Here is a 57,039-nt window from a genome sequence, read left to right as displayed (position 1 = left end):
GCCGGTCTCCACCACCACCTCGATGGCGGAGGGAAGCAACTCGTCGTACTCGTCTCCCACTTCTTCCGGAGCGGAGCCACCCACACCCTTGGAGCCCTTCTCCTTCTCGGCGGCATGCTTTTCGATGTCGTGCATGATCTCCTGGTCGTACTCGGCCCCGCCGCTGTTCTGCTTGATGAAGCCCACCACGGCGGCCACCTCCTCGTCGGAGATGAGGCAGCCCTGGACCCGCTGGGGCTTGCCGGAGCCCAGGGGGAAGTAGAGCATGTCGCCCCGGCCCACCAGCTTTTCCGCGCCGGTGGTGTCCAGGATGATACGGGACTCCAGCGAAGAGGCCACGGCAAAGGCAATGCGGCTGGGGATGTTGGCCTTCATCAGACCGGTGATCACGTCAGCGGAGGGCCGCTGGGTGGCGATGATGAGGTGCATCCCGGCGGCACGGCCCATCTGGGCCACCCGGCAGATGGATTCCTCCACCTCCTTGGCGGCCACCAGCATCAGGTCGGCCAGCTCGTCGATGACCACCACGATCTGGGGCATCTTCTCCATGTCCAGGGTCTTGGCGGCGTGGGCGTTGTAGCTGGCCAGGTCCCGGACCCCGATCTCGGAGAAGGCACGGTACCGCTTCATCATCTCCACCACCGCCCACTGGAGAGCGCCGGCTGCCTTTTTGGGGTCGGTAACCACCGGAATGAGCAGATGGGGGATGCCGTTGTAAATGCCCAGCTCCACCATCTTGGGGTCCACCATGATAAGGCGCACTTCTTCCGGCGTGGCCTTGTACAGCAGGGAAATGATGAGGGAGTTGGTACACACCGACTTACCGGAACCGGTGGTGCCGGCAATGAGCAGATGGGGCAGCTTGGCGATATTACCTACGATGTTGTTGCCGCCGATATCCTTACCCACGGCGAAGGATACCTTGGAGGGGTTGTCCCGGAACTCCTTGGAATCGATCACGTCGTGGATATACACCGGGGACACCAGCCGGTTGGGCACCTCGATGCCCACCATGGAGATCTGGTTGGGGATGGGGGCAATGCGCACCCCGGCCGCCCCCAGCGCCAGGGCGATATCATCGGCCAGGTTGGTCAGCTTGTTGAGACGGACGCCCTGGTCCAGCTCCAGCTCATACCGGGTCACCGAGGGGCCCCGGGTCACATTGGAGATGGATGCGTCGATGCCGAAGGAGCGGATGGTGTCGGACAGGCGGGCCTGGTTGGCCCGCAGCTCCCCGGCCACGTCGGAGCTGGATACGCCTTCCCCCTCGGTGAGCAAAGACACCGGGGGATACTGGTAGGCCGCCGGTTCCTCCTCCAGGCTGCGGGCGATGTCCTGGGCCACCTCGGCCGCCGCCTGGGCAGCCTCCTCCCGCTGCCTGGCCTTGCTGCTGGGCGGGGCGGGCACCGCCGGCTCCCGCACGATCTCTGGCATGGGGGCTGGCTGAGACTCCGGCTCGGGCTGAACGGGCTCCTCCACCAGGGGCTCGGGAGGGGCGGGCCGGACCTCCTCCCCAGGGGCCTGCGCCCTCTCCTCCTCCTCCTGGGGGGCCTCCCCCCCGCTCACCCCAGCCAGCACCTGATCGGGAGTGGGCACCGAGGGCTTGCGGTTGAAGAACCGCTCCTTCTTCTCCACCGGCTTGGGCTCCCTGGTCTTGCCTACCAGGGGACCCTCATCCACCGGGATATCGATCTCCGCCTTGGCCCGCTTCTCCCGGGGCTCTTCCACAGCCTTGGGCCGCTCCTCCTTCACCCGGCGACGGGGGACGGGCAGCTCTTCCTCCTCATATTCCACCCGGGGACGCTCCCGAAAGCTGTCGGCCAGATCGGAGGGGGAAATATGGAAGCACACCATCACCAGGATGATCCCCAGGATGGCGAAGATAATGCCGGCGCCGATCTTGCTGAATACAGCGGTAAGGCCCAGGGCCAGCCCCCCGCTGACCACGCCGCCGCTGGTCAGGGTTTCTCCCTGGGTCCACAGCAGCTTTACCATATCCAGGTTCCAGTTGTAGGCGCCCTTGGCCAGGAACAGGTGGAGCAGCCCACCGGCCAGTACGGGCAGCAGCAGGGCGCACCACACCCGCAGCTGAACGGGACGGCCACGGTGGAAGGCCAGGATGCCGCTGGCCACCAGCAGCATGGGGGGCAGCAGCAGATAACCGTAGCCGATAAGTCCCTTCACCACGCCACAGAAAAAGTCGATAAAGATGGCCTGGATGTGGAAGTAACCCAGGGCGGCAAAAATGGCCAGCAGCAGGCACACCACCGCCCCCACCTCCCGCCGGACAGGACGGGGCGCGGACTTTTTGCTCCGGCTGTTGGCGGTAGACGCGCGTTTGGCGGTCGGTTTCCGACCGGAAGAAGCGGTCCGCTTTCCGCCGGAGGTCTTCTTTTGTGCTGTGGCCATAGGTATCAGATCCTTTCCAGGGAAACTTGACGCGGGTCAGCCCACAATGGTCTTGACCACGCCGGCGATGAGGCTGCCCAGGCCCACCGCCCAGCAGTAGTAGGCAAACATACCAAATTTGCCTTTGTCGGACAGACTCTTGACCAGACGGATAGCAAAATAGCCCACCACAGCGGCCACCAACACGCCCACCAGATACATGGGCAGCTCCGCCATATTGAAGCCGGCCTCCACCGCGTTCTTGACCTCCAGCACGTTGGCCCCCAGAATGGCGGGAAGAGACATGAGGAAGGAGAAGCGGACGGCGAATGCCCGGTCAAAGCCCCGGAGCATTCCCACAGAGATGGTGGTGCCCGAGCGGGACAGGCCGGGGATCACCGCCAGGGCCTGGCCGCAGCCCACGATGAGGGCGTCGGCCACGGTGGCGTTTTTAGCGGTCTTGCGGCCTCTGGCCATCCGGTCGGAGAAATAGAGGATGAAGCCGGTACACAGCAGAGCGATGGATACCATGATGGAGTTGGAGAACAGGGTGTTCACCGCGTCCTGAAGAAATACCATCACAAACAGAGGCAGAGTGGCAAGGATGATGAGCATCACCATCCGCCGGGCCGGGGGCGGCGGAGCGCCGTTGTCCTTTCCCGCCAGAGCGGCAATACCCAGGAAAAACTCCCGGATCATATCCACGATGTCCCGCCAGTACACCACGCACACCGAGATCAGGGTGCCGAAGTGGAGCAGGACGGTAAAAAACATGTACTTTTCCTCCATATTCTCCATGCCGAAGAACTGTTGGAACAGGGCCAGATGGCCGGAGCTGGAGATGGGCAGGAACTCCGCCACACCCTGGATGATCCCCATGAGAATGGACATCAGATAACTCAAATGAAATCCCTCCAATCATCGGAGGCTTGCCGTCCGTCTGAGTTCCGGGCAAACCAATACAGGATATTATAGCATATGCCACTCCATATTTCCAATCCTTTTCCTGGTGACCAAAAAAAATCCCCCAGGTTTTCAGGTTCTTTTTTGGTGGTATTTGACAAACCGGTTGTTCTATGCCATACTAAAGACATCGCTTCGCCCGGCGAAGCACATCACAGGCCGGCCGCAGGGCCGACAGAATCGGAGATGACAGTATGTACCAGAGAATGCACCGCCTGCCCACACGAGTCATAGCACTGCTTCTGCTGCTGGCCCTGCTGATGAGCACCCCTGTGTGGGCTGCCACCTCTCCCCCCAAGCAGCCCTCGGTCTACGCCGCCAGCGCGGTGGTGATGGACTATCAGACCGGCGAACTGCTCTACGCCAAGAACGCCGACACCATGCGGGTGCCCGCCTCCATGACCAAGGTCATGACCGCCTACATCATCTTTGAGGAGCTGGAGGCCGGCCGCCTCACTCTGGACACCCAGATACCCATCAGCGCCGAAAATGCCCGCAAATCCCGGGACGGCTCCAACTACCCCGCCTCGGTGCCCCTGCCCTCCGGCGGCACGGTGACGGTGGACATGCTTCTCCGGCTCATCCTTATCCCCTCTGCCAGCGCCTCCTGTATCGTTATGGCTGAGTACATCTCGGGCAGCGAGAGCGCCTTCGTCCAGCGGATGAATGAGACCGCCAAGCGGCTGGGCATGACCGCTGAGTACAAGAACTGCCATGGCGCCCACGTCCACTACCTCACCGCCCGCTCTCAGGCCATGCTGGTGCGGGAGTTCATCCAGCGTTTCCCCCAGGTCCTGAACTACACCAAGCTCACCGGCGTCACCTTCAACGGCAAGTGGTACCCCAACACCAACAAGCTGCTGACCGACCAGGCCTATGAGTACGAGGGGTGCGACGGCTTCAAGACGGGTACCATCTCCGCCGCCGGCTACTGCCTCAGCGCCACCGCCGTCCGGAATGGCCGCCGCATCATCACCGTGGTCATGAAGTCCACCAACGAGCGCACCCGTCACACCGACAGCACCGCCCTGCTGGACTACGGCTTCGACTACCTGGACTACCACTCCCCCTATGACGATATGACCTATCACTGGGCCTGGTATGAGGTGGCTCAGCTGAAGGACCTGGGCGTGGAACTCCATCCCTCGGGCAACAACTACCTGCCCAACCAGGGCACCACCCGGGCGGAGTTCACCGCCATGCTGTACACCGCCCTGGAAAAATCCAACGCCCTGCCTCAGGCTCAGGCCGGGGCTGCCGTTCCCACCTTTAATGACATCCAGGGCCATTGGGCTCAGAGCTACATCCAGAAGGCCGCCCAGCTGGGCCTGGTGGCCGGTACCTCTTCCACCACCTTCTCCCCCGACCGGCCTATCACCCGGCAGGAGATGATGGTGCTCATGGACCGGTTCCTGAACCTGCCTGAAAAGAGCGGTCTGGGCTTCAAGGATGACAGCGCCATCGCCGACTGGGCGCTGGCCTCCGCCGCCCGGGCCACCGCCGCCGGCCTCTTCCAGGGCACCGACGGCTACCTGATGCCCACCATCGTGGCCTCCCGCGCGGAATCCGCTACCGTCATCAACCGGGTTCTGGCTCTGGTGGCCTGAGTCCAGGGCTGGAAAGGAGGATGACTTTCCATGCTGAAACGGGGACTGTCCCTGCTGTGCGCCGCCGCCCTGGTCTTGACCATGGCCGCCTGCGGCGCCTCCACTCCCCCGCCTGATTCATCCCCAACGAGCACACCCACGCCGGAAGCCACACCCTCTCCCATCCCCACGGCCTCGGCGCGGCCCACACCCAGTCCCAGCCCCACGCCGGAGCCCACACCCACCCCTGTGGTCTGGGAGGAGGATCACAAGCTGGACCGGGACCTGCCCGGACTCACCTCCCTGGGGCTGGAGCTTCCCCTCTACGGGGCCACCGGCTACGCGGCGGTGGAGACCGGGCTGTGGGCAGTCATCCCCACGCCTGTGCCCACATCTACACCAACGCCCACTCCTACCCCGTCCCCCACACCGGCGGTCACCCCTGTTCCCACGCCGACCATTCCGCCCACGCCAACCGCCACCCCAAGTCCGGCGGTCACAGCCACACCAGCTCCCACTCCCGCCGTCATCCCGGAGCCATCCGTCACGCCCTCCCAACCCCCGCCGGTTGAGAGCGGCACGGCGCCCGCCGCTCAGGCGGTAGCCCAGGTCACCCACCTGTCTGCCGTTCAGGCCGCCGCCGACCCCTACGCCGGCGCCCTGGCGGTGCTCCGGCCTGGAGACTCCTTTACCATCCTGTCCCAGAATGGTAACTGGTGGAAGGTATCCGCCCCCGCCGGGGTAGGCTGGGTGGACCACCGGGTCTGTATGATCAACCTGCCCGACGTGGTCCCCTCTATCGTATACGACGGGGTAAACACCTATGCCGCCCGGTATGTCAGCAGCGGCAAGGCCATCCCCGGCATCACCGGGGAGGCCCTGTATTCGGGCAAGGCGTACAACCCTCGGTTCGACCGGGAGCAGTATCTGATGCCAGTGCTGTACGCCACGGCAAAAAAGATCTGCGCCGCCCAGCGGGCCGCCCTGGCCCAGGGCAATACCCTCGTCCTCTATGAGGCCTACCGGCCCTACGCCGCCCAGCGGGCGGTAGTCAAGGCCCTCACCGCCCTGGCGGAGGCCGATTCGGAGGTCAAGGCGGGGATCACCACGCCCCCCTGGTCCATGACCTACTTCATCAACACCGGCTACTCCAACCATCAGAAGGGGTTTGCGGTGGACGTGAGTCTGGCCAAGGTGAGCGCCACCGAGATCAAAGCTACCGGAGGGTATTCCTACTTGACGCCCACAGTCTGGGAGGAATATGAGATGCCTACCCCCATCCATGAGCTGAGCATGGCTGCCGCCTCCACCACCGGCCCCGGCCAAACCACCTTGGCGGACACCATGAACGATCCCGCCGTGGCCCTGCGTGGCTACTTCAAGCAGGCGGGCATGACCCCTCTGGAGTCGGAGTGGTGGCATTTCAACGATTACGCCGCCCGCACTCTGGCGGAGGGCAGGATCTGCACCGGCGGGTTCGAGGTGACCCGCTGCCGCAGCCTCGCCCCCGGATGACCCGGCGGCACGCCCTATCAGCGCAGCAAAAGGAGAGGCAGAGCTACGATGCTCTGCCTCTCCTCCTTTTATCATCAAACCTGTTCAGTTCTTCCTGCCGGAGCCGCCGCAGCCGTTGCACAGCCGCTCGCCGGTGCCGCCGCAGTAAGTGCAGCCCTGGGGCGTCTGGATCCCCAGCACATAGATGGGCTGGCCGTCGCCGGTGCCTCTGCAATAGGGACAGGTCACCATTCCGGTCCCGGCACAGACGGCGCAGAGCTCATCCGACAGCTGGCCCACGTCTACCTCGCCCACCGGTGTTGAGCTGCTGGTAGAGTCGGAATAGCTGTTGATGGAGCGGAAATGATTCCCGTCAGCGTCCATCACGAACACCTCAGCATACTTATAACCCTTCGTCGAAACAGGCGTCCCGCCCTTGCTTTCCGCCCGCAGGACCACCACCCACTGGCCGTCGTTGGTGATGTAGTAGTAATTCTCGCCAGACACCAGGGTCTCGGTAATGCCGGTCTGGAGATTGGTACGGTATACCCTGTTCTTATCAGCACCATAAGTCCACTCACCGGTCTTGACGGTGGAACTATCCTCCGCCGCCTCAAACTGGTCCTGGGTGATCTCCACAGCGGCCCCATTGGCAAGGCTGACCTTGTAATACTCCTCATAGGTCTGGGCGCCATAGTAGTTGCTGGTATCGGCGCTGCGGGTAAACTGGAGCATAAACCAGGCGTTCTCCTGGTCGAATTTTACAGAAGCGCCTTTATACCTGCGGGTATAGCTGCTGTCCTTGATGCTGAGCTGGGTCACCGTACCCTTCAGATCGAATACCACTCTGGAGTCCCCGGTGTTTGTATCCACCATGCGCAGCTTGCAGCTGGACTCCCCGCTGAGCAGAGGGGACACGCTGTCGATCACAAAGAGGTACTGCTTCCACAGGGCAAACTCGCTGCCGTCCTCCGCGATCAGAAGATTCTCGTCCGGCCGGCTGTAGAGGAGCTTGGAGGTCCCCTCCGCCAGATCCAGCTTATAGACCATCTGATCCTCGCCGTCATATCCGATGATCACCATTTTATCTCCACAGATGGAAAAATCAGAAATTTTGCTCAGGCGCGCGAACACAGTCTCCCGTGACCCGTCAGCCAGACTGATGGCGCTGATGGTCTGGTTGTCCTTATTGATATAGTAGATCTTGTTGCGGTTGACCACGATCCCCAGCGGGGTCCCCCCCGCCGCGTAGGTCCGCGTGGACGCGCCGTCGTAGGCATAGATATACGGCTGATAAATAAAGGAATAATAGAGGACCCCGTTATGGATGTAGCCGTTTGTGGCAGCGTTGGAGCCGTCGATCCACTTTTCAGAGGAGACTGTCACCGTCTGGGTCGCGCCGTCCCACTCCACGTTACAGTCAAGCGCCTCGGACACGGCGCGGATAGGCACCAGGGTGCGGCCGTTGAGGGCCTCCGCCGGGACATCCAGGTCATAGACCACGCCGCCATCTCCACCTGTGTCCTTCACAAACTTATCTTTTCCCAGCACCATGACGATCATAACGTCTCCCCGCTGGGCAACCACCGCCTGCTCCTCCTGGATCCAGTCCACCGTAGCGCCCAGGGCCTCAAAAATGGCCCGGACCGGCACCAGAGTCCGGCCGTTCTTGGCGATGGGCGGCTGGTCAAAGTCCAGCTTTTCACCGTCCACGTACACGGAGATCTCTCCTCCGGCGGCCTCCGCCGGGCCGGCATAGACGCCAAACAAGGAGATCAACAGCAAAAGGGAGAGGACCGCGGATAAATACCTTCTTGCCTTCATAGTAAAACCCCGCTTTCTATTCCATTTTCTGTACGAAACATCATATCACAACCGCCCAGGAAAATCAATCCAGCTGTCTTGTTCCCCTGGCAAAAGGGTAAAAAAAGAGAGCCAGCCACCCTCAGGCGGCAGGCTCTCCCTGCAAGAAATGTGATGCTTATGCCTCGTAGACCGCCTTCATACCCCGATAGGTCATATAGCAGTCCAGCTTGGATACCGTCTCGAAGGGGGCGTGCATGGACAGCACCGGCACCCCGGCGTCAATGGTGTCGATGTCCCGTTCAGCCATATAGCAGGCTACGGTGCCGCCGCCGCCGGCGTCCACCTTGCCCAGCTCGGCCATCTGCCACACCACGCCGGCCTGGTCCAGCACCCTCCGGGTATAGGCCACCACCTCAGCGGAGGCATCAGAGGCCCCTCCCTTGCCCCGGGAACCGGTATACTTGCACAGTCCCATGCCGTAGTTGACCCGGGCGCTGTTGCGCTTCTCATATACCTCGGCAAAGTTGGGGTCAAAGGCCGCCGTCACGTCGGCGGACAGGCAGAAGGACTTCTCATAGCACACCTTCAGAGGCACCCGCTGAGCGTCGCACAGATCGCTCATAAAGGTATCGAAGGCGGCGGACTTCATACCGGACACGCCGGTGGAGCCGATCTCCTCCTTGTCGGCCAGCATACAGATGGCGGTACGGCGGGGAGTGCCCAGCGTGAACAGGGCGGCCAGGGCAGCGAAGCCGCACACCCGGTCATCATGGCCATAAGCACCGATGAGGGAACGGTCAAACCCGATGTCCACCGCCCGGAAGGCAGGCACGGCGGACAGCTCGGCGGAGATAAAGTCCTCCTCCACGATGCCGTACTTCTGGTTGAGCAGATCCAGGATGGCCAGCTTCACCCGGTCGGAGCCCTCATCGCCCTTGAAGGGACGGCTGCCGATGAGCAGGTTCAGGCTCTCCCCGGGGATGGCCTCCCCCAGGGGCTTCTTGGACTGCTCCACCCCCAGGTGGGGCAGCAGGTCGTCGATGGTAAACCGGGGGTCTCCCTCCCCGGCTCCGATGGCCACCTGCACATTGGTGCCGTCCTTCAGGGCCACCACACCGTGGAGCTCCAGGGGGATGGTCACCCACTGGTACTTGCGGATGCCGCCATAGTAGTGGGTCTTGAGGAAGGCCAGCTCGGCGTCCTCATAGAGGGGGTTGGGCTTCAGATCCAGCCGGGGGGAGTCGATGTGAGCGGCTCCAATATTGACGCCCTCGCTGAGAGGCTCGCTGCCCACCACGGCCAGCATCACCGCCTTGCCCCGGTTCACCCGGTACACCTTGTCGCCGGGATTGAGGGCCATCCCCCGGGTAAAGGGTACAAAGCCGTGGAGCTGGGCCAGGCGGACGGTCTCGTCCACGCACTCCCGCTCGGTCTTGCCCGCATCCAGATACTTTTTATAGTCCTCGCAATAAGCGTTCAGATCGGCCTCCTCCTCGGGAGACAGGCGATCATAACCATTCTTGGGCTGATAGAGCAGGGCCTCTCGCCGCAGCTCTCCAGGGGTCTTCTGTTTCTCTTCCATGTGAAACTCCTCCTGTATCAAAACTTTTATGGGATCAGGGTCTGGAACAGGGCCAGGGCCCGGCGGTGGAACTCCGCCTCGGAGCCCTCTCCGTTCTCCAGAATGTGGGTGCAGTGGATCCGATAGAACCCGTCTCCCTGCTGTGCCTCCACCCGTTTACGGGCGTAGGCCTCCGAAATGCCCTCCCGGGCCATGATCCGGCGGATGCGGACCTCCTTGGGGGCCAGTACCCCCACCACCGCGTCGCACTCCGCCCCTATTCCACTTTCGATGAGGGCGATGGCGTCGATGGCCACGGCAGGCCGTCCCTCCCGCTCCGCCTGGGCAGACTGGCTGGCGATCTCATCCCCGACAAACCGGTGGGTGATGGCATTCAGATCGGACAAGGCATTCGGGTCGGCAAAGACAATGGCCCCCAGGGCCTTCCGGTCGATCTCCCCGTCCGCTTCCCGGATGGAGACGCCGAAGCGGTCCAACAGGGCCCGCCGCATGGGTACGCTGCCCGCCAGCAGCTGGTGGTACACCTGGTCGGCGTCGATGATATGGGCCCCCAGCTCCGCCAGAGCGTGGAGGGCGGTGGTTTTGCCCGCCCCGGTGGGGCCGGTGATGCCGATGCGTTTCATAGGCGTTCGCCTCCGAGTGCTAGTATACCACACCGGGCAAATGGTGTGTGAGCGATTTGTAAATTGTAGGCTCCGCTTCCCGCCAAGACTACACGCCAAACCGGGTGAGCAGCCCCACCAGAATGCACAGGCAGCCGCCGATCCGGGCACCCCGCCGCATTTTGACGGGGTCGGCATAGGCCCAGCTCTCCGGCCAGACGGGATGGATCAAAAAGGCCACTCCGTACAGGATCCAGGCCCCGTTGAGAAACAGGCCGTTTTGGGTCAACTGCCCCAGCACGAAGCAGATGCCCAAAAGCACAATGCCGCTGAATACCTGGAAGGAAAAGGTCACTCTTTTCACCGTAATCGCCTCCCTTGAACGGCCTCGACGAGATCTTTCTTATATAGTATACCACAGAACTGTCCAAAGAAAAAGACCGCGCAATGCGGTCTTTTTCTTTGCTATTCGTGTGTATCCCAGCCGTGGTGGTGGCCCTGGCCGCCGTCATGGTCCCCCTGCCATCCGCCGCCCGGCGAGGAGACGGGAGTCTCCTCCGCCCCCTGGGATCCCGCCAGCCGGTCGATCCAGTCCCGGATCTGCCTCATGGTGAGCCCGGCCACGTCCTCCGGGGCGACGTTGGGGTCCAGGGCCTGGAGCTCCAGGAAGGCCTGATACTTGCCCATGGACAGTCCGGCGTGGTGGGCCTCCTCCAGAGTCTGGGCGTCCCCGTGGCCGCAGCGCACGTTCTCCTGTCCGGCGGTGCAGGCCTCCGCCCCCGCCAGCAGCCGGTCGCTCTGGACCTGGTCCTCCCCTACCACGGTGATAGACAGCAGCTGCCCCTGGGCCAGCCGGTCGGCGATGCTCCGGCAGCCGATCAGGACTTCCAGGGCCTCCTGGTAGTCCAAAAAGCGCAGCTCCAGGCTGTCTGCCAGGGCTTGGCCGTCCTCGTTCCAGCCCAGGACGGTGACCACCTTGTCGAAGCGGTTCACCCCCAGCTCCAGGGAGGGGTTGATATCAATGCTTAGGATGGTAGTAGGTGTAAAGTAGAATTGGTATCCACCGATCCCCGCCACCAGCAGGGCCAGGCAGGCCACCGCCGCCGCCAGCCAGTACCGGGGGGCGCTTCGCTTCCGGCCCGCTCTGGCCGCCGCCAAACGGGCCCGGGTGGCCGCTTTCAGGCTGTCCTCCGCCCGGACCTGTCCAAAGGCCTCCTTCAGCCGTTCATCCATCCCCCTCACCTCCCAGCATCTCTTTCAGCTTACCCCTGGCCCGGGTCAGATCTGTGTAAATGGTATTTACTTTACGGCCTAAAATTTCACTGAGTTCGGGGGCGGTATAGCCCTCATAGTAGTGGAGGTAGATCACGTCCCGGTATTTGGGGGGCAGAGCCAGCGCCGCCCGCCACACCTCCCGGCTGTCGTCGGTGAGCCCGGCGGCATACTGAGGGGAGAGCTCCTCCAGAGAGACAGTACGGCTGCGGAACACGCTCTTCAGCAGGTCCTTACAGGCATTGAGGGTGACCCGGATGAACCAGGCCTTCTCGTGCTCCGGGCTTTCAAACTCTCCCCGGTACAACAGGTATTTGAGAAAGACGGTCTGGAAAATATCCTGGCTGTCCGCCTCGTTTTTCAGGTGGAGCATGCACAGCCGACGGACGGTATCCCCGTACCGCTGGATGGCCAGGTCAGTCTCTTCTTCCCCCCGCATGTCCTCCACCTCTCTTCTCTGCTCAGATACCAGAATCGGTTACCAGCCGTGATGGCCGCCGCGATGGCCCCAACCGGCGCCGTAGTAGTCGCACACCCCGTCTCCGTCGGCGTCCGTGTACCGGCAGCCGGTTCCCCGGTTGTCGCAGATCCCGTCGCCGTCGGCGTCCACATACTGGCAGTCGCTCCCCTGGCAGCCGCTCCAGCTCCGGCTGGCGGCGTGATGCCAGCCTCCGGCGGCAAAGGCGGTGGTGGCCCCGATGGTCAGTACCAGTGCCCCGGCGATCATTCCCTTCCAGATCTTATTCATCATCCATCACTCCATATCTGAGATAGCCGTCGCCGGCCTCACCCATAATACGAGGGAGCGGGACCATTTCATTCACCCCAGGAGAATATTTTTTCAGGGCCCGTCGCGGTATCCCGCGGCGGGCCCTGAAAACAGGCCTTACGCCTGGACGATATGGAACCCGGCGGCCTTGTTCAGCCGGTTGGCCACCGCCAGGCCGATGCCCGACCGGTCGGGGCACTGGGCCCAGATGTGGGTGACGTCGGTGCCGTCAAAGTACCGCAGGGCGTCAAATACCCGCCGGGCCTGCTCCGCCGGATCGTCCTTGGGGCCGATGGGCTCCACCGGATGGCCCTCGAAGAGGGGGACGAACTCATTGAAGCAGATGACGCCGTCCCCGTCGGCCAGGTGGCGGCGGATGTACCGGGCCCCGTCGGCGGGCTCCCCCTGGACCACCGTCACCGGGGCTTTGGGGGCATAGTGGCGGTATTTCATGCCGGGGGCCCGGGGCTGCTCCCCCGCTCCCATAAGCCGGGTCACCGCCGGGTCCACCGCCACCTCTCCCAGCACCTCCTCCAGCTCCTCCAGGGTCACCCCGCCGGGGCGGAGCAGCCGGGGGGGCTGTTCGGTCAGGTCGATGATGGTGGACTCCACCCCCACCTGGCAGGGGCCGCCGTCCACGATGCCGTCGATCTTCCCCTCCATGTCCTCCAGCATATCAGCCATATTGGTGGGGCTGGGCCGGCCGGAGGTGTTGCCCGAGGGAGCTGCCACCGGCAGGTCGGCGGCCGCGAGAATGGCCCGGCACACCGGGTGGGCCGGGCAGCGCATCCCCACCGTGTCCAGCCCGGCGGTCACCCCCCGGGGCACGATGGGCTTGTGCCTCAAAATCATGGTGAGGGGCCCCGGCCAGAACCGCTCCGCCAGCGTGTAGGCGGCGGCGGGGATGTCCTCACAGTATCGCTCCAGCCAGTCCGCCGTGGGAATATGGAGGATGAGAGGGTTGTCCTGGGGGCGGCCCTTGGCCTCAAAGATGTGAGCTACCGCCTGACCGTCCAGGCCGTTAGCCCCCAGGCCGTACACCGTCTCGGTGGGGATGCCCAGCAGGCCCCCCCGGCGGAGGATGGCCGCCGCCTCCTCCACCTGACCGGCATTCAATCGAAGGGTATGCACGAAACGCCCCTCTTTCTCAGCGCCGGCGGAACCGGCGGCGGCAGTGCTTGGGCTGAGCCACCGTAAGGATGCCCGCCGCCAGCAGGGCGGCGCCGGAGATGATGTGCAGGATACCAATGGCGGTCTTCATATGCGTTTCCTCCCTGTTACTCGTAGATGCCCACCGGCGTGCCTGCCAGCTCGATGGTGGTGTCGGGGGCGAATTTGGCGGTTTGCAGATAGTTTTTCACGGTCAGGATGCCGTACTTGGGGTTGACCTTCTCGTCCTCCAGCTCCAGCTCCAGGTAGTTCAGCCCGGAGCCGGTGAGCCAGCCGTCGTCCTCCAGCAGGTCGGCCAGGTCGGCCCGCACCATGTCCAGGGTCAGGTGCTCCGGCAGGGCGTTGAAGTGGATGATCAGTTCCATGGGTGTTCCTCCTTATTCGTCCCGGCTGTTCTTCAATCTCTCCGCCTGATCCGCCGTGATCAGGCCGTCGATGATCTCGTCCAGGTCGCCGTTCATGACGTTTTCCAGCTTGTACAGGGTCAGGCCGATCCGGTGGTCGGTGAGCCGGCCCTGGGGGAAGTTGTAGGTACGGATGCGCTCGTTGCGCATGCCGGTGCCCACCTGACTGCGGCGCTCCGCCGTCAGGGACTCCTCCTGCTCCCGCACCTTTTCCTCGTACAGACGGGACCGGAGGATCTGCATGGCCTTGTCCCGGTTCTGGAACTGGGACCGCTCCTGCTGGCACTCCACCACCGTGCCGGTGGGCTTGTGGATGAGCCGTACGGCGGAGGAGGTCTTGTTCACGTGCTGGCCTCCCGCCCCGGAGGAGCGGAACACCTGCATCTCGATGTCCGCCGGATTGAGCTCAAAGTCCACCTCGTCCACCTCGGGCAGCACCGCCACCGTGGCGGTGGAGGTGTGGATGCGCCCGCCGGACTCAGTCTCGGGCACCCGCTGGACCCGGTGGACCCCGCTTTCAAATTTCAGGCGGGAGTAAGCCCCGTCTCCCTGGATGGTAAAGCATATCTCCTTTACCCCACCCAACTCAGTCTCGTTCAGGGCGTCCACCTCCACCTTCCACCGGCGGCTGTCGGCGTACATGGAGTACATGCGGAAGAGGGAGTGGGCAAACAAGGCAGCCTCCTCCCCTCCTACTCCGGCCCGGATCTCCACGATGACGTTCTTGTCGTCGTTGGGGTCCCGGGGCAGGAGCAGGATGCGGATCTCATTTTCCAACCGAGCCAGGTCCTCCTTGGCCTGCTGGAACTCCTCCCGGGCCATCTCGCCCAGCTCCGGATCGGACAGCAGGGCCTCGGCGCCGGCCAGGTCCTGTCGGGCCTTACAGTAGGCACGCCAGGCGGTCACCACCGGCTCCAGCTCCCGCTGCTCCTTGTTCAGTTTGGCCACCAGGGCCGGGTCCCCATAGGTCTCCCCCGCCCCCAGCTGGGCCTCGATGTTAGCGAACCGGAGGTCCAGGGCCTTCAGTTTGTCCTGCATATCCAAATTCTATCACCTGTCAAAGAAAAATGACTTTACCAGCGCAAAGGGTTCCCGGATGTACATGCTCAGGCGGGAGGGCAGATGGGAGCTTGGGGCCGCCAGGGTTGACAAGGTTGTCTCCCCGTCCCACGCCCGTTCCCACAGCATCCGCACCCGGGCCAGGTGGAACCCGTTGGACACCACCACGAAATCGGTGGCCTCCACTCCCTGCTCTTCCAGCAGCGCACGGGTATAGCGCAGGTTCTCCCAGGTGTTGTGGGACTGATCCTCCAGCAGGATCTGCCCGCCGTCCACCCCGTGCCCGGTCAGATAGTCGTACATACACTGGGCCTCGCTGACGTGCTCGTCGTCCCCCTGGCCCCCAGCCACCACGATGGTCAGGTCCGGGTGGTCCTCCAAATAGTCCAGAGCCTTGTCCAACCGGTCCTGCAACAAAATAGAGGGGCCCCAGGTCTCCACCTTGCAGCCCAGGATCACCATCACCTGGGGCTGGCCGCTGAGCTGATCCCGGCTGCCAAAGAGCACAATGCCCAGCAGCACCACAAAGCCCAGTACGAAAATCAAAACCACCGCCAGCAGGCTCAGCAGCCAAATGGGGCCGGAACGCCTGCCGCCGTAGGGTTTGTAGTATTGTCTCCTCTTTCTCATCCCTTCGCCTCTTCCAGCTCTGCCGCCAGGGTCTCCCACTGGAGATAAAGGGCGGCGATCTCATCCTCCAGAGCCTTCTGCTCATCATACACCTTCTGGAGCTCCAGGTAATTGGAGGCCACCTCCTCGGCCTTGAGGGACAGCTCGTACTGCCGCTCCTCCGCCTTGGCCACCGCCCGTTCGGCGGCGGCCACCTGCTTCTCCAGCTCCTTGGTACCGCCGGGACGGCGGGGCTTCTCCTTTTTGGGCTTGTCCGGCTCTGCCTTGATGGGGGCGGCGGCAGCCTGGGTTTTGGCCCGCTCCCGGGCTGCCCGGAACTCCTCAAAGGTGCCCTTGAAGTCAGTGACGTGCCCGTCCTCCAGCATCCAGATCCGGGTGGCAAACTGCTTGATGAAGTAGCGGTCGTGGGAGACGAAGAGCAGGTTGCCCTCGTACTCGCTCACCGCGTCCTCGATCCACTCCCGGCTGGCGATGTCCAGGTGGTTGGTGGGCTCGTCCAAAATCAGCAGGTTGATCTTCTCGTCCATCAGCATACACAGCCGCAGCCGGCTCTGCTCTCCTCCGGACAGGGCGGACACCGGCTTGAACACGTCCTCTCCCCGGAAATTGAAGGCGGCCAGCCGGTTGCGGGCGGTCTGGGTGGTACAGTTCTGAGCGTAGAGCATGGTGTCCACCAGGTTGCGCTCCGGCTTGTCAAAGTGGATGATCTGTGGCAGGTAGCCCACCTTTACAGTTGGTCCCATCCGGAGCTTTCCGGAGTCTGGCTCCTCCTCCTTCAGCAGGATCTTCAGCAGGGTGGACTTTCCGGCGCCATTGTCTCCCAGCAGGGCGATGCGCTCGCCCCCCACCACCTCCAGATTCACGTGGTCAAAGAGAGTGCGGCCGTCAAAGGACTTTTTCAGCTCTTTGATGGTGAGTACCTCGTCCCCCCGGAACTCCCGCTCCCCAAACTTGATGTCCAGGCGGCGTTCCCTGGTGGGCTTGTCGGTGGTGCGCAGCCGCTCGATCCGCTTTTCCATGGACTGGGCCCGCTTGAAGGTCTTGTCGTTGCCTGAATAGGCCCACACCCGCAGCTGCTCGGCGGCCTTCTCCAGCTGCTCGATCTTGGCCTGCTCCTTCTCGTACTGCTTCAGCTTTTCCTGGTACCGGCGCTCCTTTTCCACCACGTAGAAGGAGTAGTTGCCCTCGTAGAACTCCGCCTTCCCCTCCTGGATCTCGATGACCCGTTTCACCACCCGGTCCAGAAACCAGCGGTCATGGGAGATGGCAAGGACAGTGCCTTTATACTTGTCCAGGTACTCCTCCAGCCACTCGGTGGCCCGAAGGTCCAGGTGGTTGGTGGGCTCGTCCAGCAGGAGGATATCAGTGTCCTCCAGAATCAGCCTGGCCAGGTTCACCCGGGTCTTTTCCCCGCCGGACAGAGAGGAAAAGAGCTGATTCCGCATGTCCTGGGAAATAGCCAGGCCGTTGCACACCTTGTTGAGCTGGGTCTCGGTGTCGTAGCCGCCCCCCGCCTCGTAGGCGGCGGTAAGGGCGTCGTACCGCCGCAGCAGAGCGGGATCGCTGTCCTCTCCCATCCGCCCGGCCAGCTCAGCCATCTCGGTCTCCATGGCCCGCAGCTTGTCAAAGGCGGTGCGCAGTACGTCGGCCACGGTGTACTCCGGAGGATAGACCGGGATCTGGGAGATGAGGCCCACTCCTTTGCCTGGGGCGATGCGCACCTCGCCGTCGTCCCAGTCCAGCTCGCCGGTGAGGATCTTGAACAGGGTGGTCTTGCCGGCGCCATTCCTGCCCAGCAGGCCTACCCGCTCCCCCTGGTCGATCTGGAAGGTGAGGCCGTCCAGTATTTTCTTGCCTACCTCGAATTCCTTAGACAGGTTCGAGACTGCGATATCGATCATCTTTTGTTTACTCCTGACCTGGGTTGTGATATATTGAAGTGGTAAATCAGATGGGAGGTCATGGCTATGGACGCCATTCGTTGGGAAGGAAAAACCCTTTACTTATTAGACCAGACAAGGCTTCCGGTGGAAGAGGTCTGGCTGCCCTACACCGATTACCGTCCGGTGGCAGACGCCATACGCACCATGGTGGTGCGGGGCGCCCCCGCCATCGGGGTCGCCGCCGCCTACGCCTGCTGCCTGGCCGCCCTGGCCGGAGAGGACCTGGAGGAGGCCAAGGCCGTCCTGGCCGCCAGCCGCCCCACGGCGGTCAACCTGTTCTGGGCCCTGGAGCGGATGGCCCAAACCGCCAAAAGCTGCGGCGGGGACCCGGAGGCCCTCATTGCCGAGGCGGTGGCCATCCACCAGGAGGATGTGGAAATGTGTAAGGCGATGGGCCTTTACGGCTCCGCCGTGGTGCCGGAGGGGGCCAACATCCTCACCCACTGCAACGCCGGGGCCCTGGCCACCGGGGGCTACGGCACCGCCCTGGGGGTCATCCGGGCAGCCCATGAGCAGGGTAAAGTAAATATGGTTTACGCTGATGAGACCCGTCCCCTGCTCCAGGGGGCCCGGCTCACCGCCTATGAGCTGGTGGCCGACCACATCCCCGCCACCCTCATCGCCGACAATATGGCCGCCAGCCTGATGGCCAAGGGGAAAATCGACCTGGCGGTGGTGGGCTGCGACCGGATGGCGGCCAACGGGGATTTTGCCAACAAGATCGGCACCTACTCGGTGGCGGTGAACGCCCACTTCCACGGGGTTCCCTTCTATGTGGCTCTCCCCTGCTCCACCATCGACCTGTCTATTCCAGACGGGGTCGGGATCCCCATCGAGGAGCGGGACAAAAATGAGGTGCGCACCCTGTACGGGGTACAGACCGCCCCGGCAGAAGTGGATGTGTACAACCCCGCCTTCGACGTGACTCCCCACAGCCTGGTCACCGGCATCATCACCGAGAAGGGGGTCATTTACCCGCCCTTCCAGGAAAATCTGCAAAAGCTGTTTGGATAAAGGACGGGCCGATGTGGGCGTCGGCCCCTACGGCGTCAGGACCTTCCCCCCTGTGGGGGAAGGCCTTTTTTTACGACTCTTTGGTGATGGTGAGCAGGTACTCCACCAGCTCCTCCAGCGCCATCCCCCGGGAGGCCTTCACCAGGATGGTGGCATTGGGCCGCACCACACTGTCCAGCACCGGCCTGGCCTCCTCTTTGGTCTTGCAGTGCCAGCAAACCGGCACTCCGGCCTGCTGAGCGGCAGTATAAATATGCTGGGACAGCTCCCCCACCGCCACCAGGCAGTGGATGCCCGCCTTGCCCAAATACTCCCCGATGCCGGCGTGGAGAGCGGGAGCCAGGGGCCCCAGCTCGAACATATCCCCCAGCACGGCGATCTTGTAGTCGCCGCTGGCGTTGGACAACACCTGCACCGCCGCCCGCATGGACTGTGGGTTGGCGTTATAGGTGTCGTTGAGGATGGTGATCCCCTCCCCCCGGGTGAGGATGTTCATCCGCATCTTGGTGGGGGCGAAGTGGAGGATCCCGGCGGCGATCTGCTCCCGGGTCAGGCCAAAATAGTCCCCCACGGCGGCGGCCATCAGGGTGGGATAGATCATATGGTCCCCCAGGGCAGGGATCTCCACAGGGTAAGTTCCGTGAGGTGTTTTCACGTTACAGGTGATCCGGCTCTTGCCGTCGCTCTCCAGGTCCATGGCCCGGTAGTCCAGCCCCTCCCCGGAGCCCACCCGCACGAAGGAAAAGGGCAGCTTGCCGGGCAGGGTGTTCAGCAGGGGGTCGTCCCCGTTGATAATGGCGGGGGCGTGGGGCTTGGCGGAGTGGAAGATCTCGCTTTTGGCCTCCAAAATCTTCTCCCGGGAGCCGAAATGCTCGATGTGGGAGTCTCCGATGTTGGTCATGAGCACCATGTCAGGCTCCACGATGGCGGAGAGGTAGTCGATCTCTCCGGCGTGGTTCATACCCAGCTCCAGCACGGCGATCTGGTGCTCCGGCTTCAGGCGGAACAGGGTAAGGGGCACCCCGATGTCGTTGTTCAGGTTGCCCTCGGTCTTGAGGACGTTGTACTTCTCCCCCAGCACCGCCGCCACCATGTCCTTGGTGGTGGTCTTGCCCACCGATCCGGTAAGGGCCACCACCGGGATAGGGAACTTGCTCTTGTAGTACTTGGCCAGATCCCGCAGGGCCCTGTGGGTAGACCTTACCTTAATATAGAACTTACCTGGCAGGTAGCTGTCCCGCTCACGCTGGGTAAAGCAGCCGACGGCGCCTCCCTCCAGGGCGGCGTTGATGTAGGCGTGGCCGTCGAACCGCTCCCCCACCAGGGGAATGAACAGGGAGTCCGGGTGAATGGTCCGGCTGTCGGTCTCCACCCGGGCAACCGTCTTATCCACGTCGCTAAAATCCCCCAGCAGGCTGCCGCCCACGGCGTCCAGGATCTCTCGAATGGTCATCGGCTCCATGAAACTGTCTCCTTCAATCTCTCTCTTTTGGACGGTAGCTTATTTCCCCTGGGCCCTGGCCTCCAGGGAAGCCTCCACGATGCGCTGGCACAGCTCATTATAGCTGATACCCACGGCGGCGGCCTCCTGGGGCAGCAGGCTGGTGGGGGTCATGCCGGGCAGGGTGTTGATCTCCAAAAACCAGGGCTGACCGTCGGCGGTGACGATAAAGTCCGCCCGGGAGTACACGCTGAGGCCCAGGGTCTCATACACCCGCAGGGCGGCGGAGCGGAGCTTCTCCTCCCACTCCGCCGGGATCTCCGAGGGACAGACCTCCAGTGCGGCGCCAGGCTGATACTTGTTGGCGTAGTCGTAAAAGCCCTCCCTGGGGATGATCTCAATGGAGGGCAGGGCTTTCCCCTCCAGGATACCCACCTGGATCTCCCGGCCCTTGACATACTCCTCCAGCACGGTGCGGCCGCCCATGGCCAGACCGTCGGTGAGGGATTTGCGCAGCTCCTCGGCAGTATGAGCAATGGACACGCCGATGGAGGACCCGCTGGCCACCGGCTTCACCACCAGGGGCAGCCGGGCGTGCTCCACCAGGCTGTCGATGTCGTCGGCGGTATAGTCCACCGTCTTCCAGCCGGGGGTGTTCACCACGTCGGCCACCATCCGCTTGGTCAGGTCCTTATCCATGGCAATGGCGCTGGACAGGTAACCCGCCCCGGTGTAGGGGATGCCCATCAGCTCCAGGGCGGCCTGGACCTTGCCGTCCTCGCCGCAGGTACCGTGGAGGGCCAGAAACACCAGGTCGGCCATCTGGCACAGCTCCAGCACCCCGGGGCCGAACATGCTCTTGCTGGTTCCGGGGCGGCTGGCCCGCACCTGGGCCAGATCGGGGGCCTCCCGGCTGATCTTTTTAAAGGATTCCGGCACCGGAGCGTCAAAGAAGGACTCCTCTGCCCGGCCCTCTCCCAGGCCGAAAAACATATCGATGAGCCCCGCCCGGTGGCCCAGAGCCCGGAGGGCCTCGGTGACCATGGTGCCGGTGGAAAGGGATACGTTCCGCTCCGGGGACAGGCCCCCGGCCAAAACTACGATCTTCATAATACACCTCTGCTGGCAGTTTGATACGATATGATACGCACTAATAGGTCATTATAGCACGCTTTACCTCTATACTCAACCACCAAGCCATATTTTTCAAAGGGGCCGCCACGAAATGCGGCGGCCCCCTGTCTGTCATCCCAGGCGTCAGCAAAATCTCTCTTTCACCTGTTTTAAAACCACCCGGTGTCCCGGCTGTCCAGCAGGTCCAGGGAGGCCCGCAGCAGGCCGGCGGCCTCCGCCCGGGTGAGGCTGTCCCCCAGGCTGCCGCCCTCCAGCACCCCGCAGGTGGTCAGGTTGGCCGCCGCCTGGGCGGCCCAAACCGGGGCCTCCGCCAGGCCGAAGGCGCCGGCGTCCACGTCGGTGACCCCCAGCATCCGGTCCAGCATCACCGCCGCCTCCGCCCGGGTAATGGGATCATTGGCCTGAAACACCACCTGCCCGGCCTCATCCCGGCTGCCCTGGATCAGGCCGCCCATCAGCGCCGCGGACACATAGGGCTTGGCCCAGGTGGGGATATCCTCGTCGTCTGCAAAGCCCGTGCGGGTCACTCCCGCCAGCGTCTCCACCTCCGCCGTGTCCATGGCCATGGCCAAAAACTCACCTCGGGTCACCAAGGCATCGGGCTGAAAGAAATACTGCTCCCCCACGCACTCCCCCACGAAAACGCCCTCCTCCGCCAGACGGATGGCGTCCCGGTGGGCGGGGTGGCCGTCCAGATCGGCGTAGGCCACCTTGGTGTCCGGCTTTTCGATTTTCACCTTCACCGTGGCCGGGTCGGAGGCGTTGCCCACCGTATCCATGGCAATATAGGTGAAGGAATCCTTGCCCGTCTTGTTTTCATAGGGGGTGTACACGAACTGTCCGTCCTCCCCAATGGTCACCTGCCCCCGGGCGGGCTTTTTCACCAGCCGGTAGGTCAGGATGTCTCCCTCCGGGTCCACGGCGGCAAACCGGTCGGTGACCGCCACATTTTTGTAGGTGGTGAGCTCCAGATTCTCTGCCACCGGGGCTCCGTTGGCCTGGGTGAGCAGATAGAGCTCCGCCATGCACTCCGTCCCCCGGGCCCCGTCCACGTACAGCGGCGCAAAGGTGAAGCCGGTCTCCAGCACCGTAGGCTGGGCGGACGGGGTGAACCGCAGACCGTCCACCGCTGACAGAGCGATCACATCCCCCTCTCCCACCAACAGCCCCCCCAGGGTAAGAGTCCCGGCAGCGGGATCGGGCAGGCTGGTGACCACAATGGCGTCCAGCCCCTCTTCACTGTCAAAATCATCGGCCGAAAAAGCCATGGTCTCTCCCACCAGACCGTTTTTGGCCAGGCTCAGATCGGCCCGGTCGCTCTCTCCCGGATCGGAAAAGAGGGCCGAGGCCGGCAGGGCGGCCGCCAGCCCCAGCGCGACCAGGGCAGCCGCCAGCAAAATGCGTACTTTCACAGTTTAACCTCCTTTTTGGATGTATCCATAGTCTTTGCCAGGGGTGGAAAACTATGCGGGCATGCCCGACGGGCCGGCCGCCGCCGGACAAAAAAATTCTGCCGGTACCCTCTTGACAAGGGAGGGAAAATCGTGTATCATCATTGCTGTTGTAAAGCTAAGAAACTTTACTTCCTTTACAGAAGGACTTGCTGAAGGAGGGTGCATCATGAAGAACCAGGCCTACCGCATGGCTCTGCTCTATGACTTTTATGGAGACATGCTCACCGACCGTCAGAAGGAATTCTACGACCTCTATTATAATGAGGACCTCTCCCTGGCCGAGATCGCTGAAAACTACGGCATTACCCGCCAGGGCGTCCGGGACGTGATCGTCCGGGCGGAGGCCATCCTCACCGAGCTGGAGGACAAGACCGGCATCATCAAGCGGTTCCACAAGATGCAGGACCAGTTCTCTCAGATGGAGGAGGCGGTGGCCGTCATCGCCCATCGGAATGAGACCCGTTGGCAGGACGACGAGGTGGAGACCCAGTGCGGCAAGCTCCACGCCATCCTGACCCAGCTGAAACAGGAGTGACCCATGGCATTTGAAGGACTGACCGAAAAGCTCTCCGCCGCCTTCAAGCGGCTGCGGGGCAAGGGCCGTCTCACCGAGGCCGACGTGAAGGAGGCCATGAAGGAGATCCGCATGGCCCTGCTGGAGGCCGACGTGAACTTCAAGGTGGTCAAGCAATTCGTGGCCACTGTTACCGAGCGGGCGGTGGGTTCCGACGTGCTGGAGAGCCTGACCCCTGCCCAGATGATCGTCAAGATCGTCAACGAAGAGCTCACCGCCCTCATGGGCGGAGAGAGCACCAAGCTGACCATCTCCCCCAAGCCCCCCACGGTGGTGATGCTGGTGGGCCTCAACGGCGCCGGTAAGACCACCAACGGGGCCAAGCTGGCGGGATTCCTCAAAAAACAGGGTAAGCGGCCCCTTCTGGTGGCCTGCGACACCTTCCGTCCCGCCGCCATCACCCAGCTGGAGGTGGTGGGAGGCCAGGTGGACGTGCCCGTGTTCCAGATGGGCCAGATCGACCCCATCGACATCGCCAGGGCGGGCATCGAGCACGCCAAGAGCCACGGCAACGACATTGTGTTCATCGACACCGCCGGCCGGCTCCATGTGGACCAGGAGCTGATGGACCAGCTCCGCGACATGAAGGCGGCCATCGACCCCACCGAGATCCTGCTCATCGTGGACGCCATGATCGGCCAGGACGCGGTAAACGCCGCCAAGGCCTTTGACGAGGCCCTGGACATTACCGGCGTCATGCTTACCAAGCTGGACGGCGACGCCCGGGGCGGCGCGGCCCTCTCCATCAAGGCGGTCACCGGCAAGCCCATCAAGTTCGTGGGCCAGGGCGAAAAGCTGGATCAGGTAGATATCTTCTATCCCGACCGGATGGCCTCCCGCATCCTGGGCATGGGAGACGTGCTCTCCCTCATTGAGAAGGCCCAGCAGACCTTTGACGCCAAGAAGGCCGCTGAGCTGGAGGAAAAGCTGCGGAAAAACCGCTTTACCCTGGCCGACTTTTACGACCAGCTGGTGCAGCTCAAGAGCATGGGCTCCCTCACCGACATCGCCGGAATGCTCCCCGGCGTCAACGGCAAGGCCCTGGAGGGGGCGTCGGTGGATGAATCCGCCCTGTCCCGCACCGAGGCCATCATCCTGTCCATGACCCCCGCTGAGCGGGAGGACCCCTCCCTGCTGAACAACAGCCGGAAAAAGCGCATCGCCGCCGGCTCCGGCACCCAAGTGGTGGACATCAACCGGCTGCTCAAGCAGTTTGAGATGATGCAGCAGATGAGCAAGCAGTTCTCCGGCAAGCAGCTCAAGCGGATGGGGAAAATGGGCAAGCTGGGAAAGCTGGGCAAAATGCCCGGATTACCCTTCTGACACGTTGGTAAGCGCGCGCAGCCGCGCTTCCATATATGCTTTACAATTACATGGAGGTGAATATAGAATGGTTAAGATCAGACTGCGTCGTATGGGCGCCAAGAAGGCTCCTTTTTACCGTATCGTGGTGGCCGACTCCCGCTATCCCCGTGATGGCCGTTTCATTGAGGAGATCGGCACTTACAATCCCGTGGCTCAGCCCGCCGAGATCAAGGTGGACGCCGAGCGCGCTCAGGCTTGGATCAAGACCGGCGCTCAGCCCACTGAGACCGTGAAGGCTCTGCTGAAAAAAGCTGGCGCCATCTGATAGGAGGGCACAGCAGCCATGAAGGAACTGCTCACCTATATCGCCCAGAACCTGGTGGAACACCCTGAGTCAGTGTCTGTCACCGAGTACCCGGGCGAGAGCGAGACTGTCCTGGAGCTCCGGGTGGCCCCCGAGGACATGGGCAAGGTGATCGGCCGCCAGGGCCGCATCGCCAAGGAGATCCGCACCCTGATGCGCTCCGTGGCCCAGCGCAAGGGCACCAGAGTTTCCGTCGAGATCGTCGACTAAAAAGCGGCGGGGTAATCCCCGCCGCTTTTTTTGCCTGAATTTGGCCGTCCTGTATGGCGGCGCCACAGAAAATGTGATATGCTATCTGCAAGGCCGCGATCTGTCGCGGCTGTTTTCCACAGGAGGTCAACCCTATGAAAAACCAATTTCTGGAGGCCGGTCAGATCGTCAACACCCACGGCATCCAGGGGGAGGTCAAGATCGTCCCCTGGTGCGATTCGCCGGAATTCCTCTGCCAGTTTGATACCCTCTATCTGGACGGCAAGCCGGTGCGGGTACGCTCCGCCCGGATCCACAAGGGCAACGTGCTGGCCTTTCTGGAGGGCGTCAGCGACGTAAACGCCGCCATGGCCGTCAAGGGCAAGACGGTGTTCATCGACCGCACCGGGGTGGAGCTGCCCGACGGCCGCCACTTCATCGCCGACCTGATGGGGCTGGAGGTCATCGACGACGCCACCGGCGAGAAGCTGGGCGTGGTGGCCGATGTGCTCACCCCTCCCGCCCACGAGGTGTATGTTGTCAAGGGGGCGCATGAATATATGATCCCCGCCGTGGACGAGTTTCTGGTGAAAACCGATGTGGAGGCGGGCTATATCCGGGTCCGGCTCATTGAGGGGATGCGCACCGATGTATGAGATCGACATTATGACCCTCTTTGATCTGACGGTGGGAGATATGATGAATGAGTCCATTCTGGGCCGGGCCCAGGAGCGGGACATCATCCGCATCGAGGCCCACCAGATCCGGGACTACACCCTGAACAAGCAGAAGCAGGTGGACGACTACCCCTACGGCGGCGGCCGGGGGGCGGTGATGCAGGCCGACCCCCTTTACCAGTGCTGGAAGCACATCACCGACACCTACGGCCCGGGCCACACCATCTACCTCTCCCCCGCCGGGGTCACCTTTACCGAGGCCCACGCCCGGCGGCTGCGGGACGACTACAACCACCTGATCCTGGTGTGCGGCCACTACGAGGGCATCGACGAGCGGTTTATCGAGGAGTGTGTGGACGAGGAGATCTCCATCGGGGACTTCGTGCTCACCGGCGGAGAGCTGGCCGCCATGGTGGTGGCCGACGCGGTGGCCCGGCTGGTGCCCGGGGTGCTCTCCGACCCCGAGTGCTTTGAGAATGAGAGCCACTGGAACGGCCTGCTGGAGTACCCCCAGTACTCCCGTCCCGAGGAGTGGCACGGCCGGAAGGTCCCCCCCATCCTCCGCTCCGGCGACCACAAGAACATCGCCCGCTGGCGGCGCAAGCAATCCATCCTCCGTACCCGTCAGCGGCGGCCCGACCTGTATGAAAAGCTGGACCTGTCCTCCAAGGAGGACCAGAAGCTGCTGCGGGAACTGGAAGAAGAAGCGTAAATCATCCTAAATTGAGACTGGAGGAGTCAACCATGAGCAATTGGGTCAATCAGTCCGTGTTCTACCACATCTACCCCCTGGGGTTCTGCGGGGCCCCGGAGTACAACCCCGGCGGCGACCCGGTTCCCCGGCTGGACAAGCTGAAGGACTGGATCCCTCACCTGAAGGAGCTGGGGATCAACGCCCTCTACCTGGGGCCGGTGTTCCAGTCGGTAAAGCACGGCTATGACACCACCGACTACTTCCAGATCGACCGGCGGCTGGGGGACAACCAATCCTTCGCCGCCCTGTGCGACGCCCTCCACGAAAACGGTATCCGTGTGGTGCTGGACGGGGTGTTCAACCACGTGGGCCGGGGGTTCTGGGCCTTCCGGGACGTGCAGGAGCACGGCCAGGCCTCCCCCTACTGCGGCTGGTTCCACGATCTGAACTTCGGCGGCCCCTCCCCCATGGGGGATCCCTTCTGGTACACCGCCTGGCAGGGCCACTACGAGCTGGTGAAGCTCAACCTGAAAAACCCGGAGGTGGTGCAGCACCTGCTGGACGCGGTGGCCATGTGGATGGATCGCTTCCACATCGACGGCCTGCGGCTGGACGCCGCCGACTGCGTGGACTTTGACTTCTTCCGCACCCTGAAAAACTTCGTCCGGGGCAAGGACCCCGACTTCTGGCTCATGGGAGAGATCATCCACGGGGACTATGCCCGGTGGGCCAACCCGGAGATGCTGGACAGTGTCACCAACTACGAGTGCTGGAAGGGCCTGTGGTCCTCCCACAACGACAAGAACTACTTTGAGATCGCCCACTCCCTCCACCGCCAGTGCGGCCCCGGGGGGATCTACCGGAACATCACCCTGTACAACTTCGCCGACAACCACGACGTGGACCGGCTGGCCTCCAAGCTGAAGGACCCGGACCACATTCAAAACCTGTACACCCTGCTGTACACCATGCCCGGGGTGCCCTCCATCTACTACGGCAGCGAGTGGGCTCTGAAGGGAGAGCGTACCAAATTCTCCGACGCCCCCCTGCGCCCCTGCCTGGACCTGGAGGAGATGGAAACGCTGGACCAGAGTCTGTGCGCTCACCTGTCCAAGCTGGCCGCTATCCGGGCCGCCTTCCCCGCCCTCCAGGAGGGTCAGTACGAAAATGTGCTCATCAAGAACCAGCAGCTGGTGTTCCGCCGGGCCACCGACAGTCAGCGGGTTTACGTGGTCCTCAACCTGGAGCCGGAGGAGGTCCACGTGGAGTTCAGGCACAACGAGCCGGTACTCCAGGACGTGCTGGGCGGCAACGCCATCTTCAACAACGACGGCGGCCGTGTCTGGCTGCCGGTGCCCCCCTGCTCCGCCCGCATCCTGGTGGGGGCCCCTGACAAGTTTACCTGGGGCTGAGGCGCGCCAAATCCGGTCGGATATCCATTTTTCCCTTTACTTTTTCCCCCTGCCGTGATACAATGGCTACATTCTTTGATGTAGTTTTCAAAATCATATGCGAGGATATTTGCCATGAGCTTCAAGATCATTGTTGACAGCTGCTGTGACCTGACCCACGCCCAGCTGGCGGAGGGATGCTTTGTCAAGGTGCCCCTGACCATCCGGGTGGGGGACGTCTCCATCGTGGACGACGCCTCCTTTGACCAGGCCGGACTGCTGGAGAAGATGAAAGCCTCCCCCTCCGCTCCCCAGTCCGCTTGTCCCTCCCCCGCCCAGTATATGGAGGCCTTTGACTGCGGCGCGGAGGACATCTATGTGGTCACCCTGTCGGCCATGCTCTCCGGTTCCCACAACGCCGCCGCCCAGGGCCGCAGCCTGTATCTGGAGGATCACCCCGACGCCCGTATCCACATCTTCAACTCCTGCTCCGCCTCCTCCGGGGAGGTGCTGGTGGCCCTGAAGCTCCAGGAGCTGGCCCGGGCGGGCAAGGATTTTGACACGGTGGTGAAGGAGACCTCCCAGTATATCAGCCAGATGAACACCCTCTTCGTCCTGGAAAACCTGGACAACCTGCGGAAAAACGGCCGGCTCACCCGGACCCAAGCCCTGGTCACCAGCACCCTGCGCATCAAGCTGCTCATGGGCTCCACCCCCGAGGGGGAGATCTGCAAGCGGGGCCAGGCCATGTCCATTCGCCAGGCCCTGATGAAAATGGCCGCCCTGATGGCCCAGGACCCCCGGCACGTGGGCAAGCGGCTGTGCGTGGTCCACTGCAACTGCCTGGACCGGGCCTTCCTGCTGAAGGAGCTGGTGCGCAAAAAGTGCAAGTTCGCCGAGGTCCTCTTCGGCGAGACCGGCGGCATCTCCACCGTCTACGCCAACGACGGCGGGGTCATCGCGGCCTACTGAGCCCATCCGGGCGGTGAAATCCAAGCATTTTTCAAGGGGATCTGCGGGGCTGCTGCGATATTTCGCAGCAGCCCCGTTTCGCGTTCCCGGGCGGGCGGGGACAGAGCCCCGCCCCTACAGGCGTAACAACCGTTCCGTAGGGGCCTGTTGCAACATAACGCAGCAGGCCCCAATTTTGTCATCCTGAGCGCCAGCGAAGGATCTTCCCTTCCGGTTTGTCCACCACAGAAAGATTCTTCGCCCCCTTGGGGCTCAGAATGACAGCCATATTCTATTTTGCAACAGGCCCGGCGTCCCGTTTCCCGCCCCATACCGGCGGCCGCCATGTATGGCGGCCCTACGGACCGGCCTCAACCGCCTTTGTAGGGGCGGCCTGCGGCCGCCCGCCGCTCCGTTTTCCACCCCGTACCGGCGGGCGATTGATAATCGCCCCTACGGGCAAATCGGTGCGCTTTCGTAGGGGCGCACATCGTGCGCCCGGCGTCCCGTTTCCCGCCCCGCAACGAAGGGCCCGCCGCAGAATGAACTGCGGCGTGCCCGGTTTTTTGGTTCCGCTCTGGCGGATCCTTTCGAAATTTGATACAATGTAGCTGGCATAAACTGAATACCCCCCTCCCGCCACAGAAAGGAAGGATCTGTATGAAACGGAGAACGCTGTCCGCCCTGCTGACCCTGTTCCTGCTGCTCTCCCTCCTCCCTGCCGCCGCCGCCCAGACCGGCGGGTACGGCCTGGTCATCTCAGTGGACGTCTGGCAGACTCCCGCCAAGCTGGGGGTGCTGATGGAAGGCGATCAGGGCATTGTGTGGGCGGACTACACCGGCGCCCTGGAGCGCTACGCCGCCGGCACCATCGTCCGGGAGACCCAGGCCGGCGTGGTCTCCCCCGCCGACCCGGCCCCCGCCGGCATCACGGTGGACTGCCCGGGGGTCCAGCTCAACTTCCCCAGCGACACCATCCGCATCCCGGCGGGCCTTACCCTCACCTTCAACTCCCCGGTGGGGTTCCTGGACGACGGCGGGAATCTGGAGGTGGCGGGCCATCTGGTGCTCAACGACCACATCCAGGCCACCGCCCTGACGGTGCTCCCCGGGGGCCGGCTGACGGTGAACGCCCCCCTCCAGGGCCACTACATCCCCATCTTCCCGGGCACCACCTACTCCGGACGGCTGGAGCTGAGGGAGGGGGCCGTGGTGGACGGGTCCTATCTGGTGGGGCTGGTCCCCCAGACGGGCACTTACTACTACGATATGATCGACGGCTGGTGGTACCGGGAGCTCACCCCCCAGGAGCAGGAGGCCGCCCGGGACCCCCAGCTGGTCATTGACCGCAACAGCGTGGCGCTGGACAGCGCCGCCGCCCGCCTCCACTATCTGGCGCCCGTCTACCGGCCCCTGCAGGACCGGCCGGAGGACTATGCCTACGACGACCCCCGGATCATCAGCACCGCCTCGGAGATCACCGCCGGGCTCACCGGGGAGCGGGACAAGGCCCTGGCCATCTACCAGTGGGTGGCGGAGAACGTGTGGTATGACTACGACTATTACCACTACCTGCTGCTGAAGCTGTTCCCCGGCTCTTACGACGATCAGTGGTCCATGGAGGAGCTGGAGCAATACGCCGGCGGCTTCACCACCTCCCCCGTGGAGATCCTGGAGGGGAGGCACACCATCTGCGACGGCTACACCCGCCTGACCTGCGATCTGCTGCGGGCAGCGGGCATCCCCGCCCGCATGGTCAGCAACGACCAGCAGCCGGACCACGCCTGGACCGAGGCCTATGTGGACGGAGCCTGGCTGACCATGGACACCACCTTTGCCAGCCAGAATCTCTGGGAACACGGGGCAAAATATACCACAGGCCCCTGCAGGATGGACTATTTTGATTTTGCGGCCGGTATGGACGCTACCCATATCCCCGGCCTGGAGGGCTCCTACCTGCCCGTTGCCGGCTGCACTGTGGACAGCGGCCTGCTCACCGAGGGCGGGCTCTGGGGAGACGCCGCCCTGCCCAGCACGGCGGCAGGCGTCGGACCCCGGGCCCTGTCCGGCTGCGCCGCCCTGGAGCGTCTGGTGGTGCCAGAGGGGGTCACCGTCATCCGGGAGCAGGCCTTTCTCAACTGCACCGCCCTGGAGGAGGTGGTCCTCCCCCAGTCCCTGCTGGAGCTGGACCTGACCGCCTTTGAGGGCTGCACCGCCCTGGAGCGGGTGATCGTACCGGAGGAGGTGGCCGTAATGGAAGGCGCCCCGCCCCAGGGGCTCACCCTGGTCAGCGCCAGCCCGTATGTGGAGGCCTACGCCAAACAGTGGAGCATCCCCTTCCTGCCCCTGTCTGAGCCCTCCGCCTGGGCTGCCGGGGAGGTGGCCTCCGCCCTGGACGCCGGGCTGATCCCCGCCGCCCTCCAGGGCGCCTACACCAGCCCCGCCGCCCGGGGCCAGGTGGCGGCGCTGGTGGTCCGGCTGCTGGAGCGGTGCTCCGGCCGGGAGGTGGAGGAACTTCTGGCGGAGCTGGGCGCCCAGGTGGATCGGGACGCCTTTACGGACACCGCCGACCCCGACGCCCTGGCCGCCAACGCCCTGGGCATCCTGAAGGGCGGGGGCGGGGGCCGCTTTGACCCCGCCGGCTCCCTCACCCGCAGCCAGATGGCCGCCATCCTCACCCGGACGGCGGAGGTGCTGGGGGTGGACACTACCGGCTGCGCCCACAGCTTCACCGACATGGCCGGCCACTGGGCGGAGCCCGAGGTGGGCTGGCCCGTTCAGGCCGGGATCCTCAACGGCGTGGGCGGGGGCCGCTTCGACCCGGAGGGGGTGCTGACCGCCGAGCAGGCCGCGGTCATCGCCTGGCGGGCCTTTCAGGCTTTGGCACCTTGAAATTCCGGATTTTTTCGGGAGAAGCCGTTGCTTTTGTCACTGCGAATTGATACAATGATTTTGTACTTTCTGGATAGAAATGGCTTCCCCGAGATCCTGGCAAAAAGAGGTGGTATCCCCTTGCCAAACCCCGTCGTTGCATCTGGCGTTATCAATCTGCCGGCTGTTCTGGTGGCAAATGGCGTGGGAATCATGCTGATGCTGATCCTCATGTTCAGTGGCCGCAAGCGTGTCCGGGCCGTATCTCTGGACAGCAAGATCTTCCACTGGATGTGTCGTCTGTGTATGCTGTTGTGCATCCTGGAGAGCCTGTCCTTCTGGGTGGACGGAAAGCAATCCTTGTACGCCCGGCCCTTCAACATCTTCATCAATGTGGTTCTCTATCTTCTGGACACATTGTTCGCCTATTTATGGGTCTGCTACGTGGACTACAAGCTGTTTGAAGATACCGATCGGATCCGCAAATACTATGTAAAGTGGGCTATCCCGGCCTTTGCCGCCTGCTTCATGAGCCTGATCAACCTGTTCACTCCAGTTTTTTTCGGCGTCACTTCTGAAAATGTCTATTACCGCACCCCCCACTACCTGGTGGCCTACGCCGTGACCTACGCCTACCTCACCTTTGGGGCCATCATGGTCCTTCGTTTCCGGAAACGGGTGGAAAAATATCTGTTCATGCCCATGGTGCTCTTCCTGGTACCCGTTTTTCTGGGCAGCCTGATCCAGTTCTTCCATTACGGTCTGGCTTTGGTGTGGGTGTCCAGCGCCATCGGCCTCACCTCCCTCTATGTCAGCCTTCAAAATGAGGAGTCCTACCTGGACAGCCTGACCACCCTGTACAACCGGAGCTACCTGTTTCACTACATGGACTACCTGGCCAAGCAGGCGGAAAAGGGCCACAAGTGTACCGGCATTATGTTGGACATCAACGAATTCAAGTATATTAACGACACCTTTGGCCACGCCGAAGGGGACGCTGTGCTCCAGGCCACGGGAAAGCTGCTGCTGCGGGCAGTGAACCAGCAGGGCATCGTGGCCCGTTATGGCGGGGACGAGTTCGTGATCCTGCTCATCGACGCCACGGATCTTACCATCCAGGCCATCCAGCGGGACATCCAGGCCGGCCTGGACCTGTTCAACGCCTCCTCCGGGCTATCCTTCCAGATCTCCATGTCCATCGGCCTTACCCAGCTCCGTTCCCTGGATGTGGACGGCTTCTTCCGCGCCATGGATCAGAATATGTATGAGAAGAAGCGGCTTTTCTATGAGCAGAAGAAGCAAGATGACAGTTGTCCGGCCCACAGATATCTTTCGGAGGAAGGTCAGGCTTCCCCGGACATTGGATTGGGAGTACGTCATTCATGAAGCACAAAAAATTGTCCCCCCGCCGCGGTACCGGGCGCACCGTATTGAGCATCCTGGTGATGATGGTTGTGGCCCTGCTGCTGATTTTCAGTGTGCAGTTGGTACGCACCAAGATGCTGCAAAACGCCCAGAATCTGGGCGATGCGCTGGCACAGAGCTATGCGGTGGAAGAGGAGCTCAACCTGAAATCCCTGACCAACAGCGCCATACTGGCCAGCCAGTATGTCAACGAGCTGACCAGCAGCGGCAGCAGCACCGAGGATATTCAACAGTGGCTAAGCGGTTACTTTGGGAAGTTGAGTGATACCATTGGCGACGGACTGGTAGATCCCTATGCCGTGATCGGGGGGGAATTCGTAGCCGCCAATCCCTGGGAGGGAGACGAAGATTACCGCTATCAGGATACCCTGTGGTATCAGCAGGCCCTGGAAGCCAATGGGCAGGCGGTCTGCGGAGACGTATATTCCGACGTCATCACGGGAAATCTGATTTTTACCATATCCATCTCCCTGGAGCGTGATGGGGATGTTTTTGCCATGGATGTGTTCCTCCAAAACAAAAACACCCAGAATACCGCCAGCACCCTGCCGGAGGGCAGCTCTTACTATCTGTGCGACCACGACGGCACTCTGCTGACCAGCATCTCCGCTTACGAGACAGACCCCCAGACCCTCCAGCAATTTGCCGATTACCTGATGGAGCGCATCAGGGACGGCACTCTGTCCTCCTATGACGCCACCTTTACCGGGGTAGCCGGTGACACCAGAGGCGCCTACTATCAGGAACTGAGCAACGGCTGGACGGTCATCCTGACCATCCCCATCAACACCATTCTCATGGGGGATCAGAACACGGTGTTCCTCCTGCTGACCGGGATATCCATCTTTCTCTTTATCACCCTTTCCTTTCTCATCATCCGGGACTGGCTGCAAAACCGCCGGATGAAGCGGGCGGACGACACCACTCATATGCTCGGCGACTCCTTCTACGCCATCTTCCGGGTCAATTTCCGGGACGGCGTCTATGAGGGCATCAAGATCAGCGACGACATGCAGAAAGTGCTGCCCCCCTCCGGAGACTATACCCTGATCATGAATTCCATCTGCGCCCTGGTCAAGTCCAGCACCTATCAGGAGTTCCAGCAGAGCTTCTCTCTGGAGAGCATCCGCCAGCGGGTGGAGCTGGGTGTGGCCGATTTCGGCGGCGACTTTCAGCGTCGATTCGACGGGGTATACCGTTGGGTAAACATCCGCACCCTATATGACCCCGAAGTGGCCCCGGATGAGGTGATCCTGTGCTTCCGGGACGTGGACGCCGAAAAGCGGCAGGAGCTCCAGCATACCATCATCCTCCAGGAGGCCCTGGAGGCCGCCAAGAAGGGCACCCGGGCCAAGTCCGATTTTTTCAGCCGCATGTCCCACGACATGCGCACCCCCCTCAACGCCATTATTGGCTGCTGTCAGCTGGCAAAGAAGAGCTGCGCCCAGGGAGATCTGGACCAGGTTGGCAGCAGTCTCAAAAAGATCGAATTTGCCGGAGACCAGCTGCTGGGCCTCATCAACGATATCCTGGAGCTTTCCCGGGCGGAGGCCGGCCGGAGCACCGTGGAGGCGAAGCCCTTCGACCTCCGGACGCTGCTGAACAACACCGTGGAGATCTTCCAGGTCCGGGCCACCGACGAAAACAAGGAGCTGGTCACCAGTCTGGACCTGGAGCAGACCATGGTGCTGGGCGACCAGCAAAAGCTGAGCCAGATCCTGAACAACCTGCTGTCCAACGCCATCAAGTACACCAATCCCGGAGACACCATCCGGCTGGAGGTCAAGCAATTCGCCTTCCAGAAATTCAACAAATATCAGATCATCGTGGAGGACACCGGGGTAGGTATGTCGGAAACCTTCCTGGAACATTTGTTTGAACCCTATTCCCGGGAAACCTCCTTTTCCCCTCACTCCACCGTGGGCACCGGCCTTGGTATGCCCATTGTCAAAAGTCTGGTGCAGCAGCTCAGCGGCGAAATCTCAGTGGAGAGCACCCTGGGCGTGGGGAGTAAATTTACTGTCACTATCCCCCTGCCGTCCTCTGAGGAGACAGCAGAGCACCCCTCCACCCCCCGGCAGGCCCCCTTTGACTGGACCGGCCGGCAGATCCTGGTGGCCGAGGACAACGATCTCAACCGGGAGATCCTCACCGAGCTGCTGGAGGAGCTGGGCGTCCGGGTGCTGGCTGCCACCGAAGGCATGGACGCGGTACGGGTGTTCGCCGCCACCAAGCCCTATTCGGTGGACGTCATTCTGATGGATATGCAGATGCCCGAGATGGACGGCTGCCAGGCGGCCACCGCCATCCGGGGACTGGACCGGGAGGACGCGGGCTGGGTACCCATCATCGCAGTGACCGCCAATGCTTTCGCGGAGGATATCGACAAAACCACCAAGGCGGGTATGAACGCTCACGTGTCCAAGCCTATTGACTTCACTCTGCTGGCTCAGACCATTCAGAAATGCGTGGCCGAGCGGGATGCCCATTGACGCCGGATTTCCAGCAGTACCACAAAGGGAGGCTTTACATTGAATGGTCCTGAGTGCGAAGCGATTCTCATTGTAGACGATGATGAGATCAACCGTGTCATCCTGTCCAACATCTTTCAGACAGACTATCAGATCCTGGAGGCGGAAAACGGTCGCGCGGGTCTGGAAATGGTGACCCGTCTGCGGGACCGGATCTGCGCCCTGTTGCTGGATGTGGTCATGCCTGAGATGGACGGCATGGAGGTCCTGCGGCAGATGCACCAACAGGGTTTGACCCAGGAGATCCCCGTATTCATGGTCACCGCCGATCCGGGGGCGTCCACCATTCGGGACGCATACCAGCACGGGGTCATGGACGTGATCAGCAAGCCGGTAGTGCCCTATGTGGTCCGGCGGCGGGTGGATTCGGTGGTGGAGCTCTTCCGGGCCCGCCGGATGCTGGGCGCCGAGGTGGAGCGGCAGCGGGACCAGCTTATGCTCCAGACCCAGCAGTTGGCCGAGATGGGCGTGGGGATGGTGGAGGCCCTGGCCACCGCCATCGAATTCCGCAGCGATGAGTCCGGAGAGCACGTGCGGCGCATTCGGGACATCACCACCTACCTGTTGAGCGAGACCCCCCTGGGGGAGGGCCTCACCGAGGACGAGATCCAGCTCATCGGGGTGGCCGCCATCACCCACGACGTGGGCAAAATCTCTATCCCTGACGCCATCCTCAACAAAAAGGGCAAGCTCACCCCGGAGGAATTTGAGATCATGAAGAGCCACACCGTCAAGGGGGCCCAGCTTTTGTCCAGCATCCCCCAGATGCGGGGCCACTCCGCCTATCACTATGCCTACGATGTGGCCCTCCACCACCACGAGCGTTGGGATGGCCGGGGCTATCCCGACGGCCTGGTGGGGGATCAAACTCCTATCTGGACCCAGATCGTCTCCCTGGCCGACGTTTACGACGCCCTGGTCAGCAAACGCTGTTACAAGGATCCCTTCCCCAACCACGTGGCCTTGGAGATGATCCTGGACGGCCAGTGCGGCGTCTTTAACCCCCGGCTGCTGGAATATTTCGTCCGGGCCGAGCCAGTGCTTGCCCAACTCTATCAATCCACCCGAGGTGCATGAACGATGGATGAACGAAAACGATCCCGATTGGAAGAAGCGGGCGTCAACGTGGAGGACGTTCTGGCCCGGTTCATGAACAACGAGGCCCTGATGCTGAAGTTCCTCCTCCGGTTCCCCCAGGATCCCAACTTTGCGCTTCTTCAGGAGGCCATGGCCAGGCAGGACCTCCAGGGGGCCTACAATGCCGCCCACACCCTGAAGGGGGTGGCGGGTAATCTGTCCATGACCGGACTGATGGCCGCTGTCAGCGCCGTGGTGGAGGACCTGCGGGGGGGCGATCTGGCCGCCGCGGCGGACAAGCTCCCCGCTCTGACGGAGCAGTATCACAAAACCGTCGCCGCGGTGACGGAAGCCGCCCAAATACCCTGAACCCCTCTTTCCTTCCAAATGCGTGATAAGGGCCTGTTGCGGAAGCTTCCGCAACAGGCCCTGTGTTTGTCCTCCTGAGCGCCAGCAAAGGATCTCTCCGCCGTACCAGTTCCGCCTTGCTCATTGCAGCACCTCCATATTTGTCATAGCCTGACACAGCCGGTACAGCCCGTCCTCCAGCCGCATCCTCTCTTCCCTGCTAAATCCGGCGAGCACCTCGTCCCCCATCTGCTCCAGCGTGCGCCGCACCAGCCTTTGCCTGTCCCGCCCCTGCTCGGTCAGATACACGTGAAAGGAACGCCGGTCCTCCGGCTGGACCCGCCGCTGGATCAGCCCCTTCTCCTCCATCCGGTTCAGCAGGCCGGTGAGGGTAGCCGGATCGATCTGACACCCGGCGGCGATGTCCTTCTGCATACTGCCATCGTGGAGCCCCAGGTAGTCCAACACCTTGGGCTGCCCCGCGGTCAGGCCGGAATCGCTGAGCCCCGCCATGACCTTTCTCTGGAACAGCGCCGCCGAGGCCGCCAGGAGATAGTGAAAGGATGTGTCCATGGTTTTCCTCCGTTAATAGTTTATATACAAATAGTTTGTATACAAATACTTTAGCATAAAACCGATCCACCGTCAAGCGGCCACTCCGTCCTTGTCCATGCAAAGTCTTTTCATTCTCCCACGAGTATGCTATAATGTTACCCGCAAATCACACAGGAGTAGGTTCCCGCAAAGGAGGGCCCCGTATGGAGCACCATAGCAAACGTCAGCAACTTGCCCGGCAGCGGGTGGAAAAGCAGCGACTGGCCCCCTTCATGCGGGCTCTCAGAGCCATCCACAGCGTCACCACCCCTGAGGCGATGGACCCGGAGGACCTGGAGAAGCAACGGAAAGGCCAGGAGCTGTTGGGCCGTCTGGTAGCCCCCATGAGCGGCATGATGTGGGAGCCCTTCGATCTGGAAGGGATGAACTGCGCCTGGATCCGGCCCCAGCGGGGCTACGACCGGCGGAAGGCCATTTTGTACTGCCACGGCGGCGGCTACACCAGCGGCAACCTGGGGTATTCCCGCATCCTGGGCTCCAAGCTGGCCCAGGTCACCGGTTCCCAGGTCATGAGCTTTGAGTACCGCCTGGCTCCCGAGGACCCCTACCCCGCCGCCGTGGAGGACGCCGTGAAGGCCTGGGACTACCTGATGTATCTGGGCTACGGCGCCCGGGATGTGATCGTGGCGGGAGACTCCGCCGGAGGCAACCTGGCCCTGGTACTCACCCACCGGCTGCGGGAGTCCAACCGCCGCCTTCCCCGGGCCCTGCTCCTCTTCTCCCCCTGGACAGACATGACCGCCAGCGGCAAGTCCTATCAGGAGCGGGAGGATATGGACCCCCTGCTCACCCTCAACTATATCCATGCCACCCGGGACGCTTACGCCCGGGGCCGGGATTTTACCGATCCCGACCTCTCCCCCCTTTACGCCGACCTCAGCGGCTTCCCCCCCACCCTGATCCAGGTGGGCACCAACGAGCTGCTGCTGTCCGATTCGGTGCGGCTGCGCAACCGTCTGCTGAAAGCCAACGTGCCCTGCCGGCTGGAAGTGTGGGACAAGATGTGGCATGTATTCCAGACCTTCCCCATGAAAAAGGCCAACGAGGCCATGGAGCATGTAGCCAAATTCATCATGGAGACCCTATAACGATCAAACCCCCGGGTGTGCCGTGGCATACCCGGGGGTTTCCATTAAAATCAGCTCAGGGTTTTCTCCGCCGCATCGATGACGTGGGCAGCCAGCACCGAGGTGGTCACCGCTCCCACGCCGCCAGGCACCGGAGTCACTGCCCCAGCCACAGCGTCGGCGGCGGCAAAGTCCACATCTCCCACCAGATTGCCGGTCTCATCCACGTTGATGCCCACATCCAGCACCAGCTGACCGGGGCTCAGATGGTCCGCCCCAATCACGCGGGCCTTTCCGGCGGCAGCAACCAGCACCTCTCCCCGACGGCATTCAGCAGCCAGGTCGGCGGTGCGGGTGTGGCAGAGGGTGACCGTGGCGTTCTTGTGGAGGAGCAGCATGGCCAGAGGCCGGCCCACCACCAGGCTGCGGCCCACCACTGTGACCCGCTTTCCGGTGAGATCGCAGCCGTAGTAGGCCAGGATCTCCATGCAGGCCTGGGCGGTACAGGGTGGATAGCCTTCCCCCGCCCCGGCGAACACTGCCGCCAGGGACCCGGCGGTGATGCCGTCCACATCTTTGGCGGGGGCCAGAGCGGCACAGGCCGCCTTCTCGTCCATGTGTCCGGGCAGGGGGCGGAACATCAGGCAGCCATGAATGGCCGGGTCGTCGTTGATCCGGCGGATGGTCTCCATCAGCGCCTCCTGGGCGGCATCCGCTGGCAGGTTAAACTGCTTTACGGCAATCCCCACCTTCTCGCACCGCTTCAGGGCCCCCCGCTCATAAGACAGGTCCTCCGGCCGCTCCCCCACCCGGAGGATGGCCAGGGTAGGGATCACTCCCCTGGCGGCAAGGGCTTGGGCCCGCAGGATCAGCCGTTCCGTCAGAGCCTGAGCCACCGGAGCCCCTTTCCAAACCTCCGCCATCAGCAAAACCTCCCCATCACGGCCTCATACACCTGATCGGCCAGCTTGGTATACTGCGCCACCAAGGCCTCCGCCTCTTGGTCCATGGCCTGGGCGTAGGCCCGGTCGGCCATGCTCTTGGTGTTCACCTTCACGTTGAGGGCGGCTCCCAGCAGGGCGCCCCGGCACAAAGCAGCCCCGGTGCCCACGTCGGACAGCATGATGACGCTGCCCTTCTCCAGCATCTTGCCGTGAAGGTCAATCGCCTTACAGCAAAGCCGCAGGATGGTCATGGGGGGCGCGGCGGCCGCCCGCAGGCAGCGTTCCATGACCTCCCCCCGACCGGGGTCGTCCTTGGGGATGGCGTAGGCCTGGGACAGAGGCTCGAAGGCGGCGGCGTCGGCGTCCACCTGAGCCAGCAGCTCTTCCCGCACCTGCTCGGCCTGGGCCATGAGGGCTTTCACGTCCTCCTCCACGGCAGCGTATTTTTTCTTGCCCACAGTGAAGTTGCCCACCATGGTACACAGGGCGGTCCCCACCGCCCCGGCCAGGGCGGAGGCTCCCCCGCCGCCCGGGGTGGGCGCCTTGGAGGCCAGGGCGTCCAGGAAAGCGCCACAAGTCTGTTCCGCGGTATGCAAGGCAGATCCCTCCTTAAAACAGTCCGGAGATCCTGCCGTTCTCGTCCACGTCCACCTTTTCGGCGGCGGGCACCTTGGGCAGGCCGGGCATGGTCATGATGTCGCCGGTGAGGGCCACCAGGAACCCTGCGCCGGCGGACACCTTCAGGTTGCGCACCGTAACAGTGAAGCCCTCAGGAGCGCCCAGCAGGGTCTGGTCGTCGGAGAAGGAATACTGGGTCTTTGCCATGCAGATGGGCAGCCCCCCAAAGCCCAGGGCGGTAAGCTCCGCCGCCTGCTTTTTGGCGGCGGGAGTCAGAACCACTCCGTCCCCATGGTACACCTTTTTCACGATGGCGGCCAGCTTGTCCTCGATGGAGCCCTCCAGGTCATAGGCAAAGGAGAAGTGGTTGGGCTCCTCGCACAGGCGGATGACCTCACGGGCCAGGGCCATGCCGCCCTCGCCTCCCTTGGCCCACACCTCGCTGAGGGCCACATTGACCCCCAGGGCCTTACACTTGTCCTCCACCAGGCGCAGCTCGGCCTCGGTGTCGGTGGGGAAGCGGTTGATGGCCACCACGCAGGGCAGGCCGTACACGGTGGTGATGTTCTCCACGTGGCGGAGCAGGTTGGGCAGGCCCTTTTCCAGCGCCTCCAGGTTCTCGCTGCCCAGCTCGGCCTTAGTCACGCCGCCGTGGTGCTTCAGGGCCCGGACGGTAGCCACCACCACCACGGCGGAGGGAGTGAGCCCCGCCAGGCGGCACTTGATATCCAGGAACTTCTCCGCCCCCAGGTCGGCGCCAAAACCGGCCTCGGTGATGGCGTAGTCCCCCATCTTCATGGCCACACGGGTGGCCATCACCGAGTTGCAGCCGTGGGCGATGTTGGCGAAGGGCCCGCCGTGGATAAAGGCGGGGGTGCCCTCCAGGGTCTGGACCAGGTTGGGCTTGATGGCGTCCTTCAGCAGGGCGGCCATGGCCCCCTCGGCCTTCAGATCGTGGGCGGTGACGGGCGCGCCGGAGCGGGTATAGGCCACCACCATCCGGCCCAGCCGGGCCTTCAGGTCCATGAGACCGTTGGACAGGCAGAGCACCGCCATGATCTCGCTGGCTACGGTGATGTCAAAGCCGTCCTCCCGGGGCACGCCCTGCATCCGGCCCCCCAGGCCGTCGATGACGTTGCGCAGCTGGCGGTCGTTCATGTCCACGCACCGCTTCCAGGTGATGTGCTTCACGTCGATGTCCAGGGCGTTGCCCTGCTGAATGTGGTTGTCCAGCATGGCGGCCAGCAGGTTATTGGCCGCGCCGATGGCATGGAAGTCGCCGGTGAAGTGGAGGTTGATGTCCTCCATGGGCACCACCTGGGCGTAGCCGCCGCCGGCGGCCCCTCCCTTCACCCCGAACACCGGACCCAGGGAGGGCTCCCGCAGAGCCACCACGGTGTTCTTGCCCAGCCTGCGCATCCCGTCGGCCAGGCCCACGGTGGTGGTGGTCTTGCCCTCTCCGGCAGGGGTCGGGTTGATCGCGGTGACCAGCACCAGCTTGCCGTCGGGCCTGCCCTCCCGGTCGGCCAGCAGCTTCAGGTCGATCTTTGCCTTGTACTTGCCGTAATACTCCAGATAGTCCTCGTCCACCCCGGCCACGGCGGCAATGTCCTTGATGTGCTTCATTTCACAGGCCTGGGCGATCTCAATGTCAGATCTCATCATCCTTCACTCCTTCTTCCACGCAGCAACGAAAATGCGCCGGCTCCCCTGCTGGCAAACCGGCGTTTTCCTCCATTTCCGCTTATGATCCCTTCCAATGTACCATTCTTTCCCCGGCTTGTCAACCGTGCCGGGCCCACCGGGGTGGGGATAAAAAAACAGACCGGCGGGCATCCCGTCGGTCTGCTTGTCGTACCTTGTATCCTGTGATCAGGCGGCCACAACGTTGACAGCGCGCATCTTGTCGGCGTTCTTGGGGTCGGGCTCCACATCATAGGTGACCTTCTGGCCCTCCTGGAGGGTCTTGAAGCCGTCGCACACGATGGCGGAGAAGTGGACGAACACGTCCTCGCCGCCCTCGTCGTTGGAGATGAAGCCGAAGCCCTTGGTCTCGTTGAACCACTTGACAGTACCGTGATACATAGTTAAGGTACCTCCTGCAAAAAAATTGGTGCTAAATGACAAGAAAACCCACATTTTGAGCATCGTCTGAAGAAGCGACGATGACTACAAACATGTGAGTTAAGGCCGTACATTTAGACTACGTTGATACTATACCACTTAACAGCGTTTCAGTCAAGAAAAATCCATCGAATGCGGAAAAGAAAAGGCTGCCGGCCTGCGGCAGCCTTTTCTTAACTCTGTTATTCAGCCCGCGCCGCCCATCAGCAGGTGCATGACAGCCTTCTGGGCATGGAGCCGGTTCTCCGCCTCGTCAAAGATCTCGTTGGCGTGGGCCTCGAACACGTCGGCGGTGATCTCCTCCCCCCGGTGGGCAGGCAGGCAGTGCTGCACCATGGCGCCGGGGTGGGCCAGCTTCATCAGCTCCTCGTTGATCTGGTAGACCCCCTCAAAGACCGCCCGGCGCTTCTGGGCCTCGCCCTCCTGGCCCATGGAGGCCCACACGTCGGTGAACAGGGCGTCGGCGTCGGCGGCAGCCTCCTTGGGATCCCGGCAGAGGGTGAACTTGCCGCCGCAGCTGTTGGCAAAGTCCAGCACCCTGGGGTCGGGGTCGTAGCCCTCGGGGCAGGCCACGGCTACTTCCATACCCACCTTCAGGCCGCCCACGATGAGGGAGTTGGCCATGTTGTTGCCGTCGCCGATGTAGCACAGCTTCAGGCCCTCCAGCCGGGACTTGTGCTCCCGGATGGTCATGAGGTCGGCCAGCACCTGGCAGGGGTGGGCGAAGTCGGTGAGGCCGTTGATGACGGGGATGGAGGAATATTTGGCCAGGGTCTCCACCTCTTCCTGGCCGAAGGTGCGGATCATGATGCCGTCGCAGTAGCGGCTGAGCACCCGGGCGGTGTCCTCGATGGGCTCGCCCCGGCCGATCTGGCTCTCCTTGCCGGAGAGGAAGAGGGCGTGGCCTCCCAGCTGGAACATGCCCACTTCGAAGGACACCCGGGTCCGGGTGGAGTTCTTCTCAAAGATCATGGCCAGGGTCTTACCCTCCAGGTAGTGGTGGGTCAGGCCATGCTTCTGGTTGTACTTCAGTTGATCGGCAGTGTCCAGGATCTTGACGATGTCGGTCTTGTTCAGGTCCAGCAGCTTGAGCAGGTCTTTTTGCATTTCATTCACCTCATGTTATCCTTCTTTACAGCAGGGAATCCTTCATAATAGCCAGGCCCTTGTCGATCTCCGCCATGGAGATGGTCAGGGGGGGCAGCAGCCGGAGGGCCTGGCCCGCCGTCAGCACCAGCAGGCCGTTGCGGATGAGCCGGGCAGCCATGGCCTTGTTGCTCTCCTCCCCGGTGACCTCCACGCCGATCATCAGGCCCAGGCCCCGGGTGGCCCCCAGGCTGGACAGCCCCATGTGCTCGATGCGGGCCCGGATATACTTGCCCTTTTCGGCCACCTGAGCCAGGGTATCCTCGTCCAGGGTGTCCAGCACCACCTGAGCGGCGGCAGCGCAGATGGGGTTACCGCCGAAGGTGGCGGCGTGGGTGCCCGGGCCCAGCACGTCCCGGCACCGCTCGTTGGCCAAAAAACCACCCATGGGCAGGCCGCCGGCGATGCCCTTGGCAAAGGAAACGGCGTCGGGGATGATGCCGTACTGCTGGAAGGCAAACAGGGTGCCGGTGCGGCCCACACCCGTCTGCACCTCGTCCACCAGCAGCAGCCAGTCCCGCTCGGCGCACAGCACCGCCAGATCGTGGACGTAGGTCGGGTCCATGGGGAGCACGCCCCCCTCTCCCTGCACCAGCTCCAGCATGACGGCGCACACATCGTGGCCCGCTACCTCCTGGAGGGAGCTCATGTCCCCCGCCACGGCGTACCGGAATCCATCGATAAAGGGGAAAAAGTAATTGTGGAACACGTCCTGGCCGGTGGCGGTGAGGGTGGTGAGGGTACGGCCGTGGAAGGAGTTGCGCAGGGTGATAATGGTGCCCCTTCCCTTCCCGTACTTATCAAAGGAATATTTCCGGGCCAGCTTGATCATGCCCTCGTTGGCCTCGGCCCCCGAGTTGCCGAAAAAGGCCGCCGCCATGCCGGAGCGCCGGCACAGCTGCTCCGCCAGCCTGGCGTAGGGCTGGGAGTAGAACAGATTGGAGATGTGGCCCAGCTTGCCGGCCTGATCGGTGATGGCATTTACCCACTTTTCATTGCCGTAGCCGATGGAGTTGACTCCGATGCCTGAGGAGAAGTCGATGTACTCCTTTCCCGCCAGGTCGTACAGGGTGGCTCCCTTGCCATGGTCGATATCCACGTCGAACCGGCCATAGGTCTGCATCACATATTGGTGGTCCAGCTCCACCAGTTCCTTATGGTCCATAGTCTCCCCTCCTTACAGCAGCATGGTGCCGATGCCCTCGTCGGACAGCAGCTCGATGAGGATGGAATGGGGGATGCGGCCGTCCAGGATGACGGCGTTCTCCACCCCGGAGCGCACCGACTCCACACAGCACTCCACCTTGGGGATCATGCCCCCCTGGATGACCCCGTCCTGCACCAGTCCGGGCACCTGGGACAGGCGCACCACCGGCAGCAGGGTATTCTCGTTCTTGGGGTCCATCAGCAGACCCCGCACGTCGGTGAGCAGGATCAGCTTTTCCGCCTTCAGGGCCACCGCCAGCTTGGCGGCGGCGGTGTCGGCGTTGATGTTGTAGGCGGTGTCGGCATCGGTACCCTGGGCTACCGTGGACACCACGGGGATGTAGCCCTTCTCCAGGCTGTCCACCACCGCCCGGGGATCCACCTCGGTGATCTCCCCCACCAGGCCGTACTTCTCGTCCAGCATTTTGGCCTGGAACAGACCGGCGTCCATGCCGCACAGGCCCACCGCCCGGCCGCCCATCCGGTTCAGGGTGGCCACCAGGTTCTTGTTCACCTTGCCGCACAGCACCTGCTGGACGATGTCCATGGTCTCCTGATCGGTGTACCGCAGGCCGTCCACGAATTTGGACTCCTTGCCGATCTTGGTCAGCATTTCGGTGATCTCCGGCCCGCCGCCGTGGACCACCACCACCCGGATGCCCACCAGATGGAGCAGGATGATGTCGGAGATGACGGCCTGGCGCAGCTCGTCGGAGATCATGGCGTTGCCGCCGTATTTCACCACCACGGTCTTGCCGTAGTATTTCTGAATGTAGGGCAGGGCCTCGGCCAACACCTTGGCCCGGTCCACCTCGCTGAATGACACGGGAATCTCCTCCATATTGCGTAGGGGCGGGTCCGGGACCCGCCCGCCGGTATTCCGATCAGGTGCGGTAGTCGCCGTTGATCTTCACGTAGTCGTAGGTGAGGTCGCACCCCCAGCAGGTGGCCTCATGCTCGCCCTCGTGGAGGTCCACCTGGATGACCACCTCGTCCTGGGACAGGATGCTCTTGGCGTTCTCCTCGTCGAAGTCCACACCGGCCCCCTGCTCGCACACCAGGATCTCTCCCACGGCGGAGGAGAATTTCACGTCCACGAACTCCGGCCGGAAGGGGGCCTTGGAGTAACCCATGGCACACAGCACCCGGCCCCAGTTGGCGTCGGAGCCGAACATGGCGGCCTTTACCAGAGCGGAGCCCACCACTGCCTTACTGAGGCGCTCGGCGCTCTCCTCGCTGCGGGCATTGGTGACGGTGCAGGTGATGAGCTTGCTGGCCCCCTCGCCGTCGGCGGCGATGTTCCGGGCCAGCTGCTCGAACACATAGTAGAGGGTCTTGTAAAAGACGGTATAGCTGTCGTCCTTCCACTCGATGAGCTCGTTTTCCGCCATGCCGTTGGCCAGCACCACGCACATGTCGTTGGTGGAGGTGTCCCCGTCCACCGTCACCCGGTTGAAGGTGCGGGGCACGATCTCGTGGAGGGCGTCGGTGAGCATCTCGTGGGTGATGGCGCAGTCGGTGGTGACGAAGCACAGCATGGTGCCCATGTTGGGGTGGATCATGCCGGAGCCCTTGGCAATGGCCCCGATGGTCACCGTCTTGCCCCCGATGGAGCAGGTCACCGACAGCTCCTTCTTCACGGTGTCGGTGGTCATGATGGCGTTGGCCGCGTCGTCCGAGCCGTTTTTGGACAGGGCGGCTGCGGCCTCCGGCAGGCCCTTGGCGATGGCGGCGATGTTCAGCTCCTGGCCGATGACGCCGGTGGAGGCCACCACGAAGTCGGCGGCCTTCAGGCCGGTGGCCTGGGCGGCCAGCTGGCACATCTCCTCGGCGTGCTCATGGCTGTTGGGGGCGCAGGCGTTGGCGTTGCCCGAGTTGGCCACGATGGCCTGGGCCTCCCCGTTCTCCAGGTGGTCCATGGTCACGTACAGGGGGGCGGCCTTTACCCGGTTCATGGTGTACACTGCCGCCGCCACGCAGGGCTGCTCGGACACGATGAGGGCCAGGTCCTTTTTGTCGGCCAGCACCTCGGGCATCTTGCTCATGGGGGGCTGATTGCCGTCCCCCTTCCCCTTCTTCACGCCGCAGTGGACGCCGGAGGCGGTAAAGCCTTTGGGGGCGGTGACCCCGCCGGGGATCTGTTTCATATCGTTCACTCCTTATCGGATGAAATCATAGGTCAATGGGGGCCGCTCCCCTGGTATGCGGGCGACCACAGGTCGCCGCTACGGCTGGGAGCGCGGCGTATGTGTAGGGGCGGCCTGCGGCCGCCCGCCGTTACAGCGCCAAACCGGCTGTCATCTCAAAGCCCAGCATCAAATTCATGTTCTGCACCGCCGCGCCGGAGGCCCCCTTGCCCAGGTTGTCGAACCGGGCGGTGACGATAGCCTGCCCCTCGTGGCCGCTGACGGTGAGCTCCAGCCGGTCGGTGCCCGCCAGGGTGTTGGCCGCCAGGTAGGCCGGCTCCTCGCTGTAGGGGGCCACCGAGATCAGGGGCTGGTTGGCGTAGTAGGTCATGAGGATGAGCCCCAGCTCCTTGGCGGTGGGCTGGCCCACCAGGTACCGGTTGTGGAAGAACACGGTGGTGGCCATGCCCTTGTAGTAGTCGTCCACCACCGGAGTGAACACCGGCGGGTTGTCCAGGCCGGAGATCCGCTGCATTTCGGGCAGATGCTTGTGCTTCAGGGTGGTGCCGTACACCCGAGGACTGTAAAGCTCTTCCCCTTTATCCTGGCTCTCATACTGGGCGATCATCTTTTTTCCGCCGCCGGAATAGCCGGTGAGAGAGAAGCAGGTGATGGGATAGTCCTTGGGCAAAATGCGCATGGATACCAGGGGGGCCACCGCGGAAAGAAAACCGGTGGCGTGACAGCCGGGATTGGCCACAAACCTTGCTGCCCCTAGGGTTTGCGCCGGATCTTTATAGAGCTCCGGGAAGCCGTAGACCCAGCCTGGGGCGGTGCGGTGGGCGGTGGAGGCGTCAATGACCCGGGTGCGGGAGTTCTCGATGAGCCCCACCGCCTCCACGGCGGCGGCGTCCGGCAGGCAGAGGAACACCAGGTCGGCCTCGTTGATGAGCCGCTTCCGCTCTGTCAAGTCTTTTCGCTTGTCAGGGTCGATGACCAGCAACTCGATGTCCTCCCGGCCCGCCAGCCGCTCATGGATCTGGAGCCCGGTGGTGCCCTCCTGGCCGTCGATAAAAACCTTGGGCTTGCTCATTGAGCTCTCGCCTCCACAAAGGCCTTGATGTTGGCGATCTGCTGCATCACCGCCTCCTTGGCCGGGCCGCCGTAGACCTTGCGGCCGTTGACGCAGGTTTTCAGCTCCAAAGCCTGGTACACGTCGGCGTCGAACAGGTTGGAGATGGAGCGGAAGTCCTTCAGGGGCAGGGTGTCCAGGGTCTCGCCGGCCTTGATGCACAGGTTGACCAGCCGGCCCACGATCATGTAGGCCTCCCGGAAGGGCATCCCCTTCTTGGTCAGGTAGTCGGCGCAATCGGTGGCGTTGATGAAGCCGCCGGAGGCGGCGTTGCGCATGTTCTTGGGCAGGACGGTGAGGGTATCCAGCATGGCGGCAAAGACCGGCAGGCACATCTCTACCGTGTCGATGGCGTCAAAGACACACTCCTTGTCCTCCTGCATGTCCTTGTTGTAGGCCAGGGGGAGGGCCTTCATGACGGTGAGCAGGGTCACCAGGGAGCCGTACACCCGGCCGGTCTTGCCCCGGACCAGCTCGGCCACGTCGGGGTTCTTCTTCTGGGGCATGATGGAGGAGCCGGTGGAGTAGGCGTCGTCCAGCTCCACGAACTTGAATTCCCAGGAGCACCAGAGGATGATCTCCTCGGAGAACCGGGACAGGTGCATCATGAGAATGGAGCAGGCGGAGAGGAACTCGATGGCGAAGTCCCGGTCGGACACGGAGTCCATGGAGTTGCCGGTGGGCTTTTTGAAGCCCAGGGCTTCTGCGGTCTGGAACCGGTCCACCGGGTAGGTGGAGGTGGCCAGGGCGCCGGCCCCCAGGGGGCATTCGTCCATCCGCTCCAGGCAGTCCTCCAGCCGGGTCACGTCCCGGCGGAGCATGTTGGCATAGGCCATCATGTAGTGGGCGAAGGTGGTGGGCTGGGCCCGCTGCAGGTGGGTGTAGCCCGGCATGACGGTCTCCAGGTTGGCCTCCGCCTTTTTGATGAGCACCTTCTCCAGATCCAGCACCATGTTGATGATCTTGGGGATCTCCCGCTTGACATAGAGTCGGAAGTCCACCGCCACCTGGTCGTTCCGGGAACGGCCGGTGTGCAGCCGCTTGCCGGTGTCCCCGATGCGCTGGGTGAGCATGGTCTCAACATTCATGTGGATGTCCTCGTTCTCCAGGGAGAACTCCACCTGTCCTGCCTCGATGTCGGCCAGGATCACCTTCAGGCCCTCGATGATCTTCTCGGCCTCGTGCTCCTCAATGATGCCCTGCCTGCCCAGCATGGCGGCGTGGGCGATGGAGCCGGCGATATCCTCCTGATACATCCGGGCGTCAAAGGTGATGGATGAGTTGAAGTCGTTGACCAGGGTGTCGGTCTCTTTCTGGAACCGTCCGGCCCATAGTTTCATAGCAAATCGCTCCCTATCTGGATTGCGGGCGACCACAGGTCGCCCCTACGGTGATGGTAGGGGCGGCCTGCGGCCGCCCGCAGAAAATTTCAATTACTTGTTCAGCTTGCCCTGGTCCCGCAGCGCCAGCACAGTATCGGGCAGGCCCCACAGGTTGATGAAGCCGGTGGCATCGTCTCCCCAGCGGCAAGGCCGCCGGGGGCCCCTCTGATTTCACTTGCGCGGGCGGAGTGAATCCGCCCTTGCGCCAAGGTTTTCGCGGGGCGAAAACGCTTGTACGGCGCACCCGCGCCGTCCCGGCTTCGCCGGGGACCAGAACGCCGCCTCTTATTTGTTCAGCTTACCCTGATCGCGGAGAGCGAGGACGGTGTCGGGCAGGCCCCACAGGTTGATGAAGCCGGTGGCATCGTTCTGGTTGTAGTCGCTCTCCTGGAAGGTGACGATCTCCTCGGAGTAGAGGGTGTCGGGAGAGGTGACGCCGGCGGTGATGATGTTGCCCTTGTACAGCTTCAGCTTCACGGTGCCGGTGACGTGCTTCTGGGTCTCGGTGGCGAAGGCGGTGAGGGCCTCCCGCAGGGGGGTGAACCACTTGCCGTTGTACACCAGGTCGGCGAAGTCCACCGCCAGCTTGCTCTTCATGTGGGCGGTATCCTTGTCGATGGTGATCATCTCCAGCACCTCGTGGGCCCGGTAGAGGATGGCGCCGCCGGGGGTCTCGTACACGCCCCGGTCCTTCATGCCGGTCATCCGGTTCTCCACGATGTCCAGCAGGCCGATGCCGTTCTTGCCGCCCAGGTCGTTGAGCTTGCGGATGATATCGGAGGCCTTCATCTTCTCGCCGTCCACAGCCACGGGCCAGCCCTTCTCAAAGTCGATGGTCACATAGGTGGGGGCGTCGGGGGCCATGACGGGAGACACGCCCATCTCCAGGAAGCCGGGCTTGTCGTACTGGGGCTCGCTGGCGGGGTCCTCCAGGTCCAGGCCCTCGTGGCTCAGGTGCCACAGGTTCTTGTCCTTGGAGTAGTTGGTTTCCCGGGAAATCTTCAGGGGCACGTTGTGGGCCTCGGCGTAGTCGATCTCCTCGTCCCGGCTCTTGATGTCCCACTCACGCCAGGGGGCGATGATCTTCATCTCGGGGGCGAAGCGCTTGATGGCCAGCTCAAAGCGGATCTGGTCGTTGCCCTTGCCGGTGCAGCCGTGGCAGATGGCGTCGGCTCCCTCGGCCTTGGCGATCTCCACCAGCCGCTTGGCAATGATGGGACGGGCAAAGGCGGTGCCCAGCAGATAGTCCTCGTACTTGGCGCCCATCTGCATGGAGGGGATGATGACGTCGTCCACCATCTCGTCCACCAGATCCTCCACGTACAGCTTGGAGGCGCCGGTCTTGATGGCCTTCTCCTCCAGGCCCTCCAGCTCGTCAGCCTGTCCCACGTTGCCGGAGACGGCGATGATCTCGGGGTTGCCGTAGTTCTCCTTCAGCCAGGGGATGATGATGGACGTATCCAAACCGCCGGAATAGGCGAGCACAACTTTTTTAATGTCAGACATGGTATGTAAGACCTCCGTTTGTTTATGTTGGAGACAGTGTACCATACCCGCCCGGAAAATGCAAGTGGCAGTTCGCATAAATATGCGAATATTCCCCGCCCATCCCCAGTCATTTTTTCGGTATTATACATAATATTCATTTGTAATTGAATATCCCTCAGTCCTCCAGGGCAAACAGGGCTCCGGAGAAGGGAGGAAGGAGCCCAGAAAAGACCCCGCGGGCGGGGAGGCAGGACGCCCGGGGCAGGTCGCCGCCGAATCGCTCCCACTGGGTGTGGAGCAGCAGCACCCCGCCCTCCGGGGCGGGCAGCCGGTACTCCGCCGGCTCCTCCCCCAGGTTGAACAGCGCCGCCAGCCGTTCCTCCCCACACCGCCGCTCCAGGCCGAAGAGACAGGGGGCCTCCCCGCAGTCCAGCCAGCGGAAGCCCTCCGGCCGGTAATCCCACTGAGACAGGGCCGGACGGGTCAGATAGAGGCGGTTGAGCTCCGCCATATAGGCGGCAAAGGCCTTGTGGATGGGATAGTCCAACAGCAGCCAGTCCTGCTCCCGGCCCTCGTCCCACTCCCGGAAATGGCCGATCTCGTTGCCCATGAAGTTGAGCTTCTTTCCCGGATGAACCATCATATAAAGGTAGAAGGCCCGGGCCTGGGGGAACTTCCCATCATAGTCCCCGTGCATTTTCTGCAAAATGGTAGCCTTACCGTGGACCACCTCGTCATGAGACAGGGGGAGGAGATACCGCTCCTGGGAGAAGTAATGCATAGAAAAGGTGAGCCGCTGGGGGTTCCGGGCCCGCTCCGCGGGAGGGGACTGGAAGTAGGAGAGGGTGTCGTGCATCCACCCCATGTCCCACTTGTAGTCGAAGCCCAGCCCGCCCTGCTCCGCCGGAGCAGTTACCTTGGGAAAGCTGGTGGAGTCCTCCGCCGCCAGGATGCAGCCGGGGCACAGCTTTTTCAGGCCTCGGTTCATTTCCCGGAGAAAGCGCACTCCATCCCCGTTCACCCCCCTGGCCTGGTCCCCCTGCCAGTAGAGGATCCGGCTCACCGCGTCCATCCGCAGGCCGTCAAAGTGGAACACCTCCAGCCAGTACCGGGCGCAGGACTGGAGGAAGGAGCGCACCTCCCCCCGGGAGTACATGAAGTTGTGGCTCCCCCACTCGCTGACCTCCACGTCCCGGCTGGGGTACTCGTACAGGGCGGTGCCGTCGAACCGGGCCAGGCCGTAGTCGTCCAGGGCAAAGTGGGCGGGCACAAAGTCCAGGATCACCCCGATCCCCGCCTGGTGGAGCCGGTCCACCAGGATCATCAGCTCCCGGGCGGTGCCATACCGGCTGGTGGGGGCGTAAAAGCCGGTGACCTGATAGCCCCAGCTCTCGTCGCAGGGGTGCTCGCTCAGGGGCATGAACTCCACATAGTTGTAGCCGTACTGCCGGACGTACTCGATGAGGGGATAGGCCAGCTCGTCATACCGGTACCAGCTCCCGTCGGGCTTTCGCCGCCAGGAGCCCAGGTGGAGCTCGTAGATGTTCAGCGGCTCCTCCAGCCGCTCCTCCCGGGCGGCCATCCAGGCCCAGTCCCGGAACTGGTACTCCGCCAGATCCCGCACCACCGACTGCCGCCCCGGCCGCAGCTCCATGCCGTAGCCGTAGGGGTCGCAGTGGTCGGTATAGCCCCCGTCGGGGCGGTGGACCCGGAACTGATAGCAGTCACCAGGGGCCACCCCTTCCACCCGCGCCTCATAAAAATTGCCGTCGTATACCTGCTCCATGGGATAGCTTTTGCCCCCGTGAAGCAGCTCCATCCCCGCCGCCGCCGGGGCAAAGGCGCGGAATACCGCCCCCTCCCCCTCCAAATGGGCGCCCAGCCAGGTGTAGGCGTCAAAGCAGGTCCCGGTATAAAACGAATAGTGATCCATATTGGCTCCTTTTTATTTGACTGTAGTATAATATTTTACTATAATATACTATAGCACAAACGGGGGCAAGGGAACAGCGCCTGTTTTGGCCTGCCGTCTGTTATTGGACGAATTTACAGATCCGTCAAGGAGGCGATCTCATGGATCTGAGAGAGAAAAAGACCCTGCGGGCCATCCGGGCCGCCTTCCTGGAGCTGCGGGCCCGGCTGCCCCTGGAGCGGATCACCGTCAAGGAGCTGGCCCAGCGAGCGGAGATCAGCAAGGCCACCTTTTATCTGCACTATCGGGACGTATACCACCTGTCCGATCAGCTCCAGCAGGAGGTGATCCGGGGGGTGCTGGAGAGCCTGGACCGGCCGGAGCTGCTCACCGAGGACCACGGCCGCTTTGTGGAGCAGCTCTTTGACGCCTTCTCCGCCCAGCAGGAGCTGATCGACATCCTCTTCTCGGGCACCCAGGCCTCCGTCCTGCCCATCGCCATTGAGCGGGAGCTGCGGGCCCTGGCCTGCCGCCTGCTGCCCGAGCACAAGGAGGACGCCCGGTTCCACATCCTGCTGACCTACCAGATCCAGGGGGCCTACTACGCCTACCAGCAGCACCGGCGCACCTTCGGGGCCCGTCAGGTCCGGGCGGTCATCGGGGCGGTCTCCCAGCGCATGGCCGCCGAGGGCTGGGCACTCTTCGCCCCGGCCCAGGCGGGGAAAGCCTCCCGGGAAAGGGAACCGGAACGATCAAGTTCCGTCTAAAGCAATAGAAGGAAGGCAACTTCAGAAAGGAGCGTGTCCGATGAAACAGTGGAGCCTTTCCCTGCTGGCCCTGGCGTCTGCCTGTTTGTTGGCGGCGTGCCATCCGCAGTCAGGGGCAGTCCCCTCTCCCCCCAACGAGCCGGACGGCCAGTCCCTGGCCAGCTTTTCCTACGAAGAGGACGCCGCCATGTACCAGGCCGGAGACCCCGGCGTGAAAACAACGGGATTTGTCAACGTGGATCTCTTCCCCATCGAAGATCAGAACGGGGCGGTGGAACGGGCCAGGAACGAATGCACCATCGAGTATAACACCACCAGCGAATACTACGACGCTCACACGGAGATGTGGCGGGTCGACTTTTTCACCGCTGCCACCGTGCAGGAAAACGGTGACATCCGGGCTGTCGCAGGAAATTGCCAGAGCGTCTACCTGGACAGCGACGGCGTCACCCAGCTCATTGTGTCCGGGGAATGATCCGGGCCTTGCCCCGCCGGGGGCCGGCTGCGTAATAATGTAGGGGCCGATGCCCACATCGGCCCGCCCTCCGCTGTCATTCTGAGCCCCAGAGGGGCGAAGAATCTTCGGTACCGACGCGCAAACCGGCGGGAAAGATCCTTCGCTGCGCTCAGGATGACAAAACGGGGCCTGCCGCGCGATGCCGCGGCAGGCCCCCTTCCCTTGCCCGCGGCAAAGAGGCAAAAGAAATGTTTTACATCAACAGCAAAAGGCGATATAATAATAAGTTGCAATCCACAGAAATCTGAACAGTAAGGGGAACCATATGAAAAAGCTGCTGGCGCCTGTATGCGCCCTTGCCCTGCTGCTGGCCGGCTGCGGTCAGCCCGCCGCCCCGGCGGCGGAGGACGATACCCTCCGCGTCCTGGCCACCACCTACCCGGTGTACCTCTTCACCACCGCCGTCACCCAGGGGGTGGAGGGAGTGGAGGTCTCCCTGCTGGTCAACCAGCAGACCTCCTGCCTCCACGACTACACCCTCACCGTGGCCGACATGAAGGCCATTGAGGGGGCCGACGTCATCGTCATGAACGGCGCCGGGCTGGAGGACTTTATGGACGACGCCCTGGCCGCCTCGGACGCCCCGGTGATCGACTGCTCGGAGGGGATCGACCTGCTGCCCGCCCTGGGCCACGAGGGCCACGACCACGACACCGAGTACGACCCCCATATCTGGATGAGCTATGAGAATGCCGCCGTCATGCTGGAGAACATCCATGCCGGGCTGGAGGAGCTGGACCCGGACCACGGTGAGGCCTATGCCGGCAACCTGACCGCCGCCACAGGCGAGCTGGAGTACGACCAGGACAAGCTGGCGGCCCTGGCGGGCAAGCCTCTCATCACCTTCCACGACGGGTTCCAGTACTTCGCCCAGGCCACCGGCCTCAACCTGCTGAAGGCCATTGAGGAGGAGGAAGGCGCGGAGGCCTCCGCCGCCGAGATCCAGGAGATGGTCTCCCTCATCGGGGAATATGACATCCCCGCCATCTTCACCGAGGTCAACGGCTCCGATTCCACCGCCCAGGCCATTTCCCGGGAGACCGGCTGCGGCGTTTCCCAGCTGGACATGATCATGAGCGGGGAGGGCTCTGGCATGGGGCCCTATCTGGAGGCCATGGAACAAAATATGGACACCATTGCGGAGGCGTTGGGATGAGCGTACACAAGCACGGCCATACCGGCCCGGGCTGCGCCGGGTCCTGCTGCCTGAAGGTGGCCGATCTGGGGGTCAACTTCGGCAATGAAGAGGTGCTCCACAACGTGTCCTTCCACCTCCACTGCGGGGAGATCGTGGCCCTCATCGGCCCCAACGGAGCGGGCAAGAGCTCCCTCTTCCGCACCATCCTGGGCCAGATCCCCTACACCGGCACCATCGAGTTCCAGCGGGCCGGCGGCGACAAGACCCGGCCCCTCATCGGCTATGTGCCTCAGTCCCCCAGCTTTGACCGGGGGGACCCGGTGAGCGTGTTCGACTTCTTCTCTGCCGCCATCTCCCGCTGGCCGGTGTTCCTCCCCGCCCCCAGGCGTCTGCGGGCCAGGGTGGCGGAGTGCCTGGCCCGGGTCCACGGGGATTCCCTCATTGACAAGCGGATGGGCGCCCTGTCCGGCGGCGAGCTTCAGCGGGTGCTGCTGGCCCTGGCCCTGGAGCCCCTGCCCCACATTCTGGTGCTGGACGAGCCCCTGTCCGGGGTGGACATCGACGGGGAGCGCCAGCTGCTGGACATGCTGGACGAGATCCGCACCCGGTTCGACCTGTCCATCCTCCTGTCCACCCACGACTTCGCCACCCTGGACCAGTACGCCGACAAGGTGCTGCTGCTGAAAAACGAGATCCTCCGGGTGGGCGCCCCGGCCGAGGTGCTCTCCTCGCCGGAATTTCAGGCCGTGTTTCACCTGGACCTGGGGAAAGGAGGGGGACGGTAATGGAATTGTGGTACTCTCTGGTGGAGCTGCTGCCCTTTGAGTGGGCCGCCCCCGGCTCCATGTACTTTATGAAAAACGCCCTGCTGGCGGTGCTGGTGATCTCTCCCCTGTTCGGCCTGCTGTCCACCATGGTGGTCACCAACCGGATGAGCTTCTTCTCCGACGCCCTGGGCCACTCCGCCTTTACCGGCATCGCCATCGGCACCCTGTGCGGCATGGCCGACCCTCTGTGGATGGCGGTGGCTCTGGCCGCCGCCTTCGCCCTCCTCTTCACCTACGTCCAGCGCCGGTCCAACATGGCCAGCGACACGGTGATCGGGGTGTTCTCCTCCACCGCCGTGGCCCTGGGCATCTTCATTGCCACCCTGGACGGAGGCAGCTTCACCAAATTCAACTCCCTTCTCATCGGGGACATTCTCAGTGTGGAGCCGGCCAAGATCGGCCTGCTGGCGGTCATCCTGCTGGTGGTGGCGGCGCTGTGGCTGTGCTCCTTCAACGGGCTCATGCTCTCCTCGGTCCACCCTGCCCTGGCGGACAGCCGGGGGGTGAAGGTGTTCTGGCAGGAGGCGGTGTTCTCCATGGCCATCGCCGTGGTGGTCACCGTGTCCATGACCTGGGTGGGCCTGCTGGTCATCAACTCTCTGCTGGTCCTCCCCGCCGCCGCCGCCCGTAACCTGGCCCGGAACATGCGGCAGTTCCACCTGCTCTCCATCCTTGCCGCCCTGGTGGCCGGGGTGGCGGGGCTCATGCTGTCCTACCACCTGAGCTCCTCCGCCGGAGCCTCCATCACCCTCTGCCTGGCCCTGTGGTTCGCCCTCACCTTCCCACTGCGAAATAGCAGACTGTAAATAAAAATCAGTCTGTCGAAAAACCTCACTCAGAGGAAGCCTCGCAGAGTTCTGCGGCCCGCAGGCCGCAGAATAAAATCAAAATCCGTTATTTCCAAGGACATGCGCCTTGGAAA

52 protein-coding genes (1 of these 52 only partly in view) are annotated in these 57,039 nt (G+C 63.0%); 22 read left to right on the top strand and 30 right to left on the bottom strand.

Annotated features, from left to right (window positions below):
* Both H6B51_RS02305 and H6B51_RS02300 read right to left on the bottom strand, forming a co-directional pair.
* Nucleotides 1-2,409, bottom strand: partial view of a DNA translocase FtsK gene (locus H6B51_RS02305; protein WP_204882142.1) — the 5' portion only. 270 nt of this gene lie to the left of the window's left edge; 2,409 of the gene's 2,679 nt are visible here — the first part of the coding sequence; it begins with the start codon at nucleotides 2,407-2,409; the stop codon falls past the left edge of the window.
* A gap of 36 nt (nucleotides 2,410-2,445) precedes the next feature.
* Complete coding sequence (locus tag H6B51_RS02300) at nucleotides 2,446-3,291, bottom strand: undecaprenyl-diphosphate phosphatase (RefSeq protein ID WP_243421095.1); 846 nt, start codon at nucleotides 3,289-3,291, stop codon at nucleotides 2,446-2,448.
* A gap of 254 nt (nucleotides 3,292-3,545) precedes the next feature.
* Between H6B51_RS02300 and H6B51_RS02295 the strand changes: the two genes are divergently transcribed.
* Nucleotides 3,546-4,958: an S-layer homology domain-containing protein gene (locus H6B51_RS02295; protein WP_204882141.1), complete on the top strand. Its 1,413-nt coding sequence runs from the start codon at nucleotides 3,546-3,548 to the stop codon at nucleotides 4,956-4,958.
* 30 nt (nucleotides 4,959-4,988) lie between these two features.
* Nucleotides 4,989-6,452, top strand: a complete 1,464-nt coding sequence (locus tag H6B51_RS18025; protein ID WP_204882140.1) for a D-alanyl-D-alanine carboxypeptidase family protein — start codon at nucleotides 4,989-4,991, stop codon at nucleotides 6,450-6,452.
* Between the two features lie 84 nt (nucleotides 6,453-6,536).
* Here H6B51_RS18025 and H6B51_RS02285 read toward each other — a convergent pair whose 3' ends face one another.
* The 12 genes from H6B51_RS02285 to abc-f form a co-directional block, all read right to left on the bottom strand.
* Complete coding sequence (locus H6B51_RS02285) at nucleotides 6,537-8,255, bottom strand: stalk domain-containing protein (protein ID WP_204882139.1); 1,719 nt, start codon at nucleotides 8,253-8,255, stop codon at nucleotides 6,537-6,539.
* 157 nt (nucleotides 8,256-8,412) lie between these two features.
* Entirely contained in the window at nucleotides 8,413-9,819 is a 1,407-nt protein-coding gene (locus H6B51_RS02280; protein ID WP_204882138.1) for an aminopeptidase, read from the bottom strand.
* A gap of 26 nt (nucleotides 9,820-9,845) precedes the next feature.
* The gene (coaE, locus tag H6B51_RS02275) at nucleotides 9,846-10,442 is read right to left on the bottom strand and encodes a dephospho-CoA kinase (protein ID WP_204882137.1); all 597 of its coding nucleotides are present in this window, start codon (nucleotides 10,440-10,442) and stop codon (nucleotides 9,846-9,848) included.
* An 88-nt stretch (nucleotides 10,443-10,530) separates the two neighbouring features.
* On the bottom strand, nucleotides 10,531-10,785 hold the full coding sequence (locus H6B51_RS02270) for an oxidoreductase membrane subunit (protein WP_204882136.1): 255 nt from the start codon (nucleotides 10,783-10,785) through the stop codon (nucleotides 10,531-10,533).
* A 101-nt stretch (nucleotides 10,786-10,886) separates the two neighbouring features.
* Entirely contained in the window at nucleotides 10,887-11,654 is a 768-nt protein-coding gene (locus H6B51_RS02265) for an anti-sigma-I factor RsgI family protein (protein WP_204882135.1), read from the bottom strand.
* Complete coding sequence (locus H6B51_RS02260; protein ID WP_204882134.1) at nucleotides 11,647-12,132, bottom strand: RNA polymerase sigma factor; 486 nt, start codon at nucleotides 12,130-12,132, stop codon at nucleotides 11,647-11,649. Before H6B51_RS02260 ends, H6B51_RS02265 begins: the two co-directional genes overlap by 8 nt.
* A 39-nt stretch (nucleotides 12,133-12,171) precedes the next feature.
* Nucleotides 12,172-12,441 (bottom strand): hypothetical protein, encoded by a 270-nt coding sequence (locus tag H6B51_RS02255; RefSeq protein ID WP_204882133.1) that lies wholly within the window; start codon nucleotides 12,439-12,441, stop codon nucleotides 12,172-12,174.
* Nucleotides 12,442-12,579: 138 nt separating this feature from the next.
* Nucleotides 12,580-13,593: an L-threonylcarbamoyladenylate synthase gene (locus H6B51_RS02250; protein WP_204882132.1), complete on the bottom strand. Its 1,014-nt coding sequence runs from the start codon at nucleotides 13,591-13,593 to the stop codon at nucleotides 12,580-12,582.
* Between the two features lie 146 nt (nucleotides 13,594-13,739).
* Complete coding sequence (locus tag H6B51_RS02245; RefSeq protein WP_204882131.1) at nucleotides 13,740-13,997, bottom strand: hypothetical protein; 258 nt, start codon at nucleotides 13,995-13,997, stop codon at nucleotides 13,740-13,742.
* 12 nt (nucleotides 13,998-14,009) lie between these two features.
* A complete protein-coding gene (prfA, locus tag H6B51_RS02240; RefSeq protein WP_204882130.1) occupies nucleotides 14,010-15,074 on the bottom strand; it encodes a peptide chain release factor 1 in 1,065 nt (354 codons plus the stop codon).
* Between the two features lie 12 nt (nucleotides 15,075-15,086).
* The gene (locus H6B51_RS02235) at nucleotides 15,087-15,725 is read right to left on the bottom strand and encodes a YdcF family protein (protein WP_204882129.1); all 639 of its coding nucleotides are present in this window, start codon (nucleotides 15,723-15,725) and stop codon (nucleotides 15,087-15,089) included.
* Nucleotides 15,722-17,626, bottom strand: a complete 1,905-nt coding sequence (gene abc-f / locus H6B51_RS02230) for a ribosomal protection-like ABC-F family protein (RefSeq protein ID WP_204882128.1) — start codon at nucleotides 17,624-17,626, stop codon at nucleotides 15,722-15,724. Before abc-f ends, H6B51_RS02235 begins: the two co-directional genes overlap by 4 nt.
* 66 nt (nucleotides 17,627-17,692) lie before the next feature.
* Between abc-f and mtnA the strand changes: the two genes are divergently transcribed.
* Nucleotides 17,693-18,682 (top strand): S-methyl-5-thioribose-1-phosphate isomerase, encoded by a 990-nt coding sequence (gene mtnA, locus H6B51_RS02225; RefSeq protein ID WP_204882127.1) that lies wholly within the window; start codon nucleotides 17,693-17,695, stop codon nucleotides 18,680-18,682.
* 70 nt (nucleotides 18,683-18,752) lie between these two features.
* Here mtnA and H6B51_RS02220 read toward each other — a convergent pair whose 3' ends face one another.
* The 3 genes from H6B51_RS02220 to H6B51_RS02210 form a co-directional block, all read right to left on the bottom strand.
* The gene (locus H6B51_RS02220; protein ID WP_204882126.1) at nucleotides 18,753-20,144 is read right to left on the bottom strand and encodes a UDP-N-acetylmuramoyl-tripeptide--D-alanyl-D-alanine ligase; all 1,392 of its coding nucleotides are present in this window, start codon (nucleotides 20,142-20,144) and stop codon (nucleotides 18,753-18,755) included.
* A gap of 39 nt (nucleotides 20,145-20,183) precedes the next feature.
* A complete protein-coding gene (locus tag H6B51_RS02215) occupies nucleotides 20,184-21,233 on the bottom strand; it encodes a D-alanine--D-alanine ligase family protein (RefSeq protein WP_204882125.1) in 1,050 nt (349 codons plus the stop codon).
* Nucleotides 21,234-21,406: 173 nt separating this feature from the next.
* A complete protein-coding gene (locus H6B51_RS02210; protein WP_335342087.1) occupies nucleotides 21,407-22,669 on the bottom strand; it encodes an Ig-like domain-containing protein in 1,263 nt (420 codons plus the stop codon).
* A gap of 208 nt (nucleotides 22,670-22,877) precedes the next feature.
* On the opposite strand from H6B51_RS02210, the gene ylxM reads away from it, so the two are divergent.
* The 13 genes from ylxM (at nucleotide 22,878) to H6B51_RS02145 (ending at nucleotide 37,129) form a co-directional block, all read left to right on the top strand.
* Nucleotides 22,878-23,246 (top strand): YlxM family DNA-binding protein, encoded by a 369-nt coding sequence (gene ylxM, locus H6B51_RS02205; RefSeq protein ID WP_204882124.1) that lies wholly within the window; start codon nucleotides 22,878-22,880, stop codon nucleotides 23,244-23,246.
* A gap of 3 nt (nucleotides 23,247-23,249) precedes the next feature.
* Nucleotides 23,250-24,608, top strand: a complete 1,359-nt coding sequence (ffh, locus tag H6B51_RS02200) for a signal recognition particle protein (protein ID WP_204882123.1) — start codon at nucleotides 23,250-23,252, stop codon at nucleotides 24,606-24,608.
* A 67-nt stretch (nucleotides 24,609-24,675) separates the two neighbouring features.
* Nucleotides 24,676-24,915, top strand: a complete 240-nt coding sequence (gene rpsP / locus H6B51_RS02195; protein ID WP_204882122.1) for a 30S ribosomal protein S16 — start codon at nucleotides 24,676-24,678, stop codon at nucleotides 24,913-24,915.
* Between the two features lie 18 nt (nucleotides 24,916-24,933).
* Complete coding sequence (locus H6B51_RS02190; RefSeq protein ID WP_204882121.1) at nucleotides 24,934-25,164, top strand: KH domain-containing protein; 231 nt, start codon at nucleotides 24,934-24,936, stop codon at nucleotides 25,162-25,164.
* A gap of 134 nt (nucleotides 25,165-25,298) precedes the next feature.
* Entirely contained in the window at nucleotides 25,299-25,799 is a 501-nt protein-coding gene (rimM, locus tag H6B51_RS02185; RefSeq protein ID WP_204882120.1) for a ribosome maturation factor RimM, read from the top strand.
* Entirely contained in the window at nucleotides 25,792-26,532 is a 741-nt protein-coding gene (gene trmD / locus H6B51_RS02180; protein WP_204882119.1) for a tRNA (guanosine(37)-N1)-methyltransferase TrmD, read from the top strand. The genes rimM and trmD overlap by 8 nt, the downstream gene beginning before the upstream one ends.
* A 32-nt stretch (nucleotides 26,533-26,564) precedes the next feature.
* On the top strand, nucleotides 26,565-27,926 hold the full coding sequence (locus tag H6B51_RS02175; protein WP_204882118.1) for an alpha-amylase family glycosyl hydrolase: 1,362 nt from the start codon (nucleotides 26,565-26,567) through the stop codon (nucleotides 27,924-27,926).
* 114 nt (nucleotides 27,927-28,040) lie between these two features.
* Nucleotides 28,041-28,877, top strand: a complete 837-nt coding sequence (locus H6B51_RS02170; RefSeq protein ID WP_204882117.1) for a DegV family protein — start codon at nucleotides 28,041-28,043, stop codon at nucleotides 28,875-28,877.
* A 639-nt stretch (nucleotides 28,878-29,516) separates the two neighbouring features.
* Nucleotides 29,517-31,748 carry a transglutaminase domain-containing protein gene (locus H6B51_RS02165; RefSeq protein ID WP_204882116.1) on the top strand — a complete coding sequence of 744 codons (2,232 nt, stop codon included), beginning with the start codon at nucleotides 29,517-29,519 and terminating at the stop codon, nucleotides 31,746-31,748.
* A 192-nt stretch (nucleotides 31,749-31,940) separates the two neighbouring features.
* Nucleotides 31,941-33,113 carry a GGDEF domain-containing protein gene (locus H6B51_RS02160; protein ID WP_243421096.1) on the top strand — a complete coding sequence of 391 codons (1,173 nt, stop codon included), beginning with the start codon at nucleotides 31,941-31,943 and terminating at the stop codon, nucleotides 33,111-33,113.
* A complete protein-coding gene (locus H6B51_RS02155; protein WP_204882114.1) occupies nucleotides 33,110-35,644 on the top strand; it encodes a hybrid sensor histidine kinase/response regulator in 2,535 nt (844 codons plus the stop codon). Before H6B51_RS02160 ends, H6B51_RS02155 begins: the two co-directional genes overlap by 4 nt.
* A gap of 39 nt (nucleotides 35,645-35,683) precedes the next feature.
* On the top strand, nucleotides 35,684-36,760 hold the full coding sequence (locus H6B51_RS02150) for an HD-GYP domain-containing protein (protein ID WP_204882113.1): 1,077 nt from the start codon (nucleotides 35,684-35,686) through the stop codon (nucleotides 36,758-36,760).
* Nucleotides 36,761-36,763: 3 nt separating this feature from the next.
* Nucleotides 36,764-37,129, top strand: a complete 366-nt coding sequence (locus H6B51_RS02145; RefSeq protein ID WP_204882112.1) for an Hpt domain-containing protein — start codon at nucleotides 36,764-36,766, stop codon at nucleotides 37,127-37,129.
* Nucleotides 37,130-37,249: 120 nt separating this feature from the next.
* On the opposite strand, the gene H6B51_RS02140 is transcribed toward H6B51_RS02145, so the two are convergent.
* Nucleotides 37,250-37,681, bottom strand: a complete 432-nt coding sequence (locus H6B51_RS02140) for a MarR family winged helix-turn-helix transcriptional regulator (RefSeq protein ID WP_204882111.1) — start codon at nucleotides 37,679-37,681, stop codon at nucleotides 37,250-37,252.
* Nucleotides 37,682-37,866: 185 nt separating this feature from the next.
* On the opposite strand from H6B51_RS02140, the gene H6B51_RS02135 reads away from it, so the two are divergent.
* Nucleotides 37,867-38,811, top strand: a complete 945-nt coding sequence (locus tag H6B51_RS02135) for an alpha/beta hydrolase (RefSeq protein WP_204882110.1) — start codon at nucleotides 37,867-37,869, stop codon at nucleotides 38,809-38,811.
* A 50-nt stretch (nucleotides 38,812-38,861) separates the two neighbouring features.
* Here the strand turns inward: H6B51_RS02135 and H6B51_RS02130 are convergent, their stop codons facing one another.
* The 12 genes from H6B51_RS02130 to glgB all read right to left on the bottom strand — a co-directional run bounded on the left by H6B51_RS02130 (nucleotide 38,862) and on the right by glgB (nucleotide 52,889).
* Entirely contained in the window at nucleotides 38,862-39,713 is an 852-nt protein-coding gene (locus H6B51_RS02130) for a bifunctional 5,10-methylenetetrahydrofolate dehydrogenase/5,10-methenyltetrahydrofolate cyclohydrolase (protein ID WP_204882109.1), read from the bottom strand.
* Entirely contained in the window at nucleotides 39,713-40,330 is a 618-nt protein-coding gene (locus tag H6B51_RS02125; RefSeq protein WP_204882108.1) for a cyclodeaminase/cyclohydrolase family protein, read from the bottom strand. Before H6B51_RS02125 ends, H6B51_RS02130 begins: the two co-directional genes overlap by 1 nt.
* 13 nt (nucleotides 40,331-40,343) lie before the next feature.
* Nucleotides 40,344-42,014 (bottom strand): formate--tetrahydrofolate ligase, encoded by a 1,671-nt coding sequence (locus tag H6B51_RS02120; RefSeq protein WP_204882107.1) that lies wholly within the window; start codon nucleotides 42,012-42,014, stop codon nucleotides 40,344-40,346.
* Nucleotides 42,015-42,224: 210 nt separating this feature from the next.
* Nucleotides 42,225-42,437, bottom strand: a complete 213-nt coding sequence (locus tag H6B51_RS02115; protein WP_204882106.1) for a cold-shock protein — start codon at nucleotides 42,435-42,437, stop codon at nucleotides 42,225-42,227.
* Nucleotides 42,438-42,662: 225 nt separating this feature from the next.
* Nucleotides 42,663-43,583, bottom strand: coding sequence for an ornithine carbamoyltransferase (argF, locus tag H6B51_RS02110; RefSeq protein ID WP_204882105.1), 921 nt, complete (start codon nucleotides 43,581-43,583; stop codon nucleotides 42,663-42,665).
* A 25-nt stretch (nucleotides 43,584-43,608) separates the two neighbouring features.
* Nucleotides 43,609-44,787: an acetylornithine/succinylornithine family transaminase gene (locus H6B51_RS02105; RefSeq protein WP_204882104.1), complete on the bottom strand. Its 1,179-nt coding sequence runs from the start codon at nucleotides 44,785-44,787 to the stop codon at nucleotides 43,609-43,611.
* 12 nt (nucleotides 44,788-44,799) lie between these two features.
* Nucleotides 44,800-45,669 carry an acetylglutamate kinase gene (gene argB, locus H6B51_RS02100; RefSeq protein ID WP_204882103.1) on the bottom strand — a complete coding sequence of 290 codons (870 nt, stop codon included), beginning with the start codon at nucleotides 45,667-45,669 and terminating at the stop codon, nucleotides 44,800-44,802.
* Between the two features lie 43 nt (nucleotides 45,670-45,712).
* A complete protein-coding gene (argJ, locus tag H6B51_RS02095) occupies nucleotides 45,713-46,975 on the bottom strand; it encodes a bifunctional glutamate N-acetyltransferase/amino-acid acetyltransferase ArgJ (protein WP_204882102.1) in 1,263 nt (420 codons plus the stop codon).
* A gap of 130 nt (nucleotides 46,976-47,105) precedes the next feature.
* Nucleotides 47,106-48,047, bottom strand: a complete 942-nt coding sequence (gene argC / locus H6B51_RS02090) for an N-acetyl-gamma-glutamyl-phosphate reductase (RefSeq protein ID WP_204882101.1) — start codon at nucleotides 48,045-48,047, stop codon at nucleotides 47,106-47,108.
* Nucleotides 48,044-49,426 carry an argininosuccinate lyase gene (gene argH, locus H6B51_RS02085; protein ID WP_204882100.1) on the bottom strand — a complete coding sequence of 461 codons (1,383 nt, stop codon included), beginning with the start codon at nucleotides 49,424-49,426 and terminating at the stop codon, nucleotides 48,044-48,046. Before argH ends, argC begins: the two co-directional genes overlap by 4 nt.
* 327 nt (nucleotides 49,427-49,753) lie before the next feature.
* Entirely contained in the window at nucleotides 49,754-50,974 is a 1,221-nt protein-coding gene (locus H6B51_RS02080) for an argininosuccinate synthase (protein ID WP_204882099.1), read from the bottom strand.
* Nucleotides 50,975-51,131: 157 nt separating this feature from the next.
* Entirely contained in the window at nucleotides 51,132-52,889 is a 1,758-nt protein-coding gene (glgB, locus tag H6B51_RS02075) for a 1,4-alpha-glucan branching protein GlgB (RefSeq protein WP_204882098.1), read from the bottom strand.
* A 140-nt stretch (nucleotides 52,890-53,029) separates the two neighbouring features.
* Here glgB and H6B51_RS02070 point away from each other — a divergent pair, with 140 nt between their 5' ends.
* The 5 genes from H6B51_RS02070 (at nucleotide 53,030) to H6B51_RS02050 (ending at nucleotide 56,923) form a co-directional block, all read left to right on the top strand.
* Nucleotides 53,030-53,635 carry a TetR/AcrR family transcriptional regulator gene (locus H6B51_RS02070; protein WP_204882096.1) on the top strand — a complete coding sequence of 202 codons (606 nt, stop codon included), beginning with the start codon at nucleotides 53,030-53,032 and terminating at the stop codon, nucleotides 53,633-53,635.
* 40 nt (nucleotides 53,636-53,675) lie between these two features.
* Nucleotides 53,676-54,110, top strand: coding sequence for a hypothetical protein (locus H6B51_RS02065; protein WP_204882095.1), 435 nt, complete (start codon nucleotides 53,676-53,678; stop codon nucleotides 54,108-54,110).
* Nucleotides 54,111-54,417: 307 nt separating this feature from the next.
* Nucleotides 54,418-55,308, top strand: a complete 891-nt coding sequence (locus H6B51_RS02060; RefSeq protein WP_204882093.1) for a metal ABC transporter substrate-binding protein — start codon at nucleotides 54,418-54,420, stop codon at nucleotides 55,306-55,308.
* Nucleotides 55,305-56,075: a metal ABC transporter ATP-binding protein gene (locus tag H6B51_RS02055; RefSeq protein ID WP_204882091.1), complete on the top strand. Its 771-nt coding sequence runs from the start codon at nucleotides 55,305-55,307 to the stop codon at nucleotides 56,073-56,075. Before H6B51_RS02060 ends, H6B51_RS02055 begins: the two co-directional genes overlap by 4 nt.
* The gene (locus H6B51_RS02050) at nucleotides 56,075-56,923 is read left to right on the top strand and encodes a metal ABC transporter permease (protein ID WP_204882090.1); all 849 of its coding nucleotides are present in this window, start codon (nucleotides 56,075-56,077) and stop codon (nucleotides 56,921-56,923) included. Before H6B51_RS02055 ends, H6B51_RS02050 begins: the two co-directional genes overlap by 1 nt.
* The last annotated feature ends 116 nt before the right edge of the window (nucleotides 56,924-57,039 follow it).

The organism is Pseudoflavonifractor phocaeensis (genome assembly GCF_016901955.1).
Taxonomy (GTDB): Bacteria; Bacillota; Clostridia; order Oscillospirales; family Oscillospiraceae; genus Flavonifractor; species Flavonifractor phocaeensis_A.
Note: the sequence above shows the minus strand (reverse complement) of the source record. Positions and strands in the feature narration are given on the sequence as shown.

Excerpts from the sequence above, each read along its gene's own strand:
- trmD (WP_204882119.1), top strand. The coding sequence starts at position 25,792 with ATGTATGAGATCGACATTATGACCCTCTTTGATCTGACGGTGGGAGAT.
- H6B51_RS02120 (WP_204882107.1), bottom strand. The coding sequence starts at position 42,014 with ATGAGATCTGACATTGAGATCGCCCAGGCCTGTGAAATGAAGCACATC.
- H6B51_RS02135 (WP_204882110.1), top strand. The coding sequence starts at position 37,867 with ATGGAGCACCATAGCAAACGTCAGCAACTTGCCCGGCAGCGGGTGGAA.
- H6B51_RS02190 (WP_204882121.1), top strand. The coding sequence starts at position 24,934 with ATGAAGGAACTGCTCACCTATATCGCCCAGAACCTGGTGGAACACCCT.
- abc-f (WP_204882128.1), bottom strand. The coding sequence starts at position 17,626 with ATGATCGATATCGCAGTCTCGAACCTGTCTAAGGAATTCGAGGTAGGC.
- argH (WP_204882100.1), bottom strand. The coding sequence starts at position 49,426 with ATGAAACTATGGGCCGGACGGTTCCAGAAAGAGACCGACACCCTGGTC.
- H6B51_RS02055 (WP_204882091.1), top strand. The coding sequence starts at position 55,305 with ATGAGCGTACACAAGCACGGCCATACCGGCCCGGGCTGCGCCGGGTCC.
- argF (WP_204882105.1), bottom strand. The coding sequence starts at position 43,583 with ATGCAAAAAGACCTGCTCAAGCTGCTGGACCTGAACAAGACCGACATC.
- argC (WP_204882101.1), bottom strand. The coding sequence starts at position 48,047 with ATGAGCAAGCCCAAGGTTTTTATCGACGGCCAGGAGGGCACCACCGGG.
- rpsP (WP_204882122.1), top strand. The coding sequence starts at position 24,676 with ATGGTTAAGATCAGACTGCGTCGTATGGGCGCCAAGAAGGCTCCTTTT.
- ylxM (WP_204882124.1), top strand. The coding sequence starts at position 22,878 with ATGAAGAACCAGGCCTACCGCATGGCTCTGCTCTATGACTTTTATGGA.
- ffh (WP_204882123.1), top strand. The coding sequence starts at position 23,250 with ATGGCATTTGAAGGACTGACCGAAAAGCTCTCCGCCGCCTTCAAGCGG.
- argJ (WP_204882102.1), bottom strand. The coding sequence starts at position 46,975 with ATGAAACAGATCCCCGGCGGGGTCACCGCCCCCAAAGGCTTTACCGCC.
- glgB (WP_204882098.1), bottom strand. The coding sequence starts at position 52,889 with ATGGATCACTATTCGTTTTATACCGGGACCTGCTTTGACGCCTACACC.
- H6B51_RS02050 (WP_204882090.1), top strand. The coding sequence starts at position 56,075 with ATGGAATTGTGGTACTCTCTGGTGGAGCTGCTGCCCTTTGAGTGGGCC.
- H6B51_RS02255 (WP_204882133.1), bottom strand. The coding sequence starts at position 12,441 with ATGAATAAGATCTGGAAGGGAATGATCGCCGGGGCACTGGTACTGACC.
- H6B51_RS02165 (WP_204882116.1), top strand. The coding sequence starts at position 29,517 with ATGAAACGGAGAACGCTGTCCGCCCTGCTGACCCTGTTCCTGCTGCTC.
- H6B51_RS02285 (WP_204882139.1), bottom strand. The coding sequence starts at position 8,255 with ATGAAGGCAAGAAGGTATTTATCCGCGGTCCTCTCCCTTTTGCTGTTG.
- H6B51_RS02295 (WP_204882141.1), top strand. The coding sequence starts at position 3,546 with ATGTACCAGAGAATGCACCGCCTGCCCACACGAGTCATAGCACTGCTT.
- H6B51_RS02080 (WP_204882099.1), bottom strand. The coding sequence starts at position 50,974 with ATGTCTGACATTAAAAAAGTTGTGCTCGCCTATTCCGGCGGTTTGGAT.
- H6B51_RS02065 (WP_204882095.1), top strand. The coding sequence starts at position 53,676 with ATGAAACAGTGGAGCCTTTCCCTGCTGGCCCTGGCGTCTGCCTGTTTG.
- H6B51_RS02115 (WP_204882106.1), bottom strand. The coding sequence starts at position 42,437 with ATGTATCACGGTACTGTCAAGTGGTTCAACGAGACCAAGGGCTTCGGC.
- H6B51_RS02145 (WP_204882112.1), top strand. The coding sequence starts at position 36,764 with ATGGATGAACGAAAACGATCCCGATTGGAAGAAGCGGGCGTCAACGTG.
- argB (WP_204882103.1), bottom strand. The coding sequence starts at position 45,669 with ATGGAGGAGATTCCCGTGTCATTCAGCGAGGTGGACCGGGCCAAGGTG.
- H6B51_RS02140 (WP_204882111.1), bottom strand. The coding sequence starts at position 37,681 with ATGGACACATCCTTTCACTATCTCCTGGCGGCCTCGGCGGCGCTGTTC.
- H6B51_RS02215 (WP_204882125.1), bottom strand. The coding sequence starts at position 21,233 with ATGAAGATCGTAGTTTTGGCCGGGGGCCTGTCCCCGGAGCGGAACGTA.
- rimM (WP_204882120.1), top strand. The coding sequence starts at position 25,299 with ATGAAAAACCAATTTCTGGAGGCCGGTCAGATCGTCAACACCCACGGC.
- mtnA (WP_204882127.1), top strand. The coding sequence starts at position 17,693 with ATGGACGCCATTCGTTGGGAAGGAAAAACCCTTTACTTATTAGACCAG.
- H6B51_RS02160 (WP_243421096.1), top strand. The coding sequence starts at position 31,941 with ATGCTGATGCTGATCCTCATGTTCAGTGGCCGCAAGCGTGTCCGGGCC.
- H6B51_RS02280 (WP_204882138.1), bottom strand. The coding sequence starts at position 9,819 with ATGGAAGAGAAACAGAAGACCCCTGGAGAGCTGCGGCGAGAGGCCCTG.
- H6B51_RS02260 (WP_204882134.1), bottom strand. The coding sequence starts at position 12,132 with ATGCGGGGGGAAGAAGAGACTGACCTGGCCATCCAGCGGTACGGGGAT.
- H6B51_RS02220 (WP_204882126.1), bottom strand. The coding sequence starts at position 20,144 with ATGGAGCCGATGACCATTCGAGAGATCCTGGACGCCGTGGGCGGCAGC.
- H6B51_RS02060 (WP_204882093.1), top strand. The coding sequence starts at position 54,418 with ATGAAAAAGCTGCTGGCGCCTGTATGCGCCCTTGCCCTGCTGCTGGCC.
- H6B51_RS02155 (WP_204882114.1), top strand. The coding sequence starts at position 33,110 with ATGAAGCACAAAAAATTGTCCCCCCGCCGCGGTACCGGGCGCACCGTA.
- H6B51_RS02175 (WP_204882118.1), top strand. The coding sequence starts at position 26,565 with ATGAGCAATTGGGTCAATCAGTCCGTGTTCTACCACATCTACCCCCTG.
- prfA (WP_204882130.1), bottom strand. The coding sequence starts at position 15,074 with ATGCAGGACAAACTGAAGGCCCTGGACCTCCGGTTCGCTAACATCGAG.
- coaE (WP_204882137.1), bottom strand. The coding sequence starts at position 10,442 with ATGAAACGCATCGGCATCACCGGCCCCACCGGGGCGGGCAAAACCACC.
- H6B51_RS18025 (WP_204882140.1), top strand. The coding sequence starts at position 4,989 with ATGCTGAAACGGGGACTGTCCCTGCTGTGCGCCGCCGCCCTGGTCTTG.
- H6B51_RS02105 (WP_204882104.1), bottom strand. The coding sequence starts at position 44,787 with ATGGACCATAAGGAACTGGTGGAGCTGGACCACCAATATGTGATGCAG.
- H6B51_RS02245 (WP_204882131.1), bottom strand. The coding sequence starts at position 13,997 with ATGGAACTGATCATCCACTTCAACGCCCTGCCGGAGCACCTGACCCTG.
- H6B51_RS02130 (WP_204882109.1), bottom strand. The coding sequence starts at position 39,713 with ATGGCGGAGGTTTGGAAAGGGGCTCCGGTGGCTCAGGCTCTGACGGAA.
- H6B51_RS02070 (WP_204882096.1), top strand. The coding sequence starts at position 53,030 with ATGGATCTGAGAGAGAAAAAGACCCTGCGGGCCATCCGGGCCGCCTTC.
- H6B51_RS02170 (WP_204882117.1), top strand. The coding sequence starts at position 28,041 with ATGAGCTTCAAGATCATTGTTGACAGCTGCTGTGACCTGACCCACGCC.
- H6B51_RS02235 (WP_204882129.1), bottom strand. The coding sequence starts at position 15,725 with ATGAGAAAGAGGAGACAATACTACAAACCCTACGGCGGCAGGCGTTCC.
- H6B51_RS02265 (WP_204882135.1), bottom strand. The coding sequence starts at position 11,654 with ATGGATGAACGGCTGAAGGAGGCCTTTGGACAGGTCCGGGCGGAGGAC.